58 protein-coding genes, 1 other RNA gene and 1 pseudogene (1 of these 60 cut by a window edge) are annotated in these 57,044 nt (G+C 54.1%); 24 read left to right on the forward strand and 36 right to left on the reverse strand.

Going from position 1 to position 57,044, the window contains the following annotated elements; genetic code table 11:
* Positions 1–51: 51 nt before the first annotated feature.
* Positions 52–522 (forward strand): YlaC family protein, encoded by a 471-nt coding sequence (locus tag OGX93_RS07075; RefSeq protein WP_115615350.1) that lies wholly within the window; start codon positions 52–54, stop codon positions 520–522.
* Between the two features lie 77 nt (positions 523–599).
* Here OGX93_RS07075 and ykgO read toward each other — a convergent pair whose 3' ends face one another.
* Positions 600–740: a type B 50S ribosomal protein L36 gene (ykgO, locus tag OGX93_RS07080; protein WP_003859006.1), complete on the reverse strand. Its 141-nt coding sequence runs from the start codon at positions 738–740 to the stop codon at positions 600–602.
* Position 741: 1 nt separating this feature from the next.
* Positions 742–1,002 carry a type B 50S ribosomal protein L31 gene (locus OGX93_RS07085; RefSeq protein ID WP_012133519.1) on the reverse strand — a complete coding sequence of 87 codons (261 nt, stop codon included), beginning with the start codon at positions 1,000–1,002 and terminating at the stop codon, positions 742–744.
* 225 nt (positions 1,003–1,227) lie between these two features.
* Here OGX93_RS07085 and pdeB point away from each other — a divergent pair, with 225 nt between their 5' ends.
* Positions 1,228–2,778, forward strand: coding sequence for a cyclic di-3',5'-guanosine monophosphate phosphodiesterase PdeB (gene pdeB, locus OGX93_RS07090; protein ID WP_058668708.1), 1,551 nt, complete (start codon positions 1,228–1,230; stop codon positions 2,776–2,778).
* Between the two features lie 39 nt (positions 2,779–2,817).
* On the opposite strand, the gene OGX93_RS07095 is transcribed toward pdeB, so the two are convergent.
* Both OGX93_RS07095 and yczE read right to left on the reverse strand, forming a co-directional pair.
* Complete coding sequence (locus OGX93_RS07095) at positions 2,818–3,171, reverse strand: DUF1428 domain-containing protein (protein ID WP_012133521.1); 354 nt, start codon at positions 3,169–3,171, stop codon at positions 2,818–2,820.
* A 79-nt stretch (positions 3,172–3,250) separates the two neighbouring features.
* Positions 3,251–3,865, reverse strand: coding sequence for a membrane protein YczE (gene yczE / locus OGX93_RS07100; protein WP_101743908.1), 615 nt, complete (start codon positions 3,863–3,865; stop codon positions 3,251–3,253).
* An 86-nt stretch (positions 3,866–3,951) separates the two neighbouring features.
* Here yczE and yczR point away from each other — a divergent pair, with 86 nt between their 5' ends.
* Positions 3,952–5,379: a MocR-like transcription factor YczR gene (gene yczR / locus OGX93_RS07105; RefSeq protein WP_104868984.1), complete on the forward strand. Its 1,428-nt coding sequence runs from the start codon at positions 3,952–3,954 to the stop codon at positions 5,377–5,379.
* Positions 5,380–5,399: 20 nt separating this feature from the next.
* On the opposite strand, the gene OGX93_RS07110 is transcribed toward yczR, so the two are convergent.
* From OGX93_RS07110 to ffs, 3 genes are all read right to left on the reverse strand, one after another.
* Positions 5,400–5,615, reverse strand: a complete 216-nt coding sequence (locus tag OGX93_RS07110) for a hypothetical protein (protein WP_012133524.1) — start codon at positions 5,613–5,615, stop codon at positions 5,400–5,402.
* Complete coding sequence (locus tag OGX93_RS07115) at positions 5,612–5,863, reverse strand: hypothetical protein (protein WP_012133525.1); 252 nt, start codon at positions 5,861–5,863, stop codon at positions 5,612–5,614. Before OGX93_RS07115 ends, OGX93_RS07110 begins: the two co-directional genes overlap by 4 nt.
* Positions 5,864–6,056: 193 nt before the next feature.
* An RNA gene (gene ffs, locus OGX93_RS07120) (signal recognition particle sRNA small type) lies at positions 6,057–6,153 on the reverse strand.
* Between the two features lie 84 nt (positions 6,154–6,237).
* Here ffs and OGX93_RS07125 point away from each other — a divergent pair.
* Positions 6,238–6,627 (forward strand): annotated as a pseudogene (locus OGX93_RS07125) (MGMT family protein).
* Positions 6,628–6,662: 35 nt separating this feature from the next.
* Here the strand turns inward: OGX93_RS07125 and OGX93_RS07130 are convergent.
* Entirely contained in the window at positions 6,663–7,232 is a 570-nt protein-coding gene (locus tag OGX93_RS07130; RefSeq protein WP_012133527.1) for a YbaY family lipoprotein, read from the reverse strand.
* A 215-nt stretch (positions 7,233–7,447) separates the two neighbouring features.
* On the opposite strand from OGX93_RS07130, the gene tesB reads away from it, so the two are divergent.
* Positions 7,448–8,308 carry an acyl-CoA thioesterase II gene (gene tesB / locus OGX93_RS07135; protein WP_012133528.1) on the forward strand — a complete coding sequence of 287 codons (861 nt, stop codon included), beginning with the start codon at positions 7,448–7,450 and terminating at the stop codon, positions 8,306–8,308.
* A 48-nt stretch (positions 8,309–8,356) separates the two neighbouring features.
* On the opposite strand, the gene amtB is transcribed toward tesB, so the two are convergent.
* From amtB to decR, 5 genes are all read right to left on the reverse strand, one after another.
* Positions 8,357–9,643 carry an ammonium transporter AmtB gene (gene amtB, locus OGX93_RS07140; protein WP_024130590.1) on the reverse strand — a complete coding sequence of 429 codons (1,287 nt, stop codon included), beginning with the start codon at positions 9,641–9,643 and terminating at the stop codon, positions 8,357–8,359.
* 31 nt (positions 9,644–9,674) lie between these two features.
* Complete coding sequence (glnK, locus tag OGX93_RS07145; protein ID WP_012133530.1) at positions 9,675–10,013, reverse strand: P-II family nitrogen regulator; 339 nt, start codon at positions 10,011–10,013, stop codon at positions 9,675–9,677.
* Positions 10,014–10,269: 256 nt separating this feature from the next.
* Entirely contained in the window at positions 10,270–12,048 is a 1,779-nt protein-coding gene (locus tag OGX93_RS07150; protein ID WP_112002129.1) for a SmdB family multidrug efflux ABC transporter permease/ATP-binding protein, read from the reverse strand.
* Entirely contained in the window at positions 12,041–13,813 is a 1,773-nt protein-coding gene (locus tag OGX93_RS07155) for a SmdA family multidrug ABC transporter permease/ATP-binding protein (RefSeq protein WP_024130591.1), read from the reverse strand. Before OGX93_RS07155 ends, OGX93_RS07150 begins: the two co-directional genes overlap by 8 nt.
* Positions 13,814–13,857: 44 nt before the next feature.
* Entirely contained in the window at positions 13,858–14,316 is a 459-nt protein-coding gene (decR, locus tag OGX93_RS07160; protein ID WP_012133534.1) for a DNA-binding transcriptional regulator DecR, read from the reverse strand.
* A gap of 112 nt (positions 14,317–14,428) precedes the next feature.
* Here decR and OGX93_RS07165 point away from each other — a divergent pair, with 112 nt between their 5' ends.
* Positions 14,429–15,484 carry a PLP-dependent cysteine synthase family protein gene (locus tag OGX93_RS07165; protein ID WP_153258636.1) on the forward strand — a complete coding sequence of 352 codons (1,056 nt, stop codon included), beginning with the start codon at positions 14,429–14,431 and terminating at the stop codon, positions 15,482–15,484.
* Positions 15,485–15,536: 52 nt separating this feature from the next.
* Here OGX93_RS07165 and cof read toward each other — a convergent pair whose 3' ends face one another.
* Entirely contained in the window at positions 15,537–16,355 is an 819-nt protein-coding gene (gene cof, locus OGX93_RS07170) for an HMP-PP phosphatase (protein WP_024130593.1), read from the reverse strand.
* Between the two features lie 100 nt (positions 16,356–16,455).
* Between cof and OGX93_RS07175 the strand changes: the two genes are divergently transcribed.
* Together OGX93_RS07175 and queC are read left to right on the forward strand one after the other, a co-directional pair.
* Positions 16,456–18,192: an SgrR family transcriptional regulator gene (locus OGX93_RS07175; protein ID WP_286449412.1), complete on the forward strand. Its 1,737-nt coding sequence runs from the start codon at positions 16,456–16,458 to the stop codon at positions 18,190–18,192.
* Positions 18,193–18,219: 27 nt separating this feature from the next.
* Positions 18,220–18,915 (forward strand): 7-cyano-7-deazaguanine synthase QueC, encoded by a 696-nt coding sequence (gene queC / locus OGX93_RS07180; protein ID WP_049008410.1) that lies wholly within the window; start codon positions 18,220–18,222, stop codon positions 18,913–18,915.
* Between the two features lie 108 nt (positions 18,916–19,023).
* Here queC and fadM read toward each other — a convergent pair whose 3' ends face one another.
* The 9 genes from fadM to bolA form a co-directional block, all read right to left on the reverse strand.
* A complete protein-coding gene (gene fadM, locus OGX93_RS07185) occupies positions 19,024–19,422 on the reverse strand; it encodes a long-chain acyl-CoA thioesterase FadM (protein WP_012133539.1) in 399 nt (132 codons plus the stop codon).
* A 92-nt stretch (positions 19,423–19,514) separates the two neighbouring features.
* Positions 19,515–19,889, reverse strand: coding sequence for a helix-hairpin-helix domain-containing protein (locus OGX93_RS07190; RefSeq protein WP_049008409.1), 375 nt, complete (start codon positions 19,887–19,889; stop codon positions 19,515–19,517).
* Positions 19,890–20,038: 149 nt separating this feature from the next.
* Entirely contained in the window at positions 20,039–21,910 is a 1,872-nt protein-coding gene (gene ppiD / locus OGX93_RS07195) for a peptidylprolyl isomerase (protein ID WP_286449411.1), read from the reverse strand.
* Positions 21,911–22,133: 223 nt separating this feature from the next.
* Positions 22,134–22,406 (reverse strand): nucleoid-associated protein HU-beta, encoded by a 273-nt coding sequence (gene hupB / locus OGX93_RS07200; RefSeq protein WP_003021629.1) that lies wholly within the window; start codon positions 22,404–22,406, stop codon positions 22,134–22,136.
* A gap of 209 nt (positions 22,407–22,615) precedes the next feature.
* Complete coding sequence (lon, locus tag OGX93_RS07205; RefSeq protein WP_012133542.1) at positions 22,616–24,970, reverse strand: endopeptidase La; 2,355 nt, start codon at positions 24,968–24,970, stop codon at positions 22,616–22,618.
* A 184-nt stretch (positions 24,971–25,154) separates the two neighbouring features.
* Positions 25,155–26,429, reverse strand: a complete 1,275-nt coding sequence (gene clpX, locus OGX93_RS07210) for an ATP-dependent protease ATP-binding subunit ClpX (RefSeq protein WP_115181904.1) — start codon at positions 26,427–26,429, stop codon at positions 25,155–25,157.
* 129 nt (positions 26,430–26,558) lie between these two features.
* On the reverse strand, positions 26,559–27,182 hold the full coding sequence (clpP, locus tag OGX93_RS07215) for an ATP-dependent Clp endopeptidase proteolytic subunit ClpP (RefSeq protein ID WP_003021624.1): 624 nt from the start codon (positions 27,180–27,182) through the stop codon (positions 26,559–26,561).
* A gap of 246 nt (positions 27,183–27,428) precedes the next feature.
* Complete coding sequence (gene tig, locus OGX93_RS07220) at positions 27,429–28,727, reverse strand: trigger factor (protein WP_012133545.1); 1,299 nt, start codon at positions 28,725–28,727, stop codon at positions 27,429–27,431.
* A gap of 347 nt (positions 28,728–29,074) precedes the next feature.
* Positions 29,075–29,392 (reverse strand): transcriptional regulator BolA, encoded by a 318-nt coding sequence (gene bolA, locus OGX93_RS07225; protein ID WP_012133546.1) that lies wholly within the window; start codon positions 29,390–29,392, stop codon positions 29,075–29,077.
* Between the two features lie 304 nt (positions 29,393–29,696).
* On the opposite strand from bolA, the gene OGX93_RS07230 reads away from it, so the two are divergent.
* The 8 genes from OGX93_RS07230 (at position 29,697) to OGX93_RS07265 (ending at position 38,671) form a co-directional block, all read left to right on the forward strand.
* On the forward strand, positions 29,697–30,275 hold the full coding sequence (locus tag OGX93_RS07230) for a lipoprotein (RefSeq protein ID WP_012133548.1): 579 nt from the start codon (positions 29,697–29,699) through the stop codon (positions 30,273–30,275).
* Positions 30,276–30,319: 44 nt separating this feature from the next.
* Positions 30,320–31,795, forward strand: coding sequence for a muropeptide MFS transporter AmpG (ampG, locus tag OGX93_RS07235; protein WP_024130594.1), 1,476 nt, complete (start codon positions 30,320–30,322; stop codon positions 31,793–31,795).
* Positions 31,796–32,253: 458 nt separating this feature from the next.
* Entirely contained in the window at positions 32,254–33,201 is a 948-nt protein-coding gene (gene cyoA / locus OGX93_RS07240) for a cytochrome o ubiquinol oxidase subunit II (RefSeq protein WP_012133550.1), read from the forward strand.
* Between the two features lie 19 nt (positions 33,202–33,220).
* The gene (cyoB, locus tag OGX93_RS07245) at positions 33,221–35,212 is read left to right on the forward strand and encodes a cytochrome o ubiquinol oxidase subunit I (protein ID WP_012133551.1); all 1,992 of its coding nucleotides are present in this window, start codon (positions 33,221–33,223) and stop codon (positions 35,210–35,212) included.
* A complete protein-coding gene (locus tag OGX93_RS07250) occupies positions 35,202–35,822 on the forward strand; it encodes a cytochrome o ubiquinol oxidase subunit III (protein WP_115609541.1) in 621 nt (206 codons plus the stop codon). The genes cyoB and OGX93_RS07250 overlap by 11 nt, the downstream gene beginning before the upstream one ends.
* The gene (locus OGX93_RS07255) at positions 35,822–36,151 is read left to right on the forward strand and encodes a cytochrome o ubiquinol oxidase subunit IV (protein ID WP_012133553.1); all 330 of its coding nucleotides are present in this window, start codon (positions 35,822–35,824) and stop codon (positions 36,149–36,151) included. Before OGX93_RS07250 ends, OGX93_RS07255 begins: the two co-directional genes overlap by 1 nt.
* A gap of 11 nt (positions 36,152–36,162) precedes the next feature.
* Positions 36,163–37,053 (forward strand): heme o synthase, encoded by an 891-nt coding sequence (cyoE, locus tag OGX93_RS07260; protein ID WP_072025291.1) that lies wholly within the window; start codon positions 36,163–36,165, stop codon positions 37,051–37,053.
* Between the two features lie 253 nt (positions 37,054–37,306).
* Positions 37,307–38,671, forward strand: a complete 1,365-nt coding sequence (locus OGX93_RS07265) for an MFS transporter (protein WP_058668699.1) — start codon at positions 37,307–37,309, stop codon at positions 38,669–38,671.
* Positions 38,672–38,762: 91 nt separating this feature from the next.
* Here OGX93_RS07265 and OGX93_RS07270 read toward each other — a convergent pair whose 3' ends face one another.
* Complete coding sequence (locus tag OGX93_RS07270; RefSeq protein ID WP_012133556.1) at positions 38,763–39,254, reverse strand: YajQ family cyclic di-GMP-binding protein; 492 nt, start codon at positions 39,252–39,254, stop codon at positions 38,763–38,765.
* A 124-nt stretch (positions 39,255–39,378) separates the two neighbouring features.
* On the opposite strand from OGX93_RS07270, the gene panE reads away from it, so the two are divergent.
* Positions 39,379–40,290 carry a 2-dehydropantoate 2-reductase gene (gene panE / locus OGX93_RS07275; protein ID WP_047458477.1) on the forward strand — a complete coding sequence of 304 codons (912 nt, stop codon included), beginning with the start codon at positions 39,379–39,381 and terminating at the stop codon, positions 40,288–40,290.
* Positions 40,253–40,843: a protein deglycase YajL gene (yajL, locus tag OGX93_RS07280; protein ID WP_012133558.1), complete on the forward strand. Its 591-nt coding sequence runs from the start codon at positions 40,253–40,255 to the stop codon at positions 40,841–40,843. The genes panE and yajL overlap by 38 nt, the downstream gene beginning before the upstream one ends.
* A gap of 105 nt (positions 40,844–40,948) precedes the next feature.
* Here the strand turns inward: yajL and thiI are convergent, their stop codons facing one another.
* Positions 40,949–42,397: a tRNA uracil 4-sulfurtransferase ThiI gene (gene thiI / locus OGX93_RS07285; RefSeq protein ID WP_049008398.1), complete on the reverse strand. Its 1,449-nt coding sequence runs from the start codon at positions 42,395–42,397 to the stop codon at positions 40,949–40,951.
* Between the two features lie 195 nt (positions 42,398–42,592).
* On the opposite strand from thiI, the gene xseB reads away from it, so the two are divergent.
* From xseB to yajO, 4 genes are read left to right on the forward strand one after another with little or no spacing between them, the layout of a single operon-like run.
* Complete coding sequence (xseB, locus tag OGX93_RS07290; RefSeq protein ID WP_012133560.1) at positions 42,593–42,835, forward strand: exodeoxyribonuclease VII small subunit; 243 nt, start codon at positions 42,593–42,595, stop codon at positions 42,833–42,835.
* Positions 42,836–43,735, forward strand: coding sequence for a (2E,6E)-farnesyl diphosphate synthase (gene ispA / locus OGX93_RS07295; RefSeq protein ID WP_047458483.1), 900 nt, complete (start codon positions 42,836–42,838; stop codon positions 43,733–43,735).
* A gap of 32 nt (positions 43,736–43,767) precedes the next feature.
* On the forward strand, positions 43,768–45,630 hold the full coding sequence (gene dxs, locus OGX93_RS07300; RefSeq protein ID WP_114847709.1) for a 1-deoxy-D-xylulose-5-phosphate synthase: 1,863 nt from the start codon (positions 43,768–43,770) through the stop codon (positions 45,628–45,630).
* A gap of 56 nt (positions 45,631–45,686) precedes the next feature.
* On the forward strand, positions 45,687–46,661 hold the full coding sequence (gene yajO / locus OGX93_RS07305; RefSeq protein ID WP_024130596.1) for a 1-deoxyxylulose-5-phosphate synthase YajO: 975 nt from the start codon (positions 45,687–45,689) through the stop codon (positions 46,659–46,661).
* Between the two features lie 94 nt (positions 46,662–46,755).
* On the opposite strand, the gene pgpA is transcribed toward yajO, so the two are convergent.
* The 6 genes from pgpA to nrdR form a co-directional block, all read right to left on the reverse strand.
* Complete coding sequence (gene pgpA, locus OGX93_RS07310; RefSeq protein WP_115181915.1) at positions 46,756–47,271, reverse strand: phosphatidylglycerophosphatase A; 516 nt, start codon at positions 47,269–47,271, stop codon at positions 46,756–46,758.
* The gene (thiL, locus tag OGX93_RS07315) at positions 47,249–48,226 is read right to left on the reverse strand and encodes a thiamine-phosphate kinase (RefSeq protein ID WP_012133565.1); all 978 of its coding nucleotides are present in this window, start codon (positions 48,224–48,226) and stop codon (positions 47,249–47,251) included. Before thiL ends, pgpA begins: the two co-directional genes overlap by 23 nt.
* Before the next feature lie 75 nt (positions 48,227–48,301).
* The gene (gene nusB, locus OGX93_RS07320; protein ID WP_000801129.1) at positions 48,302–48,721 is read right to left on the reverse strand and encodes a transcription antitermination factor NusB; all 420 of its coding nucleotides are present in this window, start codon (positions 48,719–48,721) and stop codon (positions 48,302–48,304) included.
* Positions 48,722–48,740: 19 nt separating this feature from the next.
* Positions 48,741–49,211: a 6,7-dimethyl-8-ribityllumazine synthase gene (ribH, locus tag OGX93_RS07325; protein ID WP_001021161.1), complete on the reverse strand. Its 471-nt coding sequence runs from the start codon at positions 49,209–49,211 to the stop codon at positions 48,741–48,743.
* Positions 49,212–49,296: 85 nt separating this feature from the next.
* Positions 49,297–50,400 carry a bifunctional diaminohydroxyphosphoribosylaminopyrimidine deaminase/5-amino-6-(5-phosphoribosylamino)uracil reductase RibD gene (gene ribD, locus OGX93_RS07330; protein WP_286449409.1) on the reverse strand — a complete coding sequence of 368 codons (1,104 nt, stop codon included), beginning with the start codon at positions 50,398–50,400 and terminating at the stop codon, positions 49,297–49,299.
* Between the two features lie 3 nt (positions 50,401–50,403).
* Positions 50,404–50,853 (reverse strand): transcriptional regulator NrdR, encoded by a 450-nt coding sequence (gene nrdR, locus OGX93_RS07335; RefSeq protein WP_012904816.1) that lies wholly within the window; start codon positions 50,851–50,853, stop codon positions 50,404–50,406.
* Between the two features lie 152 nt (positions 50,854–51,005).
* Here nrdR and OGX93_RS07340 point away from each other — a divergent pair, with 152 nt between their 5' ends.
* Positions 51,006–51,545 carry a SadB/YajI family lipoprotein gene (locus tag OGX93_RS07340; protein ID WP_024130597.1) on the forward strand — a complete coding sequence of 180 codons (540 nt, stop codon included), beginning with the start codon at positions 51,006–51,008 and terminating at the stop codon, positions 51,543–51,545.
* A 300-nt stretch (positions 51,546–51,845) separates the two neighbouring features.
* The gene (locus OGX93_RS07345; RefSeq protein WP_012133569.1) at positions 51,846–52,700 is read left to right on the forward strand and encodes a nucleoside-specific channel-forming protein Tsx; all 855 of its coding nucleotides are present in this window, start codon (positions 51,846–51,848) and stop codon (positions 52,698–52,700) included.
* Positions 52,701–52,776: 76 nt separating this feature from the next.
* Here the strand turns inward: OGX93_RS07345 and yajD are convergent, their stop codons facing one another.
* From yajD to tgt, 5 genes are all read right to left on the reverse strand, one after another.
* Positions 52,777–53,124, reverse strand: coding sequence for an HNH nuclease YajD (gene yajD / locus OGX93_RS07350; protein WP_047458501.1), 348 nt, complete (start codon positions 53,122–53,124; stop codon positions 52,777–52,779).
* Positions 53,125–53,289: 165 nt separating this feature from the next.
* Positions 53,290–54,261 carry a protein translocase subunit SecF gene (secF, locus tag OGX93_RS07355; RefSeq protein ID WP_024130598.1) on the reverse strand — a complete coding sequence of 324 codons (972 nt, stop codon included), beginning with the start codon at positions 54,259–54,261 and terminating at the stop codon, positions 53,290–53,292.
* 10 nt (positions 54,262–54,271) lie between these two features.
* Positions 54,272–56,119, reverse strand: a complete 1,848-nt coding sequence (gene secD / locus OGX93_RS07360; protein WP_048902403.1) for a protein translocase subunit SecD — start codon at positions 56,117–56,119, stop codon at positions 54,272–54,274.
* A 27-nt stretch (positions 56,120–56,146) separates the two neighbouring features.
* Entirely contained in the window at positions 56,147–56,479 is a 333-nt protein-coding gene (gene yajC, locus OGX93_RS07365) for a preprotein translocase subunit YajC (RefSeq protein ID WP_012133573.1), read from the reverse strand.
* A 22-nt stretch (positions 56,480–56,501) separates the two neighbouring features.
* Positions 56,502–57,044, reverse strand: the final stretch of a protein-coding gene (gene tgt / locus OGX93_RS07370; RefSeq protein WP_012133574.1) for a tRNA guanosine(34) transglycosylase Tgt. Its footprint extends 585 nt past the window's final position; only the last 543 of its 1,128 coding nucleotides appear in the window; the start codon falls outside the window, past its right edge; it ends in the stop codon at positions 56,502–56,504.

Consider the following 57,044-nt stretch of genomic DNA (forward strand, 5'->3'; position numbering starts at 1 on the left):
CTTCTAAAATGGGCTGTTCCCTGAATGTTACAGAAATCACAAAGGCAAATGATGACAGAAATACAGCGCCTGCTGACGGAAACGATTGACGATCTCAATGCTCGCGAGAAACGCGACAACAGACCGCGTTTCAGTATTAGTTTTATTCGCAAACATCCGGGGCTGTTTATTGGCATGTATATCGCCTGGTTTGCCACGCTGGCCGTCATGCTGCAATCAGACACGCTGGTGGATTCAGTGTGGCTGCTGGTCGTATTATTCGTCCTGTTGAATGGTTTTTTCTTTTTTGATGTCGCCCCGCGTTATCGCTACGAGGATATCGACGTGCTGGATTTCAGGGTTTGCTATAACGGAGAATGGTATAACACGCGCTTCGTTCCCCCTGCGCTGATCCACGCTATTCTTCAGTCACCGCATGTTGGCAGCGACCAGAAAGCACAATTACAGAAGATGATAACGCGTAAAGGCGAACTCTCTTTCTACGATGTTTTCACGCTCACTCGCACAGAGGCAAGCCGCTAGTTTTCTCACTGTTGCAGATGTAAAAAGTGCGTACCGTCCCTGGCACGCACTGTAGTCCCTGCAATGTTGGCAAATCATTAACGTCTTTTTTTACGACCCTGCACCGCTTTAAAACGTGGATTGGATTTGCAGATCACATATAAACGCCCTTTGCGTTTAACTATCTGGCAGTCCGGGTGCCGCTGCTTTGCGCTACGCAATGAATTCAGTACCTGCATCTTATCCTCGCTTAGCGCCAATAAAATTTCCGAAACGTTTCTGGAAACGTGCTGCGCTGCCTTCGTTATCAAAGGTTTTTTGTTTTCCGGTGTAATAAGGGTGTGATTTAGAAGACACCTCAATGGTGACATACGGATAGGTCACGCCCTCAAGCTCAATCTCACGCTCGGTTTTGATCGTTGACCCCACCTTAAAGTATTCATTCGCACTGGTATCGTGGAACACCACGGTGCGATAGGCAGGATGGATATTCGGTTTCATGACAGCCTCAATATTATGTTATAACGTAACAATAAAATACGCCGCAAATTGCCGCTTTTCAACCCTCATGATGATGTGGTTATCCTTCAACATTGTACGTTTTAAGTCGAAACAAGCCCTTATTGAGCCAGAAAGAGCAAAAGCAGTTAGAATAACGTGATTAAACGAAGGGCTTTTTTACGTTCAGATATACTCGCCATATGCTGCATCAATAAGGATATCACCGTGACAACACGACATTTGGTCAGCCTGGTCACAGGGGTGCTCATTCTGTCTGTCCTTGCCCCTGTGGGATTAAGCCTCTGGCTCGCTCATCGCCAGGTTGAAAAGAAATTTATTGAGGAACTTAACGTCTATTCATCACGCGTAGCCTTACGCGCTGACAAAGTTGCCTCCCAGAGCAAACTGGCGTTAGGCCAGCTAAACGCCTTTCGCGGTACGCCTTGTAGTAATGCGCATTTACTGACAATGCGCCGAATATCTTACAGTCTGCGCTACATTCAGGAAGTGCTATACCTCGACCAAAATATGCCTGTTTGCTCATCGCTGGAGCAAAAAAGCGCCCCCTTCGTTTTCCCCAAACCGGAAAAGATCACCCAGGACGGCTACCGCATATGGCTTACCTCGCAAAATGATTTAGGGCTCAAGCGCTTTATGGTCGCTGTGGGTAAAGGACACTATGTGGTCATGATGGACCCCGCCTCCTTCATTGATGTGATCCCATTTAGTTCATGGCATATTGATGCCGCTATTATTGGCGAAGCAAATAACATCGTGGCCGCCAGTAGCAATCGGCTCGATCCCGACATTATTCGACAATTGCAGCAGTCGCCCGGTCAATACCGGGAAGATCGCAACAGTGTCTACACGATTCAGCGCTCTCCCGAAATGAACATCGCCATCGTGACCTGGGCCTCCACGCTGCCGCTACAAAAGAACTGGTATCGCCAGGCTTTTACCTGGCTACCGCTGGGGATGATGGCGAGCCTGCTGGCGGCGGCGTTTATTCTGCGCATTCTTCGCCGCTTACAATCACCACGCCACCGTTTACTGGACGCCATCCATAACCGTGATATTAAGGTGCATTATCAGCCGATTATTTCGCTGAGTAGCGGGAAGATAGCAGGCGCGGAAGCGCTGGCTCGCTGGCCGCAAACCGACGGCAGCTACCTTTCGCCGGAAATGTTTATTCCCCTCGCAGAACAAACGGGGCTTTCCGAACCGCTCACCCACCTGATTTTAGAGACCGTTTTTGAGGAGATGGGAACATGGCTGCGACAACACCCTGAGCAGCACATTTCTATCAATATTGAGGCAACGACCCTTGCGTCAGAGAAACTTCCGGTACATCTCAGCCAGTTGCTTAACCGGAGTCAGATTTCACCGTCGCAAATCGCGCTGGAGTTGACCGAGCGTGAGTTTGCCGATCCCAAAACCAGCGCGCCAGTCATTGCCAGATACCGCAAAGCCGGTCACGCGATTTATCTTGATGACTTTGGCACTGGCTATTCCAGTCTTTGCTACTTACAGAATCTGGACGTGGATATTCTGAAGATCGACAAGTCCTTTGTTGATGCGCTGGCCTACAAAAATGTGACGCCGCATATTATTGAAATGGCGAAAACGCTGAAGCTGAAAATGGTGGCGGAAGGTATTGAAACGACGCATCAGGAGGACTGGTTACGCCAGCACGGCGTGCAGTATGGTCAGGGATGGCTTTACAGCAAAGCGCTGCCCGCCGCAGAATTTATTTTGTGGGCGGAAAAACGGATTTAGAATGGGGACGGCTGGCGGCACGCCGCACAGCCTGTCGCTTCAGTCATCCAGAATGGGAGAGAATCCGCCGTAAATCATGCGCTTGCCATCAAAAGGCATGGCATCGCCAAACTCCTTCATTCGTGGGTCTGACATCATTTTCTGATTCGCCGCGTCGCGAACCTCTTTCGAAGGGTATTCAATCCAGCTAAACACCACCTCTTCGTGATCTTCCGCTTTTACCGCCATGCGAAAGTCGGTCAATTTGCCGTCCGGCACATCATCAGCCCAACACTCAACGACGCGTAACGCCCCAAACTCTTTAAAGAGAGGAGCCGCTTTTGCCGCCATTTCCCGATACGCCTCCTTGTTTTCAGCAGGTACGGCAACCACAAAACCATCAACATACTTCATGAGAAAAACCTCCGAAGCGTACTGCGCGGCAAGCCAATTCTGGCCGCGTCAGTCGTTGTTAAGTCTAGTCGCCATCGCGTTACTCTGCTGTGGGCGAATGACGAGCCCGAATGCGGGCCCGGGGCTGATAGCGAAACCACGGCAAGCAGATCTGAATCAGCGGCCCGATAGCCAGCGCATACAATACCGTACCGACGCCCAGCGTCCCCCCCAGCAACCAGCCGCTCAGCAATACCGAAACTTCAATCGCCGTACGGATGGCGCGTATCGACCAACCGGTGCGCGCGTGAATCCCGGTCATCAGGCCATCTCGCGGGCCTGCGCCGAAACCGGCCCCAATATACATGCTGGTCGCCAGCGCGTTGACCACTACAGCGGAGATCAACAGAACACTGCGGACCAGCAACGACTCAAAAGCGGGCAGTACGGCCAGCGCAACATCCGCCGCCAGCCCAATAACGATCACGTTGCTGATGGTACCAAGACCCGGTCGTTGGCGCAGCGGAATCCACAGTAATAACACCAGCACGCCAACGGCGATAATCACCATGCCAATGTTCATTGACAGCAAATTCGCCACGCCAAGGTGGAAAACGTTCCACGGATCGGCCCCTAAGTCCGCACGCACAAACATTGCAGTCGATACGCCATAAAGAGCCAGACCGGTATACAGTTGAATCAGACGACGCAGCATTCTTCCATTCTCCCCGTTCAGATACCTTTCATCTTCACCGCAATTGGCACTATGATTAATGTCCAGTTTTAAAAAAGTGGACTGCTATGTCATCACGCCGCTATGGAAGCCAGTCTCTTCAGCGCCTGCTTGGGCACTGGCAGGAGACTCCCTCACGTACTCCTGTCTGGCGTCAGCTGGCGGAGGCCCTGCGTCTGCTGATTCTTGATGGCCGACTGGCGCTCGATAGCCGACTGCCCGGCGAACGCGAACTGGCCGCCGTATTGAAGATCAGCCGAACCACCGTCGCCAGCGCAATGGCGCAACTTCGGGAAGAAGGTTATCTGGAAAGCCGTCAGGGTAGCGGCTCGCGGGTGATCTTACCGGATGCCATTCACCCTGTGCCCACGCGCGGTGGAGCCAATATGGCATTGGATCTCTCTACCGCCGCGCTCAGCGCAGGCCCTGAAATTCACCAGGCTTACCAGCAGGCGCTTTGCGCAATGCCGCAGCATCTGCTGAGTTCCGGGTATCTGCCGCAAGGCCTGCTCTCTTTACGTGAATCTATCGCCCGGCACTATTGCGAGCGCGGCTTGCCAACCCGCCCTGATGAAATCATGGTGGTCAATGGCGCCGTGAGCGGGCTGGCGCTGCTCCTGCGACTCCTGACGGGCCCGGGCGATCGCGTGGTGGTGGATCACCCGACCTACCCGCTCGCAATCGCCGCGATTCAGGGAGCCTCCTGTCGCCCCGTTGGCGTCTCATTGCCCGAACAGGGTTGGGACACCGCCGGTCTGATGGCGACCATTGCGCAAACCGCGCCGAGAATGGCTTATCTGATGCCGGATTTCCATAATCCCACCGGGCGCTGTATGGATGCCGCCACGCGGCAAGCGGTCGCGGATATTGCTGCCAGAACGCATACCACGCTGGTTGTGGACGAGACGATGGTTAATTTGTGGTACAACGCCCCGCCGCCGCCCCCACTCGCGCATTACAATGCCGACGCGCCGATTATTATGCTGGGATCGGCAGGAAAAAGTTTCTGGGGCGGGTTACGTCTGGGGTGGGTTCGCGCCTCATCACGGACAATCGCCGCGCTGGTACAAACCCGGGATACGTTTGATTTAGGATCGCCGGTACTGGAGCAGTTAGCGACCGGCTGGCTGCTTGATAATGCCGCCAGCTTTCTTCCTGACAGACGGCAGTTGCTGTCCCAACGACGCGACCTGTGTTGTGAACTGATGCACGCGCATTTTCCTGAATGGCGCTTCAGGCAGCCGCAGGGCGGGCTCTCTTTTTGGGTGGAGTTACCCGACACGCTGGCCACGCTCTTTGCAACGCGCGCCGAAAGCGAAGGAATTCAACTGGGCACCGGTACGCGTTTTGGTCTCGCGGGTGCGTTTGATCGTTTCTTACGTATGCCGTTCACCCTGCCGGATGAAACACTGCGATCGGCTTTTCAGACATTACAGCCGATATGGGACAACCTGCGCTCACAAAACAGCGCAGGGAAAATACGCAAAATTATCTAATATGGCCTGTCATCGTCGTTTTATTGCTGGCGTGGGACGGGGAAACCTTTCAGGGAAATAATGAAGTTCTCGCCGTCTTTCTTTATTTTTGCCCCGGCATCGCACCAGTCGGAGGCAATACGAAAGAATTCATCACTACCAACATTCCAGTTAAGACGAACATGCTTCACATAGCCGGAACGCAGTAATTCGCAGGCTTCGCCATAATTACTGGCGATTGAGAGTTGTTGTTTCATTTTTTCTTCTTGAGTAATCTGCGTAATGCTTTGATTTCTTTAGGAGTAAGCGGCTCATCTACGGATTCTTCCGTATGCTGACTGTCGATATCACTCGCCGAGACTCCCGCCTCTTCTGCGGCCTCAAATGCAATCAGCAGCAGTTTTTCTGTGGTGATACTTAAGTTCTCATTATTTGCTTCGGCATAATGGCGAAGCTTCTCTTTTAACGTCTCATCGATTTTGACATTTAGTACAGCAGTAGCCATCGTAAAGAGTCCTTGTAAACAGGCAAAACACGTCGTGTGCGACACAGCTATCGTCACCGCGTGAATATCAGGGCACAAACTGATTAATAACGTCCCGATAACACTCTGCCAGCATTTGATGACAAAATAATGACGTTAATATGACAAGAGGAGGAAAATGAAGAGGTTGCCGGACGGCAGAATTGGGTGGGGGCCCTGCCAGCTACATCCCGGCACACACGTCATCTGCTCTGGCTGCTTCCTTCCGGACCTGACCTGGTAAACAGAGTAGCGTTGCGGGAGAACCAACAGAGCCCCCATTGAGAGCGTTGTTAACCAACGCGCAGGCGCATTATCACTGCTGGCCCCTGTAAATGCAACCCATCCAACATCGGATGCTGTTTTCTTGCGCAATGAGGCTTCACTCCCCGGCGGTTCACGATTATGCTGGAAGATTATCGCAGGAATGAATGATGGACAGACAAGACACTTTCCCCCAACGCGTCTGGCAAATCGTGGCCTCAATCCCCGAAGGGTTTGTCACGACTTATGGCGACGTCGCCCGCCTCGCCGGTTCACCTCGTGCCGCGCGTCAGGTCGGCGGCGTATTAAAACGATTGCCGGAAGGCAGCACCCTCCCCTGGCATCGGGTCGTGAATCGTCATGGCGCCATCTCCCTGACCGGGCCAGACCTGCAACGCCAACGTCAGGCGTTACTGTCAGAAGGCGTGGTGGTCTCGGGGAGTGGGCAAATCGATATGCAACGATATCGCTGGATTTATTAACCCTCTCCGGCCGGAGAGGGTTGTCCTGTGAGAGCTTAGTACTGTGTCGGCGCCGGTACGGCGGAAGACGGGTTCACCTGCGTCGGTGACGTTGACGGTACGGTTGTCGCTGCGCCGCCGCTGGCCTGAACAGGCACTGCCGTTTGCTGAACCGGCACCAGCGTCAGATCCGCTTTCGTGCCGCCCTGATTAATGACTGGCTGTACGGTATCGGTGATAAAGACCAGTTTGTCATTAATCGTCACGGCGGCGCTCAACAGAATCCGCGCATTTGGCTGGATGTCAGCCGGGTTAAACGGCAGTACAAAGCTAAATGGCGACTGTTTCCCCTCGGTGCGCACCGCTTTCTGCGACAGCACTTTCGACGGCGCATCCGCCAGTGAGGCATCAGACAGCGTCACAGTCAGTACGGCATCCGGTGGCAGAGCCACTTTCTGACGGATCCAGACGGTACCGGAGACATTAGGTTGCTGAATCGTTGACTGTGTAGCCACGCCAGAAGTATTTGGGTCAGGCGCAGGCGTCTGGATATCTGCGCTTCTGTCTGCGCAGGCTGCCAGAGCAACCGCAACCGCTAAACCACTTACCATGTGCACGAGTTTCATTAAATTCTCCTTATCATCAATGCATCAGCGGGAGGTGTTTTACCCGCCGGAAGAGTGGTTAACAAAGACATAACGTGACTAAGTGTGGCATATCTCACTTATTTTTGCCTGGAATTAGTCCGTAATTCAGACTATTGCACCCATCGGACCACTTTCAAAATTGCGTTATACTCTGCCTACCTCGCTTCGGCGCCGTTGTTACCTGGAGAGCACGTATGAGTCAGGCACTGAATAATTTGCTGTCATTGTTAGATCTGGAAAAAATTGAAGAAGGACTCTTTCGGGGCCAAAGTGAAGACTTAGGATTACGTCAGGTTTTTGGTGGTCAGGTGGTCGGTCAGGCGCTGTATGCCGCCAAAGAGACCGTACCTGAACAACGTCTGGTTCACTCTTTTCACAGCTACTTTCTGCGCCCCGGCGACAGCCTGAAGCCCATTATTTACGATGTGGAAGTTCTGCGCGACGGCAACAGTTTCAGCGCGCGTCGCGTCGCCGCCATCCAGAACGGGAAGCCTATTTTCTATATGACAGCCTCCTTCCAGGCACCGGAAGAGGGATTTGAGCATCAGAAAACCATGCCGGACGCCCCTGCGCCGGAAACGCTGCAATCGGAGACGGAGATCGCCCGTTCATTGGCGCATCTGCTGCCGCCCGTGCTGAAAGAGAAATTTATCAGCGACCGCCCGCTGGAGATCCGCCCGGTAGAGTTCCACAACCCGTTAAAAGGCCACGTTGCGAACCCGACGCGCCAGGTCTGGATCCGCGCCAACGGTACGATACCGGATGATATCCGCATTCATCAGTATCTGCTGGGTTATGCTTCCGATCTGAATTTCCTGCCCGTCGCGCTGCAACCCTACGGCATCGGCTTCCTGGAGAAAGGTCTGCAAATTGCCACGATCGACCATTCAATGTGGTTCCATCGCCCTTTCAACATGAACGAATGGTTGCTGTACAGCGTAGAGAGCACCTCGGCTTCCAGCGCCCGTGGTTTTGTTCGTGGGGAGTTTTACACGCGGGATGGCGTGATGGTCGCGTCGACCGTTCAGGAAGGCGTGATGCGCAATCGCAATTGAAAATGGCCGAATGGCGACGCACAAGCGTCGCCTCCGGCCTGTTGATGATCAGGCGTTATACGCATTCTCGCCGTGGCTGTTGACGTCCAGACCTTCGCGCTCCTGCTCTTCCGGTACGCGCAGCCCAACGGTGATATCCGCCAGTTTGTAGCCGATAAACGCCACTACGCCAGACCAGACGATGGTGATAGCGATACTCTCCAGCTGTACCAGCAGCTGATGCCCCATCGTTACGCCTTCGGCAAACCCTACACCGCCGAGCGTGGTGGATGCAAAGATCCCGGTCAGGATACACCCAACGATGCCGCAAACGCCGTGGATGCCAAACACATCGCAAGGATCGTCCACACGCAGCAGACGTTTAAGCATCGTCACGCCCCACAGACCCGCCAGCCCCGCAACGACACCGAGAATCAACGCGCCGCCAACGCCAATGTAACCACAGGCTGGCGTTATGCCGACCAGTCCCGCGATAGCGCCGGAGCAGGCGCCCAGCAGAGACGGTTTACCGCGCAGCGCCCACTCGCCGAAAATCCACCCCAGAATAGCGGCAGCCGTTGCCACCACGGTATTAACAAAGGCCAGTGCAGCAATCTCGTTCGCCATGCCCGCCGACCCGGCGTTAAAGCCAAACCAGCCGATATATAGGATCGCGGTGCCGGTGAAAACCATCGGCAGGTTATGGGGTTTGAACGCCTCTTTACCAAAGCCGACACGCTTGCCAATCAGATAAGCGCCCACCAGACCAGCAATCGCCGCATTGATATGCACGACCGTACCGCCCGCAAAATCCAGCGCGCCGTGAGAAGCCAGCAAACCGCCGCCCCAGACCATATGCGCAATCGGGATATAGGAGAGCGTCAGCCACACCACCACGAAAATCAGTACCGCAGAGAAGCGGATACGTTCAGCCAGCGCCCCCACGATCAGCCCGACGGTAATGCAGGCGAAAGAGCCCTGGAAAGCAACGTGAATATACTGGTAGAAACTGCCCATCACTGCCGTGAGCTCAATATTTTTCAGCATCACCCAGTTGAAGTCGCCAAAGAAGTTGTTCCCCTCGCCAAAGGCCAGCGAATAGCCGTAAACAACCCACAAAATACAGACCAGCGCGAAGGTGACGGCAACCTGCGTCAACATCGACAGCACGTTCTTTCCACGGATCAATCCGCCATAGAACAGAGCAATGCCCGGAATGGTCATGAACAGCACCAGCGCGGTGCAAATCATCATAAAGGCATTGTCGGCTTTATCCACAACCGCCGGAGCCGCCATTGCCAGACCTGGAAGCAAAGCCAGTGAAGCAAGGCCAGTTTTCATCGTTGCTATCTTCATCTTTTCGTTCCCTATCACTGTGTGCCAGGAGTTACAGTGCCGCTTCGTCGGCTTCGCCGGTACGAATACGAATGACACGTTGCAGCTCAGCGACAAAAATTTTGCCGTCGCCAATTTTTCCGGTGTAGGCCGCCTTGCTGATGACCTCAATGACTTCATCAAGCTGGTCGTCGGCAATCGCCACATCAATCTTCACTTTGGGCAGGAAGTTGACGCTGTATTCCGCACCGCGGTACAGCTCGGCATGACCTTTCTGACGCCCGAAGCCTTTCACTTCGGTGACTGTCAGCCCTTGAATACCAATCGAAGACAGTGCTTCACGGACGTCTTCCAGTTTGAACGGTTTGATTACCACGGTAACCAGCTTCATAGATCCCCTCCTGTCAGAATTCGATAATGTCTGCCGCTTCACGACAGGGATATTGCAAGGGGTGTGCCAGAAATGAAAAACGCGGGATAATTCAGGCTTGTAGGGTGCGGCTGGGGAAGGAAAAGAAAAAACGCACTATAACGGTGCATGGTACGTTACATTTTTGCACCAGATTGTTGATTGCCGGATGGCGGCGTAAGCACCTTATTCGGCCTACAAGAGCGCATTGTCCGTAGGCCTGATAAGCGCAGCGCCATCAGGCGCTGAGCGATTCCTCACGCGCGCTGGCCGCCAGCTCTTCACCGGCAAGCTGTAGTTGGTACATCTGCCAGTAACGCCCTTGCGCTTCGAGCAGTTGTTGATGCGTACCGCGCTCGACCGCCTGCCCGCGATGCAGCACCAGAATGGTGTCCGCATCAACAATGGTTGACAGGCGATGTGCAATCACCACCAGCGTGGTGTGTTCACGCACTGCCGCCAGCGCTTGCTGAATCGCCTGCTCAGTACCGGAGTCAATGCTGGCGGTGGCTTCATCCAGAATCAGAACCTGCGGCGTATCAACCAGCACCCGCGCCAGCGCCAGCAGCTGTTTCTGCCCGACGGACAGATTATTGCCCTGCTCGCCCAGCCGGGTGTGGATACCCTCGCTCAGACTACGCGCCAGCTCCGCCAGTTGCACGGTTTCCAGCGCCTGCCAGACCTGTTCCTCAGAAATATCGCGCCCCAGCGTGACGTTTGCCAGGAACGTATCCGCCATCACCACCGGGTCCTGCTGCACCATCGCGACTCCCTGACGTAAAACCCCGTGGCTCAACGTTGACAACGAACGGTCGTCAAGGCGAATGTCTCCCTGTGTAAGCGGGTAATACCCCATCAGCAGGCTGGCGAGGGTACTCTTGCCGCTGCCGGTATGCCCGACCAGCGCCACAAAGCTGCGCGACGGAACGGAGAGCGTAATGTTTTGCAGCACCAGATTGTCGTCACGGTAGGCGAAGGAGACATCATCAACGTCAATCCTGCCCGACTGCAACGGGCGCTCATCCCGACCATAATCCTGGCGTGGGCCGTCCATCAGTTCGAATACGCGCTCCCCCGCCACCGCAGCCTGTTGCAACATCGACTGTTGGGTCGTCAGTTCAATCAATGGCTCGTTCAGACGCCCCAGATAGCTGATAAAGGCGTACAACACCCCGACTTCAATGGTGCCACGCGAGGTAAAGCTAAACAGCATCAGTAATCCGCAGAGGATCAGCGCGGAAAAAAGGCTGAGCAGCGGGCGCAATAAAAAGCCGTCCAGTCGCAGGGTCTGCATCCGCGCCATATAGTGCGAGCGGCTGGCCTCCCCCATTCTCTCGCCGAACCGCGCCTGCTGGCGGAACTGCTGAATGACGCTCATGCCGTTAATGACCTCATTGAAGCCATCATTGATGTCCGCCAGATATGCCCGCACGCGGCGCACAATCGGCGTGCTATAGCGCTGGTAAATCACCATCACCACCAGCACCGCCGGGAAAATCGCCATCGCGACCAGCGCCATCCGCCAGTCGAGGCTGAACATGGCGACCAGCATCGCGCCAATTAACGCCGCGCTACGCAGCACCGTCGCCACGACCGTGACGTAAAGGTCGCGGATGACTTCCGTATCATTGGTCACGCGAGAGATCAGTTGCCCCACCGGCTGCGTATCAAAGGCGCTCAGTGGCTGGCGCAAAGCGGCATCCATCACATCGGTACGCAGTTGTTGCACTACGCCGACGGCCGCCTGATTAAACAACAGCGACTGCGCATAATGCAGCCCCGCCGCCAGAAACTGTAAGCCAATGTACGCCGCCACCAGCCCCCCGACCGTGCCCAGCGGCAGGTGGCTCTTCGCGACCATATTGTCGATAAAGTAGCTGATAAGTAACGGGCCGCTGACTTCCGCCGCCGCCGCGATCCACAGCATCACCACGGCGATGGCAAGCGGTTTACGCCACGGCGAACCATACGCCAGCAGCCTTTTCAGGGTCGGCCATAACTGTCCAAAACTACGCATCTGCCGTCTCCTCGTTGATTTCAGGAGCGTCAGTCAGCGCCGCCTCCAGTTGCTGATAGCGATACATATCGCGATACCAGCCCGTTTGCAGCACTAATTCATCATGATCGCCACGCTGGGCGATATGGCCATGCTGCATCACGATAATCTCGTTGGCTTCCGTCAGAGCGGATAAGCGGTGCGCGCTAATAATCACGGTGCGCCCCTCTCCCCACTGGCGTAAATTATGCAGAATCTGGTGTTCGGTACGGCCATCCACCGCCGACAGCGCATCATCCAGAATCAGGATTTCCGCATTGAGCAGTAACGCGCGCGCAATAGAAATGCGCTGTTTTTGCCCGCCGGACAGCATGACGCCGCGTTCGCCCACTTCGGTGTCATATCCTTGAGGCAGACGCAAAATATCCTCATGCACGCTGGCCAGCCGCGCCACCTGTTCAATCTCTTCCTGCGTCGCGTTTGGGCGCCCCAGCGCGATGTTATTGCCGACCGTGTCGGAGAACAGGAACGGCGTCTGGCTGACGACCGCCAGGCGACTGCGCCAGCTATCAAGCTGCAAGCGCGTCAGCGGAATATCATGAAAACGGATATCCCCCTGCGTAATATCGAAATGGCGCTGAATAAGCGAAAGAAGAGTGCTTTTCCCCGCGCCCGTCGGCCCGCAGATCCCCAGCATCTGCCCTGGCTCAAGCTGGAATTGCACATTTTCCAGCGCCGGATGCGCGGTTTGCGGGTAGCTGAATTCACGAATGGAGACCGTCAGCGCTCCCCGCCCTTCCGGCACCGCCTCCGTTCCGTCGTTGACGACCGGCGCTTCCGCCAGCATCGCGCGGATACGGCTGTACGCTGCGCTACCGCGTTCCACAATGTTAAACATCCAGGCCAGCGCTAACATAGGCCAGATCATCAGCCCGAGGTACATCATAAAGCTGGTCAGTTCCCCAAGCGTCAGCGTACCGTGCACTACCATCCAGCTTCCGCCGCCGATGGCAAGCAGATTAGCCATGCCGATGGCAATATAAATCGTGGGATCAAAACGGGCGTCGATACGTGCTACCCGCATATTTTTCTTCCCGGTGTCTTCCGCGTCCGCCGCAAACAGCGACGACTGTCGATCTTCAAGGCCAAAAGCTTTGATCATGCGAATGCTGGTCAGGCTCTCCTGGGTACGATCGTTCAGACTGGAAAACGCCGCCTGCGCCAGTTTGAAGCGGTTATGCAGACGGTCGCCGTAGCGCTTGATCATCAGCGCCATAATCGGCATAGGCAGCAGCGCGAACAGCGTCAGTTGCCAACTGAGCTGCGTTGACATCACGATCAGCACGGCGCAGCCCATCACCAGCGAATCCACCAGCGTGAGCACCCCTTCCCCGGCGGCAAAGACGACACGATCGACGTCGTTAGTCGCGCGCGCCATTAAGTCTCCGGTGCGGTGTCGCAGATAAAATTCCGGGTGCTGACGACTGAGCTGGCGGTAGTAATCTTCACGCAGTTCAACCGCCAGTTGATAAGAGGCGCCGAACAGCAGCACGCGCCAGACATAGCGCAACAAATAGACGATTACCGCAATCATGGCCATCGTGCCCACCCACATCAATACCTGGCCGGTAGTGAAATGTTGCGCAGTGACGCCATCCACAACGATCCCGACCACTTTGGGCGGGATCAGCTGAAGGACAGCGATAATGATAAGCAAGGCCACGGCGCCGAGATAGCGACGCCACTCCCGACGGAAGTACCAGCTTAATTGAGCAAATAATCGCACGCGTTATATCCTGACATGATTTCCGGCAATATTTTCCGGGAGAATTATTCAATAGGCAGAGCGGTTGTGTACTTAATCTGTTCCATCGCAAAGCTCGACGTTACGTCTGACAATCCCGGAACACTGTTCACCAGACGTTTGTAGAAGTCGTCATAACGCTTCATATCTGCTACCTGAACCCGCATCAGATAGTCGTATTCCCCGGCCATACGCCAGAACCCCAGCACTTCCGGCATTTCGGTGACCACCGTCACGAAGCGACTGTACCATTCACTGCTGTGATGCTGGGTTTTGATCAGTACGAACGCCGTTAACCCCAGACCCAATTTCTCTGGGTCCAGCAGCGCGACTTTACCGAGGAGAATGCCGTCGTCTTCCAGACGTTTCAGCCGTTTCCAGCAGGGTGTGGTGGTCAGATTAACGGCATCGGCCAGCGCCTGCAAAGAGAGGGTGCAGTCCTGCTGCAACAAAAGCAGCAGCTTACGGTCAATTTTATCTAACATACCCACCCCACAGAGAAGATTTTTCTCCTTACATTCTATTTTAAAGGTGAAATGGCAACAATTTTTTCCGTGCTTTTCGCTAATCTGGGCACAAAATGACAAATGGAAATTAATGATGAATAGCACCTGGGTTAAAAACGCCATTAATGAAATTAACGCTGACTATCAGCGTTCAGCCGACACGCATCTGATCCGGTTGTCGCTACCGGCGTTTCCGGGCATCCAGATCTACCTGAAGGATGAAAGCACCCATCCGACCGGCAGCCTGAAGCACCGTCTGGCGCGTTCATTGTTCCTGTATGGGTTGTGTAACGGCTGGATTAAAGAAAACACGACCATTATTGAATCCTCCTCCGGTTCAACGGCGGTTTCCGAAGCCTGGTTCGCCCGACTGCTCGGCCTGCCGTTTATCGCGGTAATGCCTTCCTGCACGGCAAAACGCAAAATCGAACAAATTGCGTTTTATGGCGGTCGCTCCCACTTTGTCGAAAGCGCCTGCGAGATTTACGCCGCCTCTGAGCAGCTGGCGCACGAACTGAACGGTCACTATATGGATCAGTTCACCTATGCCGAACGCGCCACCGACTGGCGCGGCAACAATAATATCGCCGACAGTATTTTCCATCAGATGCAGCGTGAGCCGAATCCGGTGCCGAAGCATATCGTGATGAGCGCGGGGACGGGCGGCACGTCAGCGACAATTGGCCGCTATATTCGCTGTCATGGGTATGACACGCGCCTGATGGTGGTTGACCCGGAAAACTCAGTCTTCCTGCCCTACTGGCAGGATCGCGACGCCACATTGCGCAGCCCGGTGGGCAGCAAAATTGAGGGGATTGGCCGCCCGCGCGTGGAACCCTCCTTCATCCCGGATGTGGTGGACGAAATGCTGCGCGTACCCGACGCCGCCAGCGTCGCGACCGCGCACTGGCTGGAAACGCAGCTGGGCCGTAAAGTGGGCGCCTCCACCGGCACTAATATGTGGGGAACGTTGCAGATTGCGGCCAGAATGCGCGATGCCGGAGAGACCGGTTCTCTCGTCACGCTGCTGTGTGACAGCGGCGAACGCTATCTCGACACCTATTACAATCCCCAGTGGGTTAACGATCACATTGGCGATTTAGCGCCGTGGCAGGCGGAAATTGCCCAACTGCTGAACGTCCGTTAAGCGGAATAAAAAAAGCCAGGCTTTACGGGCCTGGCTTGCTGGAAAGGATCGCTCATTCGGGGGAATAAGGTAGATGCGGATTATCCAGCCAATGCGTTAAAAAGTGAGAGACCGCCTGATTACGACAATGGCCAATCACTGAAAGATGCGGCAGTTCAGCGATCAGTTGCGGCATCGCGTTGCCCATAATCAAACCACGTCCCACGCTCTCCAGCATTTCGCGATCGTTCATCGCATCGCCAAACGCCATGCATTCCGTCAGCGACAGCCCCAAATGGTCGCTTAATACCGCCAGCGCGGAACCTTTATTACAGCCGAGCGGCAGCACTTCCAGACAATCCACAGCGGAAAAGCAGAGATTCGCCCGCTCGCCCAGCGCCTCATTCAGTTGAATACGCAGCCGGATCAGATCGTCGTGATCGCCACAGAAACAGATCTTAGTGACCTGGTGGGCCGGGATACGTTTGACATCCACGATCTGATAGTGGAACCCGCTGTAGACATGCGCCTGTAATAGCGCGGGGATCGCACTCCCCGTAAACCAGCCGTTATCGTTGAATACGTGCATACTGGCCCGGGTATCCCACGCCTGGTGCAATACGCGATCCGCAATGGCGGGGTCCAGATCCTGGCGATGCAGCATATCGCCTTCCTGCGAATGAATGCGCGTCCCGTTGCCGGTTATCAAAAACGCATCCATTGAGATGGCCCCCAGAATATGCCGCATTTCCAGCACATGCCGACCGGTCGCAAACGTCAAAGTGATATCGCGTTCACGCAGGCGCGCCAGCGTTGCAAGGGTCTCATGACCCAGATGGTGGTTTGGCATCAAAAGCGTGCCATCCATATCAAATGCAGCCAGACGAGCCATCTCTTTCTCCACACTGTGACGCAATTAACTTGTGATTGAGTATCACCTGAGATATACGGAAGTAATAGTGAATAGATAAAATGAATTGTTCCGGGTTTTAATGCGACTTCTCAACCGTTTAAAACAATATCAACGTCTCTGGCAGCCCTCGGCCGGAGAACCTCAGTCGGTCACCGTTGGGGAACTGGCGGAGCGCTGTTTTTGTAGCGAACGCCACGTCCGTACGCTACTACGTCAGGCGCAGGAAGCTGGCTGGTTAACATGGGAGGCGCAATCCGGGCGGGGTAAGCGCGGTAAACTGCAATTTCTGGTCACGCCGGAGTCACTGCGCAATACCATGATGGAACAAGCGCTGGAAAAAGGTCAGCAGCTTAATGTGCTGGAGCTGGCACAGCTGGCGCCAGGCGAACTGCGTACCATGCTGCAACCGTTTATGGGCGGGCAGTGGCAAAACGACACGCCGACCCTGCGTATTCCCTACTATCGTCCGCTGGACCCGTTGCATCCGGGATTTCTGCCCGGTCGCGCAGAACAGCATCTTGCAGGACAAATTTTCTCCGGCCTCACCCGCTTTGACAACGCCAGCCAGCGCCCCTGCGGGGATTTAGCACATCACTGGGATATCTCCGCCGACGGTATGCGCTGGGATTTTTATATTCGCTCTACCCTGCACTGGCATAATGGCGATACGGTAGAAACTGCGCAACTGCACGCGCGCCTGCTGATGCTGCTTGACCTGCCAGCCCTCAATAAATTGTTTATCAGCGTCAAGCGTATTGAAGTCACCCATCCGCAATGCCTGACGTTCATTCTCCATCGCCCTGATTACTGGCTGGCGCACCGTCTGGCAAGCTACTGTAGCCACCTGGCGCACCCGCATCAGCCGCTGTCAGGCACCGGACCTTTTCGGCTGACGTTATTTACGCCGGAGCTGGTACGCCTGGAAAGCCACGACAATTATCACCTTTGCCACCCGCTGCTAAAGGCGATTGAATACTGGATCACGCCTCAGCTTTTTGACCAGGATTTAGGCACCAGTTGCCGTCATCCGGTACAGATTGCCATCGGCAACCCTGAGGAGCTGGCCTCACTTAGCCAGGTAAGCAGCGGTATTAGCCTGGGATTTTGCTACCTGACGCTTAAAAAAGGCTCGAAACTCAGCCTGCAACAGGCGCGTCGCCTGGTAGACATCATTCATCATACGTCGTTATTACAGACGCTGCCGGTAGATGAAAATCTGATCACGCCCAGCAACGCGCTGCTGCCAGGCTGGGTAATGCCGCAATGGAAGGGGCTGGAATCCGTTGAATTACCGAAAAAACTGACGCTGGTCTACCACCTTCCCGTTGAGTTGCACACCATGGCGGAGCAACTCCAGCAATATCTGGCAACGCTCGGCTGTGAATTAACGTTGATTTTCCACAACGCGAAAAACTGGGATAACTGCCCTTCGCTGGCAAAAGCGGATCTCATGATGGGCGACAGACTGATTGGCGAAGCGCCGGAATATACGCTTGAGCAGTGGCTACGCTGCGATCAACTCTGGCCGCATGTGATGGATGCCCCTGCTTTCGCCCATCTTCAGGCCACGCTGGATGCCTTACAAACGCAGCCCGGTGAAGACGACCGCTATACTGCGTTACAACAGGTATTCACGAGTCTGATGAATGACGCCACGCTTACGCCGCTTTTTAACTATCACTACCGTATTAGCGCGCCGCCGGGCGTCAATGGCGTTCAACTCAATCCACGCGGCTGGTTTGAGTTTGAGAAAGCATGGCTTCCGCCGCCACGCGGTGAAGAAGCTGGTCGCGGCCATCCACAGGCGCTACCATAGCGTTTTTCATTTTTGTCAGGATAAGTTATGAAACGTGCCGTCGTTGTATTCAGTGGAGGCCAGGACTCCACAACCTGTCTGGCGCAAGCGCTGCATCAGTATGATGAAGTGCACTGCGTCACCTTTGATTATGGTCAGCGCCATCGCGCTGAGATTGATGTCGCACGTAATCTGGCCTTAAAACTCGGCGCGCGTGCGCATAAGGTGCTGGACGTAACGCTACTGAGCGAACTGGCGGTCAGTAGCCTGACGCGCGATAACATTCCCGTACCGGACTATGAACCGGATGCCGACGGTATTCCGAATACGTTTGTCCCTGGGCGTAATATTCTGTTTCTGACTCTGGCGGCGATTTACGCTTATCAGGTAAAAGCCGAAGCGGTGATTACCGGCGTTTGCGAGACGGATTTCTCCGGCTACCCGGACTGCCGCGATGAGTTTGTCAAAGCGCTGAATCATGCCGTCACCCTGGGTATGGCGAAGGATATTCGCTTTGAAACCCCGCTGATGTGGATTGATAAAGCCGAAACCTGGGCACTCGCTGATTACTGGGGCAAGCTGGATCTGGTGCGCGAAGAGACGCTGACCTGTTATAACGGCATCAAAGGTGACGGTTGCGGGCAGTGCGCCGCCTGTAATCTGCGCGCCAACGGCCTGAACCATTATCTGGCGGATAAACCGGCAGTGATGGCGGCAATGAAGCAGAAAACAGGGTTAAAGTGATCGTTTTGCCGGATGGCGGTGCATGCACCTTATCCGGCCTGGCGACATTCACCGTGGTCAATGTCGCCCGCAGGCCTGATAAGCGAAGCGCCATCAGGCAACTTTCCGTTACTTCACCATCTGCTCCAGTTTCTCGCGTAACTCACCTTCCAGCGGCAATGCTTTCTGCGTTTTCAAATCAATACAGACAAAAGTAATCTGCGCGTCCACCACAACTTGCCCTTCCGGCTCAAGCGTAATGACCTGGCTTAAAATGCCGCTCTTCCCGTTTAACTGCTGCACCTGACTGGTGACGGTCAGCAGATCGCTCAGCACGGCAGGGCGACGGTAGTTAATATTAATATTCACCACCACAAAAGCGATGTTGCGGGCCGTCATCCATTGAAAGCTGTCACTGTTTTCCAGCCCATCCCAGCGTGCTTCTTCAAGAAACTCAAGATAGCGGGCATTATTAACGTGCTGATAAACATCAAGGTGATAACCACGGACTTTGATTTGTGTTTGCATAGCGCAATAACCTTACGTTGTTGTTATAGGAACAGAGGCCATAACTGGTATGACCTCATTATCCTGGCAAACTTTTGCCACAGTGCAAGTTATTACAGCGTCAACACCGCCAGATTGCGTTCCACCAGCGAACTCCCCATCCCCGGAACCTGCTTTAAATCATCCACCGTTTTAAACGGCCCATACTCTTCCCGATAGTTGACTATCGCCTGCGCTTTTTTCAGCCCGACGCCATTCATCACCCGCGCCAGATCTTCCGCTGAAGCCGTGTTGATACTGACCCTCGCGCCTTCATCATCACTGGCCTTTGCAGGTACGGAGGCTTTAGTCTGCGCGGACGCAGACGAATCCGCCTTTGTTTGTACCGCCTGATTTTTCTCTACCGTTCCGGCAGCCAGCGCGTTGTGCGTCATGCCTGCGCAGGCCAGAGTCATCGTGACCAGCAGTGCGTTGATTCCATGTTTCATACTGTTTTCTCCTTGTGTGTTAACAGTGGCATCACGATAGCGGGGCGGAGAAAGGCAAACAAATAGCAAATATCAGAAATGGAAAAGGCCGCGAAGGCGGCCTTTGAGGGTTACAACTTTTTGCAGTTTTTTGCGAAGCGTCTCGGTGATTACTGCTGTTCCAGCGCATCGCCGACTTTGATTTTCGCCGCTTTACGCAGGTTACTCATCAGCGCTTCAAAGGTAATCTGCGCGTTATTCTGGGTAATACCCTGAACCATCGCTTTTTTCTGCTCTTCCGGCATAGAGCCCGCTTTCACGTCGTCCAGCGCCAGCAGCACAACGTTGCCCTGCATATCGTTAGCGACGCCATAGCTCGGCTTATCTTTCTCTGGCAGACCCAGCGCAAACGCAGCCTGGCTTACCGGGTCCTGCCCGGTACGGCTCAGCGTTTTCGCTTCGCCAAAGCTCAGACCGGCCGCTTTCATCGCTTCTGCGCCTTTACCCGCTTTCAGCTCAGCCAGCAGTTTGTCAGCATCCAGTTTTGCCTGCTGCTCTGCTTTGTTGTGCTTAACGAGCGCAGCCACCTGCTCTTTCACGTCAGCCAGAGGCTTAACCGCTTCAGGTTTATGCTCGCTGATGCGCAGCACGAATGCGCGGTCGCCATCCACGGTGATGATATCGGAGTTGCTGCCCGGCGTACCGTTCTCGCCAACCAGACCACCGTTGAAGATAGCATCGGCAACCGGTTTAAAATTCAGCTCTTCTGGCAGGTTGTCATGGCTGAACCAGCCGGTTTCAACCGCTTTCACGCCAGCGGCCTGTTCAGCGCCCGCCAGAGATTCGGTATCGTTGCTCGCCGCATCGCTGACTTTTTGTTGCAGCGCGTAATAGGCATCCAGCGCTTTTTCCTGCTTCACTTTCGCGGCAATGTCATCACGCGCTTCGCTCAGCGGCTTCACTTTCGCAGTCTGAACATCATCCAGACGCGCAACCAGGAAGCCAACAGAGGATTTAATCACGCCAGACAGCTGGCCTTTTTCTTTCAGGCCGGCATTTTTCAGTTCGTCCGGCGTGGTGGCGTCTTCCAGCCAGCCCATATCGCCGCCGTTGCGCGCAGAGATAATGTCTGCGGATTTCTCTTTCGCCAGCGCGGCAAAATCACCGCCTTTGTTCAATGCGTCCAGCACCGCTTTCGCTTCATCTTCCGTTTTGGTCTGAATGACGCTGTAACGGTTACGCTGCGGCTGGGTGAACTGATCCTGATGCTGGTCATAGTAAGACTGGATATCCGCATCGTTGACCGTTTCCTGCATAGCAGCCGCATCCAGCTTGATGTAGCTCACGCGGAACTGCTCCGGGGTCATAAAGCGGTTCTTGTTCTGCTCGTAGTAGCTGGACACTTCCTGATCGGTAGCCTGCTGCTTCGCAGCCAGTGCGTTTACGTCAATCGTCGCTTCACGCACCACACGCTGCTGCGCGACTAACGCCGCCAGCTCGTCCGTTTCACCTTTCAGCATGAAATCAGTACCGGCAACGCCAGCAATCAGTTGCTGGGTGGTGAGCTGGTTACGCAATGCCTGAGCATACTGATCGGCTGTCATCCCCATCTGATTCACAATCGCGTTGTAGCGGTTGTTATCAAATTTGCCGTCAACCTGGAAAGCCGCCGTTGAAAAGATGGCTTGCTTAACCTGTTCGTCGCTGATGCTGAGTTTAAGCTCATGCGCGTATTGATCCAGCAAGGCTTCATCGATAAGACGATTCAGTACCTGCTGACGCAGCGTTTTCATGTAGCCTTCATTCGCCGCCAGTTCAGAATACTGATCGCCCAGTTGCTGCTGCATACGATTACGTTCGCTGTTAAACGCATTCTCAAACTGCGAGCGGCTGATTTCCTGGTCATTCACTTTTGCGGCGTAGTTATTGCTTCCGCCAATCAGGTAACCACTCACGCCGGTCAAAATGAACGACACGATAATGATACCGAAAATAATCTTGAGCACGAGACTGTTAGCAGCCGTGCGTAAGCTGTCCATCATGGTGTAACCACACTCCGCTGTAGGTGACTGTTTTGCGTATTCATACTTCACGCAGCATAGCGTTTTCTGAACGCTGCGCGGAAAGCTGTATTGTGACAAGAAACCGGGGTAATTGTCAGCCCACAACCAGCATAAACTCAAATAAAGTAGTACTGGACAAATAAAAAAGGCACATCAGATGATGCGCCCTTGTACTTTGTCACATCCCCAGGGGGAGAAGCTCTTAGTTTACCGCGTCTTTCAGCGCTTTACCTGCACGGAAACCCGGCACTTTAGCGGCGGCGATGGTGATCTCTTTACCTGTTTGCGGGTTGCGACCAGTACGGGCAGCACGCTCTTTAACAGCAAAAGTACCAAAACCTACCAGCGCTACATCATCACCTTCTTTCAGTGATTCAGTGACAGAAGCAATAATTGCATCTAACGCACGTCCAGCCGCAGCCTTAGAGATATCAGCCCCTGCAGCAATTTTGTCGATCAGTTGAGATTTATTCACTCTTCTCTTCCTCTTTTATAATTTATATCGCACCGGAATCCTTCAAAGTGCGACCGCGCAGCAGTTATATCAGGCCTGCCATGCCCTTACAACACCCGTTAATGATGGCAAGCCCGATCCGTCATCTAAATTAGCTATACAAAAAAAGGCTGGCAAGCACGAAATGCCCTGCCAGCCCTGTTTTTCTTAGCGCTATTTGCGCGAGGTCACTATTTTGCGGTGACAACCTGTATGCCGGACGGCTCATTTTGCAACGCAAGAGTCAGAACTTCCTCAATGCGTTTCACCGGATGAATGTCCAGATCGGCAATAACGTTGTCTGGAATCTCTTCCAGATCGCGTTTATTCTCAAACGGAATTAACACGGTTTTGATCCCGCCACGGTGCGCCGCCAGCAGTTTCTCTTTCAGGCCGCCGATAGGCAGTACCTGGCCTCGCAGGGTAATTTCCCCGGTCATCGCCACATCAGCGCGAACAGGATTACCCGTCAGGCAGGAGACCAGCGCGGTACACATCGCAATACCGGCGCTCGGGCCATCTTTCGGCGTCGCCCCTTCCGGTACGTGAACGTGGATGTCGCGTTTTTCGTAAAAGTCTGGATTAATACCCAGTTTTTCCGCACGCGCACGCACCACGGTCAGCGCAGCCTGAATAGACTCCTGCATAACCTCACCGAGAGAACCGGTGTAAGTCAGTTTGCCTTTACCCGGCACACAGGCGGTTTCGATGGTCAGCAGGTCGCCGCCCACTTCCGTCCATGCCAGACCCGTTACCTGACCCACACGGTTTTCGTTGTCCGCACGACCATAGTCAAAGCGCTGTACGCCGAGGTAGTCATGCAGGTTATCGCCATCGATCACAATGTGTTTCAGCGACTTATCCAGCAGCAGCTGTTTCACGGCTTTGCGGCACAGTTTGGAGATTTCACGCTCCAGGCTACGCACGCCCGCTTCACGGGTGTAGTAACGGATAATGCCGATAATGGCGCTATCCTCAACCGTCAGCTCACCTTTCTTCAGTGCGTTACGCTCGATCTGTTTCGGCAGCAGGTGCTGTTTAGCAATGTTCAGCTTCTCGTCTTCGGTATAACCGGACAGACGAATCACTTCCATACGATCCAGCAGAGGCGCCGGAATGTTCATGGAGTTGGAGGTGGCAACGAACATCACGTCGCTGAGATCGTAATCCACTTCCAGGTAGTGATCGCTGAACGCCACGTTCTGCTCAGGGTCCAGCACCTCAAGCAGCGCAGAGGCAGGATCGCCACGCATGTCGGAAGACATTTTGTCGATCTCATCGAGCAGGAACAGTGGGTTTTTAACGCCCACTTTAGCCATTTTCTGGATCAGTTTACCCGGCATAGAGCCGATGTATGTCCGGCGGTGGCCGCGGATTTCTGCTTCATCACGCACGCCGCCGAGCGCCATACGGATATATTTACGCCCGGTCGCCTTGGCGATGGACTGGCCCAGAGACGTTTTACCTACCCCCGGTGGCCCAACCAGACACAGGATCGGCCCTTTGATTTTGTTTACACGGCTTTGTACCGCGAGATATTCAAGGATGCGATCTTTCACACGCTCCAGACCGTAATGGTCTGTGTCGAGAATTTCCTGCGCCTGACGCAGGTCTTTTTTGACCTTGCTACGCGCGTTCCACGGCACCTGCACCATCCAGTCGATGTAGCCGCGTACAACCGTCGCTTCCGCCGACATCGGAGACATCATTTTCAGCTTCTGCAATTCTGCTTCCGCTTTCTCTTTTGCTTCTTTCGGCATTTTCGCCGCGTCGATTTTACGCTTCAGCGCTTCGTTTTCATCCGGCGCGTCGTCCATCTCGCCCAGTTCTTTCTGAATGGCTTTCATTTGTTCATTCAGATAGTACTCACGCTGAGATTTCTCCATCTGCTTTTTAACGCGGTTGCGAATACGCTTCTCAACCTGCAACAGATCGATTTCAGATTCCATCATCGCCATCAGATATTCCAGACGTTCGTTAACGTCGGACATCTCCAGCACGGACTGCTTATCCGCCAGCTTCAGCGGCATATGGGCAGCGATGGTGTCCGCCAGACGCGCAGGATCGTCAATGCTATTGAGCGACGTCAGCACTTCCGGTGGGATTTTTTTGTTCAGCTTGATGTAGCCTTCGAACTGACTGATGGCAGTGCGCACCAGCACTTCCTGCTCGCGCTCATCAATCGCTGGCGATTCAAGGTATTCCGCCTTAGCGGAAAAGTGTTCGCCGTTATCTGACAGCGCAGAAATACGTGCGCGCTGCAACCCCTCAACCAGCACTTTGACAGTACCGTCAGGCAGTTTCAGCATTTGCAAAATTGAGGCCACGGTCCCGACGGTGAAAAGATCGTTTACACCCGGCTCATCCGTTGATGCTTCTTTCTGGGCGACCAGCATGATTTTTTTATCATGGTCCATAGCCGCTTCCAGACAACGGATAGATTTTTCCCGCCCTACAAATAAGGGTATGACCATGTGCGGATAAACCACCACATCGCGCAACGGCAATACGGGGATTTCAATGCGTTCAGAACGCTCAGGATTCATAGAGCTCTCTCTTAGTTTAGTGTCCGCCAGGTAATCAGACTGCGCGACTGTGCTTCACGCAGCCATTAACATGTATGTCAGTATATGGGGATGTTTCCCACACATTCAACGCCATGTTTACGGAAAAATAAAAGGGGGGATAAAATCCCCCCTTTTTCGTTAACTGATTGTATGAGTTGGTTAATTATTCACCAGATGCCTGCTGCGCTTCCGGCTTGCCGTAAATCAGCAACGGCTTGCTCTGACCGCCGATGACGGACTCGTCAATAACCACCTTTTCGACGTCTTCCATAGAAGGCAGATCGTACATGGTATCAAGCAGCGCCGCTTCAACGATGGAACGCAGACCACGGGCGCCGGTTTTACGCGCCATCGCTTTCTTCGCGATAGCATCCAGCGCTTCGTCACGAAATTCCAGATCGACGCCTTCCAGGTTAAACAGCGCCTGATACTGTTTGGTCAGGGCGTTTTTCGGCTCTTTCAGGATCTGGATCAGCGCTTCTTCACTCAGCTCATTCAGCGTCGCCACAACCGGCAGACGACCAATGAACTCAGGAATCAGACCAAATTTGATCAGATCTTCCGGCTCAACCTGCGCCAGCAGTTCGCCTTCGCTGGCCTTGTCGGATTGCGCTTTAACCGTTGCGCCAAAACCAATGCCGGAGCCGGTTTCAACACGGTTAGCAATCACTTTATCCAGACCGGCGAACGCGCCGCCGCAGATAAACAGGATCTTAGAGGTATCAACCTGCAAGAACTCCTGCTGCGGATGCTTGCGTCCTCCCTGCGGCGGAACGGCGGCAACCGTCCCTTCGATCAGTTTCAACAGCGCCTGCTGTACGCCTTCACCGGAAACGTCACGGGTAATGGACGGGTTGTCAGACTTACGGGAAATCTTGTCGATTTCATCGATGTAGACAATACCGCGCTGCGCTTTCTGCACATCGTAATCGCATTTTTGCAACAGCTTCTGAATGATGTTCTCAACATCTTCGCCCACATAACCGGCTTCAGTCAGGGTGGTGGCATCCGCCATGGTGAACGGTACGTCCAGCAGACGCGCCAGCGTTTCGGCCAGCAGCGTTTTACCGGAACCGGTCGGCCCGATCAGCAGAATGTTACTTTTGCCCAACTCAACGCCATTGCTGGTGTCGCCGTTGCGCAGACGTTTGTAGTGGTTGTATACCGCGACCGCCAGCACTTTTTTCGCCTGCTCCTGGCCGATAACATAATCGTCCAGATGGTTGCGAATTTCATGTGGCGTCGGCAGCGCACTGCGTTCACGGTGCGGTGCCACTTCCTTAATCTCTTCGCGAATGATGTCGTTACATAGATCAACACATTCGTCGCAGATATACACGGATGGACCGGCAATCAGCTTGCGCACTTCATGCTGGCTTTTGCCGCAAAAAGAGCAGTACAACAATTTGCCCGAGCCATCTTTGCGTTTATCTGTCATGAGTCAAAACCTCTTCTTTGTTCTTTGTGCCGCACACGACGACGCAAATGCCATTCTCAGGCGCAAGTCGCTTGTCAGCGTTGTGCCGCCCCTGGATAGTATTATAGCGGCACACCTGCGCCCTGGGCATCAATTACGATGGGTCAAAATCGAGTCGACCAGACCGTACTCCACCGCTTCAGACGCGGAGAGGAAGCGGTCGCGCTCGGTATCACGTTCAATCTGCTCAAGAGACTGACCCGTATGGTGCGCCATAAGTTCATTCATGCGCCCTTTCACCTTCAGGATTTCACGGGCATGAATTTCAATATCTGTCGCCTGGCCCTGATAACCGCCGAGAGGCTGGTGAATCATGACGCGAGAGTTAGGCAGGCAGAAACGTTTGCCTTTTGCGCCAGCAGTCAGCAGGAACGCGCCCATAGAAGCCGCCTGGCCCATACAAATCGTGCTAACGTCCGGCTTAATAAACTGCATGGTGTCGTAGATAGACATCCCTGCGGTAATAACCCCGCCTGGGGAGTTAATGTACAGGTAGATATCTTTTTCCGGGTTTTCCGCTTCCAGGAACAGCATCTGCGCCACAATCAGGTTAGCCATATGGTCTTCGACCTGGCCGGTCAGAAAAATGACACGTTCCTTAAGTAGACGAGAATAGATATCAAAAGAGCGCTCACCACGTGAGGTCTGTTCAATGACCATCGGCACCAGCGCCATATGGGGTGCAAAGTTATCTCGTTCGCCGCTGTATGACATTTCCGTCTCCTGGATAAAAATTGAAAAAACCTGCTGTACCGATTGTAACCTTATGGACGGATTATCAGCTAGTCCCTCTGTTATGGGTACGGCATCGCCATAATTCAAGCATAACAATCTTTTGTTGTAACGCTAACACTGAAACGCTGTTTTCGCACTCTTCCATGCAAAATGCGTGACAAAAAAAAGCCCGCCACCTGGAGGTGACGGGCTCTTGTGCGAATTTCGTGCTAATTAAGCGACGAATTACGCCTGCTGGTTCATCAGTTCATTGAAGGAAGTGGCTTTTTCAGTCACTTTCGCTTTCGCCAGAACGGCTTCAACGGCCTGCTCTTCCAGAGCGACGTTACGCATGTTGTCCATCAGCTCTTTGTTTTTGCTGTAGAACTCGATAACTTCTTTCGGATCTTCGTACGCAGAAGCCATCTCTTCGATCAGACCTTTAACGCGCTCTTCGTCAGCTTTCAGCTCCTGAGTGCGAATCACTTCGCCCAGCAGCAGGCCGACAACAACGCGACGCTTAGCCTGTTCTTCGAACAGTTCACGCGGCAGTTCCAGCGCTTGTTTCTCGTTGCCGCCGAAACGCTGTGCAGCCTGACGACGCAGAACGTCAACTTCGCTGTCGATCAGCGCAGATGGAACGTCGATGTCGTTCGCTTTCACCAGGCCTTCAATCGCCTGAGACTTCACGCGGTTACGCACAGCGCCTTTCAGCTCGCGTTCCATGTTTTTACGCACTTCAGTACGCAGACCGGCAACAGAACCATCTTCAACGCCAAAACGCTTGATGAATTCTTCGGTCAGTTCCGGCAGCTCGCGCTCTTCAACTTTCTTCAGGTTGATAGCGAATTTAGCGGCTTTACCTTTCAGGTTTTCAGCGTGATATTCTTCCGGGAAGGTCACGTCGATAGTGAACTCTTCGCCTGCTTTATGACCTTTGATACCGTCTTCAAAGCCCGGGATCATACGACCCTGGCCCATCGCCAGTACGAAGTCAGACGCTTTGCCGCCTTCGAACTCTTCACCGTCAACAGAACCGGTGAAGTCGATGGTTACACGGTCTTCTGCATCAGCAGCGCCGTCTTTGTCTTTCCAGGTTGCCTGCTGTTTACGCAGGGTGTCCAGCATCACGTCAACATCGGCGTCGGTCACTTCAACAACCGGTTTTTCAACTTCGATGGATTCCAGACCGGTCAGTTCAACTTCCGGGTAGACTTCAAATTCTACAGCGTAGGTGAAGTCTTCGCCCAGTTTGTATTCGCCCGGAACATAGTTCGGTGCGCCAGCCGGGTTGATTTTTTCTTTGATGATCGCGTCAACGAAGTTACGGCTCATCAGGTCACCCAGAACGTCCTGGCGAACAGAAGCGCCATAACGCTGAGCAACAACATTCATCGGTACTTTGCCCTTGCGGAAGCCGTCAATACGCACTTTCTTCGCTACGTTGACCAGCTCGCTTTTCACAGCGGTCTCGATGCTGTCAGCAGCGATAGTAATCGTTACACGGCGGCCAAGGCCTTGAGTGGTTTCAACTGAAACTTGCATCTTGTTACCTCAAAAAATCACAGTGCTCGGTCAACTCTACTCCGCAAGCACAGGTTGTTGGCTTCGCGGAACCGGGATGTTCTCATAATCAATCACATTCCCTGTCGTCAGAATCATCCCGAAGACATTCCGAAAAATAAGACGCCGCATTATAGCGGCATCACTTTTATGAGTCGAGAACGGTTATCGCGCGTTGCTGCGGCTTTTTTCACAATTCCCGGCTAATTTTGGTCTGAATACTGTACATCTCGCTCAAAATTCAGACAAAACAAAACGGCCCGCAGGCCGTTTTCACATAATCTGTAGCAACATACTGGAAAAGCGCCAACAGTTGCAAATGCGTTTTTCTACGCGATGCTTCCTGCGCCACGGCAAGGAGGCGATGCGAAGATCGTATCCTGCAATCCTTCCCACTCCTTGATGGTATAGGTATGCAGGGCCAGCGCATGTACGGTTGTGGAGAGTTCTGCCGTTAACGTACCGTAAATCATCCGGTGGCGATTAAGAAAACGTTCGCCAGTGAAGCGATCGCTGACCAGCACAACCTTAAAGTGGCTCTCAGAGCCTGCCGGAACATTGTGACGATAGCTTTCATCCACAACTTCGAGGAACACGGGTTCGAACGCTGCCCTTAATTTTTCTTCTATTTGCTCACGTATCATCATGAAATATCTCCTCCGACAACGCTGAGATGTCACCCATCCCTTTAAATACTAGCCGCTTTTACCGTTTACATTACATCATGACAACAAAAATTTAGCGTTCGTCTGATATTTTCATTCAAACGTATGAAGTTTACTGACTTATCCATTCATTTGGTTGCGAAAACCCGAAGTAAGGTGTACCGAGGGTCAGAAAACAGACAACGCGATGAATTTACATGCGTTGACCACTTCCCCTCGCCGTTGGCAATGTTATGATGGCGGGAATTTTTATCTATCACGCTTAAGAGTCACTGAGAGCCCGAACATGTTAAAGAAAATCCTCTTTCCATTAATTGCTCTGGTTATGCTGGCAGGGTGCGCAACACCGCCGACAACCATTGACGTATCGCCGAAAATCACACTGCCGCAACAAGATCCAAGCCTGATGGGCGTTACTGTGAGCATCAACGGCGCCGACCAGCGTCAGGATCAGGCGCTGGCGAAAGTTACGCGTAATAACCAACTGGTTACTCTGACCGCCTCCCGCGATCTGCGCTTCCTGCTGCAAGAAGTGCTGGAAAAACAGATGACCGCACGCGGTTATATGGTGGGGCCGAACGGCGCTGTTAACCTGCAAATCATCGTAAATCAGCTGTATGCCGATGTATCTCAGGGTAACGTTCGCTACAACATCGCCACCAAAGCGGATATCGCCATCATCGCGACGGCGGCAAACGGCAACAAGATGACGAAAAACTACCGTGCGAGCTACTCTGTTGAAGGCGCATTCCAGGCGTCCAACCAGAATATCGCCAACGCGGTTAACAGCGTCCTGACCGACACCATCGCTGATATGTCTCAGGACACCAGCATTCACGAATTCATTAAGCAGAACGCACGTTAATTTCTGTCCAGATGGCCCGGCGCTTGTCGGGCCTGTAGATGCCCATGCCCAACCAATATTTACGTATTTTTCAGCAACCGCGTTCAGCTATCCTGTTGATTCTGGGGTTTGCATCAGGTTTACCCCTCGCGCTCACCTCCGGCACGCTACAGGCCTGGATGACCGTTGAGAATATCGATCTCAAAACCATTGGTTTCTTCTCTCTGGTGGGCCAGGCCTATGTCTTTAAATTCCTCTGGTCTCCGGTCATGGACCGTTACACGCCGCCTTTTTTAGGTCGTCGTCGCGGCTGGCTGATTACCACGCAGATTCTGCTGCTGCTCGCCATTGCGGCGATGGGTTTTCTGGAACCCGGCACGCAGCTGCGCTGGATGGCGGCGCTGGCGGTTATCATCGCCTTCTGTTCCGCATCTCAGGACATTGTCTTTGACGCGTGGAAAACGGATGTTCTGCCTGCGGAAGAACGCGGCACCGGAGCGGCGATTAGCGTACTGGGCTATCGGCTAGGAATGCTGGTCTCCGGTGGTCTGGCGCTGTGGCTGGCGGATCGCTGGCTCGGCTGGCAGGGGATGTACTGGCTGATGGCGGCGCTGCTTGTGCCCTGTATTATCGCCACGCTCCTGGCCCCTGAACCTGAAGATTCCATTCCAGTGCCTAAAACGCTGGAACAGGCGGTCGCCGCTCCGCTGCGCGACTTTTTTGGCCGCAACAACGCCTGGCTGATCTTGTTGTTAATCGTACTGTATAAGCTGGGCGACGCGTTCGCCATGAGCCTGACCACCACCTTTTTGATTCGCGGCGTTGGTTTTGATGCCGGTGAAGTCGGCGTGGTCAATAAAACGCTGGGACTGCTGGCGACGATTGTCGGCGCGCTGTACGGCGGCATCCTGATGCAGCGCCTTTCCCTTTTCCGCGCGCTGCTGATTTTCGGCATTTTGCAAGGCGTTTCCAACGCCGGTTACTGGCTGCTTTCCGTGACGGACAAGCATATGTTCAGCATGGCCGCAGCGGTCTTCTTCGAGAACCTGTGCGGCGGAATGGGAACAGCGGCCTTTGTCGCATTGTTAATGACGCTGTGCAACAAATCGTTTTCCGCCACCCAGTTTGCCCTGCTCTCCGCGCTCTCTGCGGTGGGACGCGTGTATGTCGGCCCCGTTGCCGGATGGTTTGTCGAAGCGCATGGCTGGCCCACGTTTTATCTCTTCTCCGTCGCAGCGGCCGTGCCTGGCCTTCTGCTTCTGCTGGTTTGTCGTCAAACCCTTGAACACAGTTGGGAAAGCGAAAGCTTCATCCCCCGTACGGAATTTCGCGGGGCGTATGGTTTGGCGCTGCTGACGCTAATGATCGGTTGCGGCCTGCTGGCGGTATGGCTGTTGCTGCTGACGATGAACGCCGTGGACTACACTCGCTTCTCCTTCCTGCCCGAACTGCTTGAGGCGGGGGTCATGGTGGCGATATGCGGCATTTTGTTCGGCGGGGTACTGGATTATCTGGCGCTACGCAAAACACGTCTTGTGTAAGCGGGCAACGTTATTTGCCGTTGTAATAACAGAGCGAAATTATAACGGCTAAATAAGCAGCAGTTGCGAAAAATAATATTTGTTGTTTTGTGCGCAATAGCATCTGGAAATTATTGACGCCTTTTATAGATTTTATTTTCCTTACTCGATTCAGCCAATATAGTTTTATTTTTTGTTTTTCACTTGTCTCTTTGTTGATAATTAATTGTTAAACAATTGTTTTAATTTTGCATTGGTTATACCAATTACCCTGCAAGTCCTGCCTTCCTGCCCTCTTTCGTTATAACGTGATGTTGCAACAGGTTCTTAAAGTCAACGCGACATATCCTGCAACATATGTGACATGCCCGGCAGAACCCAGTAACACAGATCCAATCATGTTTACAGTAATGTAACCTTCCCGTAAAATGCCCACACACTTTAAACGCCACCAGGTCCCGTGGAATTGAGGTCGTTAAATGAGACTCAGGAAATACAATAAAAGTTTGGGATGGTTGTCATTAATTGCAGGCACTGCATTACTCAGTGGCTGTAATTCTGCACTTCTTGACCCCAAAGGACAGATTGGACTGGAACAACGTTCACTGATACTGACGGCTTTTGGCCTGATGTTGATTGTCGTGATTCCCGCCATCTTGATGGCTGTTGGTTTCGCCTGGAAGTACCGTGCGAGCAATAAAGATGCGAAGTACAGCCCGAACTGGTCACACTCCAATAAAGTGGAAGCTGTGGTCTGGACGGTGCCGATTCTGATCATCATTTTCCTTGCTGTACTTACCTGGAAAACCACTCACGCTCTTGAGCCAAGCAAGCCGCTGGCGCATGACGAGAAGCCCATTACCATCGAAGTGGTTTCCATGGACTGGAAATGGTTCTTCATCTACCCGGAACAGGGCATTGCAACCGTGAATGAAATCGCCTTCCCGGCGAACACTCCGGTTTATTTCAAAGTGACCTCCAACTCCGTGATGAACTCCTTCTTTATCCCGCGTCTGGGTAGCCAGATTTATGCCATGGCCGGTATGCAGACTCGACTGCATCTGATCGCCAACGAAGCCGGTACCTATGATGGTATTTCCGCAAGCTATAGCGGCCCTGGTTTCTCCGGTATGAAGTTCAAAGCTATCGCCACGCCGGACCGCGCCACATTCGACCAGTGGGTTGCTAAAGCTAAACAGTCACCGAACACCATGAGCGACATGGCTGCGTTCGAGAAAGTGGCTGCGCCAAGCGAATACAACCAGGTGGAATATTTCTCCAACGTGAAACCGGATTTGTTTAAAGACGTCATTAACAAATTTATGGCTCACGGTAAGAGCATGGACATGACCCAACCGGAAGGTGAGCACAGCTCGCATGAAGGCATGGAAGGCATGGACATGAGCCACGCGGAATCCGCTCACTAAGGGGCCGAGGAAGAAAACGATGTTCGGAAAATTGACACTGGATGCAGTCCCGTTCCATGAACCTATCGTCATGGTTACGATCGCTGCCATTATCGTCGGGGGTCTGGCGCTTTTAGCCTTGATCACTTACTTCGGTAAGTGGACCTACCTATGGAAAGAGTGGCTTACTTCGGTTGACCACAAGCGTCTTGGCATCATGTATGTCATCGTCGCAATTGTTATGTTGATACGCGGCTTTGCCGACGCCATCATGATGCGTAGCCAGCAGGCGCTGGCTTCTGCGGGTGAAGCGGGCTTCCTGCCGCCGCATCACTACGATCAGATCTTCACCGCTCACGGCGTGATCATGATCTTCTTCGTGGCAATGCCATTCGTTATCGGTCTGATGAACCTGGTGGTTCCGTTGCAGATCGGCGCGCGTGACGTTGCGTTCCCGTTCCTGAACAACCTGAGCTTCTGGTTCACCGTTGTCGGCGTTATCCTGGTTAACCTGTCTCTGGGCGTTGGTGAGTTCGCGCAGACCGGCTGGCTGGCTTATCCGCCGCTCTCGGGAATAGAGTACAGTCCGAGTGTCGGGGTCGATTACTGGATCTGGAGTCTCCAGCTATCCGGTATCGGTACGACGCTGACCGGTATCAACTTCTTCGTGACGATTCTGAAGATGCGTGCGCCGGGCATGACCATGTTCAAGATGCCGGTATTTACCTGGGCATCGCTGTGCGCGAACATCCTGATTATCGCCTCCTTCCCAATTCTGACTGTCACCATCGCGCTGCTGACCCTGGATCGCTATCTGGGCACCCATTTCTTTACCAACGATATGGGCGGCAACATGATGATGTACATCAACCTGATTTGGGCCTGGGGCCACCCGGAAGTGTACATCCTGGTTCTGCCGGTCTTCGGGGTGTTCTCCGAAATCGCCGCAACCTTCTCGCGTAAACGCCTGTTTGGTTACACCTCGCTGGTTTGGGCGACCGTGTGTATCACCGTTCTGTCGTTCATCGTTTGGCTGCACCACTTCTTCACCATGGGTGCGGGCGCGAACGTAAACGCCTTCTTCGGTATTACCACGATGATTATCGCAATCCCGACCGGGGTTAAGATCTTCAACTGGCTGTTCACCATGTACCAGGGGCGTATCGTCTTCCACTCAGCGATGCTGTGGACGATCGGCTTTATCGTGACCTTCTCGGTCGGCGGTATGACTGGCGTTCTGCTGGCGGTTCCGGGCGCGGACTTCGTTCTGCACAACAGTCTGTTCCTGATTGCGCACTTCCATAACGTTATCATCGGCGGTGTGGTCTTCGGGTGCTTCGCCGGTATGACCTACTGGTGGCCGAAAGCGTTCGGCTTCACGCTGAACGAGACCTGGGGTAAACGCGCATTCTGGTTCTGGATCATCGGCTTCTTCGTTGCGTTTATGCCGCTGTACGTGCTGGGCTTCATGGGGATGACCCGTCGTCTCAGCCAGCAGATTGACCCGCAGTTCCATCCAATGCTGCTGATTGCCGCCTGTGGCGCCGCGCTGATTGCACTGGGCATCCTGTGCCAGCTGATTCAGATCTTCGTTTCTATTCGCGACCGCGAGCAGAACCGCGACCTGACCGGCGACCCGTGGGGGGCGCGTACGCTGGAGTGGGCAACCTCTTCTCCGCCTCCGTTCTATAACTTTGCCGTTGTGCCGCACGTTCACGAGCGTGATGCCTTCTGGGAAATGAAAGAAAAAGGCGAAGCGTACAAACAGCCTGCGCATTATGAAGAAATTCATATGCCGAAAAACAGCGGTGCGGGCATCGTTATCGCCGCCTTCTCCACTATTTTTGGTTTCGCCATGATCTGGCATATCTGGTGGCTGGCGATTGCAAGCTTCGCAGGCATGATCATCAGCTGGATTGTTAAGAGCTTTGACGAGGACGTGGACTACTACGTACCAGTCCCGGAAGTCGAAAAACTGGAAAACCAGCATTTCGATGAGATTTCTAAGGCAGGGCTGAAAAATGGCAACTGATACTTTAGCGCAAACGCACGCGACTGCCCACGCGCACGAACACGGGCACCACGATGCAGGCCAGACCAAAATCTTCGGATTTTGGATCTACCTGATGAGCGACTGCATTCTGTTCTCTATTCTGTTCGCAACCTATGCCGTTCTGGTGAACGGCACCGCAGGCGGCCCGACAGGTAAGGACATTTTTGAACTGCCGTTCGTTCTGGTTGAAACTTTCCTGCTGTTGTTCAGCTCCATCACCTACGGCATGGCGGCTATCGCCATGCACAAGAACAACAAGAGCCAGGTTGTCTCCTGGCTGGCGTTGACCTTCTTGTTCGGTGCCGGATTTATCGGGATGGAAATCTACGAATTCCATCACCTGATTGTTGAAGGCATGGGCCCGGATCGCAGCGGCTTCCTGTCTGCGTTCTTCGCGCTGGTCGGTACGCACGGCCTGCACGTCACCTCCGGTCTTATCTGGATGGCGGTGCTGATGGTGCAGATCGCCCGTCGCGGCCTGACCAGCACTAACCGTACCCGCATCATGTGCCTGAGCCTGTTCTGGCACTTCCTGGATGTGGTGTGGATCTGTGTGTTCACTGTTGTTTATCTGATGGGGGCGATGTAATGAGTCATTCTACCGATCACAGCGGCGCGTCCCACGGCAGCGTAAAAACCTACATGACAGGTTTTATTCTGTCGATCATCCTGACGGTCATTCCGTTCTGGATGGTGATGACGGGTACAGGTTCCCCGGCCGTGATTCTGGGGACTATCCTGGCGATGGCAGTGGTGCAGATTCTGGTGCATCTGGTGTGCTTCCTGCACATGAATACGAAATCTGACGAAGGCTGGAACATGACGGCCTTTGTCTTTACCGTGCTGATCATTGCCATTCTGGTGGTGGGCTCCATCTGGATTATGTGGAACCTGAACTACAATATGATGATGCACTAAGAGCGGCGGTTATGATGTTTAAGCAATACCTGCAAGTAACGAAACCAGGCATCATCTTTGGCAACCTGATCTCGGTGATTGGGGGATTCCTGCTGGCTTCTAAAGGCAGCATCGACTATCCCCTGTTTATCTATACGCTGGTCGGGGTGTCACTGGTTGTGGCGTCGGGTTGTGTATTTAACAACTACATCGACAGGGATATCGACAGGAAGATGGAAAGGACCAAGAATCGGGTGCTGGTCAAAGGCCTGATTTCTCCTGCTGTCTCGCTGGTGTACGCCACCTTGCTGGGTATTGCTGGCTTTATGCTGCTGTGGTTTGGCGCGAATCCTCTGGCCTGCTGGCTGGGGGTGATGGGCTTCGTGGTGTATGTCGGCATTTATAGTCTGTACATGAAACGCCACTCCGTTTACGGCACGCTGATTGGTTCTCTCTCCGGCGCTGCGCCGCCGGTGATTGGCTACTGCGCCGTAACGGGCGAGTTCGACAGCGGCGCGCTGATTCTGCTGGCGATCTTTAGCCTGTGGCAGATGCCGCACTCTTACGCCATCGCGATTTTCCGCTTCAAGGATTATCAGGCTGCCAACATTCCGGTTCTGCCGGTGGTGAAAGGCATCTCGGTGGCGAAGAACCATATCACGCTGTACATCATCGCCTTTGCCGTTGCGACGCTGATGCTCTCCCTGGGTGGCTATGCCGGATACAAATATCTGGTGGTCGCGGCAGCCGTGAGCGTCTGGTGGCTCGGTATGGCCCTGCGCGGTTACAAAGTGGAAGATGACAAAGTCTGGGCGCGTAAGCTGTTCGGCTTTTCCATCATCGCCATCACTGCGTTAAGCGTGATGATGTCCGTCGACTTTATGGTGCCGGACTCGCACAGCCTGCTGGCTTCGGTCTGGTAACACCCGCCCCGCAACAAATCTTCTGCCGGATGGAGGCTTACGCCTTATCCGGCCTACGGAAACCGCACAGCGCCATCGGGCATTACGCAACGCGCTCAGCAAGTAGGCCGGATAAAACGCTTTCGCGTTGCCATCCGGCATTTTATTGCCTGATAAAATCCCCCTCACAAACGCAACATTTGTTCATTAAGCACGTATTTACCCCACCCGTTTACCGCTTTACACTAGTCGCGGATTTTATACAGAGGTGGGAATGAACGATTACAAAATGACGCCGGGTGAGTTGCGCGCCACCTGGGGTTTAGGGACTGTATTTTCTTTGCGCATGCTTGGCATGTTTATGGTCCTGCCGGTTCTGACCACCTATGGTATGGCGCTTCAGGGCGCCAGCGAAGCCTTGATCGGCATTGCTATCGGTATTTACGGCCTGGCGCAAGCCGTTTTCCAGATCCCCTTTGGGTTACTCTCAGACCGCGTCGGGCGTAAGCCGTTGATTATCGGCGGTCTGGCCGTGTTCGTGCTGGGTAGCGTGATCGCCGCGCTGTCTGACTCCATCTGGGGGATTATTCTTGGCCGCGCGCTGCAAGGCTCCGGCGCAATCGCCGCCGCCGTCATGGCGCTGCTGTCTGACTTAACCCGCGAGCAAAACCGAACCAAAGCGATGGCGTTTATCGGCGTCAGTTTTGGTATTACCTTCGCTATTGCGATGGTGCTTGGGCCGATCGTCACCCACAAACTGGGGCTGAACGCCCTGTTCTGGATGATTGCCGCACTCGCCGCGCTCGGCATTGCCCTGACCGTTTGGGTTGTCCCCAACAGCACAACCCACGTATTGAACCGTGAATCCGGCATGGTGAAAGGCAGTTTCAGCAAAGTGCTGGCCGAACCTAAGCTGTTGAAGCTTAACTTCGGCATCATGTGTCTGCATATTCTGCTGATGTCGACCTTCGTCGCCCTCCCCGGCCAGCTTGCCGCTGCCGGTTTCCCCGCCGCCGAGCACTGGAAGATTTATCTGGTCACAATGCTGATCTCATTTGGCTCCGTAGTCCCGTTCATTATCTACGCCGAAGTCAAACGCCGGATGAAGCGGGTCTTTCTGCTGTGCGTCGCGTTGATACTGATTGCCGAAGTCGTGCTGTGGGGCGCAGGCGTGCACTTCTGGGGGTTAATTGCCGGGGTACAGCTGTTCTTCCTCGCTTTTAACCTGATGGAAGCCCTCCTCCCCTCGCTGATCAGCAAAGAGTCTCCTGCTGGTTATAAGGGCACCGCGATGGGCGTTTACTCCACCAGCCAGTTCCTCGGCGTCGCGATTGGCGGCTCGCTGGGCGGCTGGGTGAATGGTCTGTTCGGCGGTCAGGCGGTATTTCTGGCTGGCGCATTGTTGACCGTCGTCTGGCTGGCGGTAGCAAGTACGATGAAAGAACCGCCGTATGTCAGCAGCTTACGCGTGGAAATTCCGCCGGAGATTGCCGCCGATAACGCGCTGAAACAGCGTTTGCTGGCGACTGAAGGTGTGAGTGAGGTGTTGATCGCAGAGAAAGAGCATTCCGCCTATGTGAAGATCGACAGCAAAGTGACCAACCGTTTTGAGGTTGAGCAGGCGATCAGGCTGGCGTGAGAAGTGCCGGATGGCGGCTACCGCCTTATCCGGCCTACAAGACCGCATTGTCCGTAGGCCGGATAAGCGCAGCGCCATCAGGCATCACAACTTAATCGCGGAAGTTTTTGAACTGGAACGGCTGTCCCAAATCCCCGCCGCGCACCAGCGCCATGACGGATTGCAGATCGTCACGGGATTTTCCGGTCACACGGATCTCCTCCCCCTGAATTTGCGCCTGCACTTTCAGCTTGCTGTCTTTAATCAGCTTCACGATCTTCTTCTGAACCGCGCTTTCAATGCCCTGCTTCAGCTTCGCTTCCACAAACCAGGTTTTACCGCTGTGGACAAATGCTTCCGGCACATCCAGCGAACTGCCTTCAATGCCGCGCTTGAGCAGCTTCGCGCGCAGAATATCCAGCAGCTGATTCACCTGGAAATCCGATTCGCTCAGTACTTTGATGGTTTTGTTCGCGTCGTTTAATTCAAACGTGGCCTCAACGCCACGAAAATCAAAGCGTGATTCAACTTCGCGAGTCGCATTATCTACTGCGTTACGCGCTTCCTGAAGATCGACTTCAGAGACAATATCGAAAGATGGCATCTTTTCCTCTCCCTTCGTTTTTGATGCGAAGCATAATACCCGTAACGAGACATAACGAGAAGCTTAGCTGATGGCGCTATACTTAGGCCATAACACCTGGCGCTGTTGCAGGTGAGGAGGAACAATGAAAATTACCGTACTGGGATGCGGAGCCTTAGGGCAACTTTGGCTTACAGCGCTGTGCAAACATGGACATGAAGTACAGGGTTGGCTGCGCGTACCGCAACCCTATTGCAGCGTGAATCTGATAGAGACGGACGGTTCAATATTTAACGAATCCCTGACGGCGAACGATCCTGATTTTCTGGCCAACAGCGATCTGCTGCTGGTCACGCTGAAAGCCTGGCAGGTCTACGATGCCGTAAGAGGTCTGGTCGCCACTCTGCCTGAAACCACGCCGATCCTGCTGATTCACAACGGGATGGGCACAATCGAAGAGTTGCAAAACATCCCGCAGCCGTTACTGATGGGCACCACGACGCATGCCGCCAGACGCGACGGGAATGTCATCATTCATGTCGCCAACGGCACTACCCATATTGGCCCGGCGCGTGAGCAGGACGGGGACTACAGCTATCTGGCCGATATTTTGCAGGGCGTGCTGCCTGACGTCGCCTGGCACAACAACATTCGCGCAGAGATGTGGCGCAAACTGGCGGTAAACTGTGTGATTAATCCCCTTACCGCGCTATGGGACTGCCCCAACGGCGAATTACGCCACCACCCGGAAGCGGTAATGGCGATATGTCAGGAGGTCGCTGCGGTTATCGAGCGCGAAGGACACCATACGTCGGCGGACGATTTACGTTATTATGTCGATCAAGTGATTGAGAGTACGGCAGAAAATATCTCGTCTATGTTGCAGGACATGCGTGCCCTGCGTCATACCGAGATCGACTATATTACGGGTTATTTGTTAAAACGCGCCCGCGCGCATGGCATCGCCGTCCCGGAAAATGCCCGTCTGTTTGAAATGGTAAAGCGAAAGGAGAGTGAGTATGAGCGCATCGGCACTGGTATGCCTCGCCCCTGGTAGTGAAGAGACCGAAGCGGTCACCACTATCGATCTGCTGGTTCGTGGCGGTATTCAGGTCACGACCGCGAGCGTCGCCAGCGACGGAAATCTCACCATTGTCTGTTCGCGTGGCGTAAAACTGCTGGCGGATGCGCCGCTGGTCGAGGTGGCCGACGGCGATTACGACATCATTGTATTGCCTGGCGGCATTAAGGGCGCGGAGTGTTTTCGCGACAGCCCGTTGCTGGTCGAAACCGTTAAGCAGTTCCACCGTTCCGGGCGTATTGTCGCCGCGATTTGCGCAGCGGCCGCCACGGTTCTCGTTCCGCACGATATCTTTCCCATCGGCAATATGACCGGCTTCCCGGCGTTGAAAGACAACATTCCCGCCGAACAGTGGCAGGATAAACGTGTGGTGTGGGACCCGCGCGTGAAGCTGCTGACCAGCCAGGCGCCAGGGACGTCGATTGACTTCGGACTGAAAATTATCGATCTGCTGGTTGGCCGCGAAAAAGCCCATGAAGTGGCGTCACAGCTGGTGATGGCGGCAGGAATTTATAATTACTACGAATAGCGCCGGATGGCGGTGCGTAGGCCGGATAAAGCGGTTACGCCGTCATCCGGCAATACGTTGCGCCTGATAGCGCGATGCATATCAGGCCTGCAATCATGCTAACAATTACGGACGATACACCTTCACATTCTGGAAGCCCTGCTCACGCAGATAGAGCGCCTGCAAACGGCTCATCACGCCGCGCTCACACCACAGCAGCCAGGTTTTGCTCTGGTCAAGATCGCCAAACTTCGTGCTCAGCTTGTAGAACGGCAGAGAAACCACATCCACGCCTTCGATTTTCAGCGGTTTGTCATCCTGCTCATCAACGGAGCGAATATCCAGAATCACGTCGTTCGGGCCAAAGCCGCTGACGGTTTCCACTTCCACCACGTCCTGCCCGGTCTGCTGGGCGATTTCGCGAATATCGACATTGCTCGCTTCCTCAACCACTTTATCGAGAATGCTAAAGTCGAAGTGCTCTTCTTCCGCTTCAATCTTCGCCTTGATCGCTTTCACCGTCGGGCTTTTCGAAATAACGCCGCAGTATTCCGGCATCGTGCGGGCAAAATCTTCCGTACCAATCTGGCGCGCCAGGTTGATGATGTGCTCTTTGTCATAAGAGATCAGCGGGCGCAGGATCAGCGTATCGGAAACGTTGTCGATAAGACGCAGGTTAGTCAGCGTCTGGCTGGAAACCTGCCCCAGCGCTTCACCCGTCACCAGCGCCTGTACGCCGTAGCGCTCCGCCACTTTCGACGCCGCGCGCACCATCATGCGCTTCAGCACCACGCCCATCTGACCGTCATCGACTTTTTCGAGGATCTCGCCGACCACCGGTTCAAAGTTGATGGCGACAAAACGCACGCGATGCGAACTGCCAAAGCGGTTCCACAGGTAATGCGCCACCTGACGAACGCCGATTTCATGCGCCGCGCCGCCGAGGTTAAAGAAGCAGTAGTGTACGCGGCAGCCGCGACGCATCAGCATATAGCTGGAAACGCCGGAGTCAAAACCGCCGGAGATCAGCGACAGGACATCTTCCTGGGTGCCGATCGGGAAACCGCCGATACCTTCGTAACGGCCTTTAATCAGCAGCAGACGATCGTCTTCCACTTCCAGGTGTACCGTCACATCCGGGTTGGTCAGCTTCACGCGCGCCGATTCAATATGCTGATTTAAACCGCCGCCGACGTAACGTTCCACCTCAATGGAGCTAAACTCATGCTTACCACGACGTTTAACGCGCACACAGAAGGTTTTGCCCTCAAGCCGATCGCGATACTGCACCAGCGCTTTCTCAAAGATATCGTGCATATCAGTGAACGGCACATCTTCGACTTCGAGAATATGGTGGATGCCCGGAATACGGGTCAGCGCGTCGCGAATCGCCAGGCGTTGATTTTCATCTTTGGCGCGAACTTCAATGTTATCCCAGTGGCGAACAACGGCGAGGGTCTCATCGTAGTGCTTTAACACGTTACGGATGTTCCCGGTCAGAATTTTTATAAAGCGCAAACGCACAGATTGGCTTTTGATAGTGATTTCCGGGAACAATTTAATGATAAACTTCATGGCGGCAATGGTTCTTAAGCAAGCATCAAGGCTTGTCGTGGAGAAAAGAGTACAGCAGCCCATACATGGAGCTGCATCCAGGCGCGGAAGTATACCACCATCATGGTCGTCCTGTGCACATTGCGCGTTATTTGATAATTGCTCTGAGTCCGTTACCATATCAGAGCTGAAAATATTGAGAGTCAGATATTCATTATGCCGAAGAAAAATGAGGCGCCCGCCAGCTTTGAAACAGCGCTGAGCGAGCTGGAACAGATTGTTACCCGTCTGGAAAGCGGCGACCTGCCGCTGGAAGAGGCGCTGAACGAATTTGAACGTGGCGTGCAGCTGGCGCGTCAGGGGCAGGCAAAGTTGCAACAGGCCGAACAGCGTGTGCAGATTCTGCTGTCTGACAATGAAGATGCATCTCCTGAGCCTTTTACACCGGATAATGAGTAAATGGATTTTTCGCAGCAGCTACAGGCCTGCGTCGAGCAGGCCAACCAGGCGCTGAGCCGTTTTATCGCACCACTGCCCTTTCAGAACACTCCCGTGGTCGAAACCATGCAGTATGGCGCATTATTAGGCGGTAAACGTCTGCGCCCGTTCCTGGTTTACGCAACGGGCAGGATGTTTGGCGTAAGCCTGTCCACGCTGGATGCCCCGGCAGCCGCCGTTGAGTGCATTCACGCTTATTCGTTGATTCATGACGATTTACCCGCGATGGACGACGACGACCTGCGTCGCGGTCTGCCGACCTGCCACGTCAAATTTGGCGAAGCGAATGCCATTCTGGCCGGAGATGCCCTGCAAACGCTGGCGTTTTCTATCATTAGCGATGCCCCGATGCCGGAAGTGGCCGACCGCGACCGCATTGCTATGATTTCTGAACTGGCGAACGCCAGCGGCATCGCCGGAATGTGCGGTGGCCAGGCGTTGGATCTTGATGCCGAAGGGAAACAGGTGCCGCTGGAGGCGCTGGAGCGTATCCATCGTCATAAAACGGGCGCGCTGATTCGCGCTGCGGTTCGTCTTGGCGCGCTAAGTGCCGGAGAAAACGGACGAAACGCCTTGCCGATACTCGATAAGTACGCAGAAAGTATCGGCCTTGCCTTCCAGGTCCAGGATGACATTCTGGATGTGGTGGGCGATACTGCAACGTTGGGTAAACGTCAGGGTGCTGACCAGCAACTTGGCAAAAGTACCTACCCTGCACTTCTGGGCCTTGAGCAAGCCCGGAATAAAGCCCGGGATCTGATCGAAGACGCCCGTCAGTCGTTAACGCAGCTGGCAGACCTCTCACTCGATACCTCGGCACTGGAAGCGCTAGCGGACTACATAATCCAGCGTGATAAATAAACAAACAACAAGTCTTACTTAATAGGCCTCTGATGAGTTTTGATATAGCCAAATACCCGACCCTGGCACTGGTCGACTCCACTTCGGAGTTACGCCTGCTACCAAAAGAGAGTCTGCCGAAACTCTGCGACGAACTGCGCCGCTATTTACTCGACAGCGTCAGTCGTTCCAGCGGACATTTCGCCTCCGGGCTGGGCACGGTGGAGCTCACCGTGGCGCTGCACTATGTCTATAACACCCCGTTTGACCAGTTAATCTGGGACGTGGGGCATCAGGCTTATCCGCACAAAATTCTCACCGGGCGTCGGGATAAAATAGGCACCATTCGCCAGAAAGGCGGTTTGCACCCCTTCCCGTGGCGCGGTGAAAGCGAATACGACGTACTGAGCGTCGGCCACTCCTCTACCTCCATTAGCGCAGGCATTGGCATTGCGGTCGCCGCAGAAAAAGAAGGCAAAGACCGTCGCACCGTTTGCGTCATTGGCGACGGGGCGATCACCGCCGGGATGGCGTTTGAAGCGATGAACCACGCGGGCGATATCAAGCCGGACATGCTGGTCATTCTCAACGACAACGAAATGTCGATCTCGGAAAACGTCGGCGCGCTGAACAACCACCTGGCGCAGCTGCTTTCCGGCAAGCTCTACTCGTCCCTGCGTGAAGGCGGGAAGAAAGTGTTCTCCGGCGTGCCGCCAATCAAAGAGCTACTCAAACGTACCGAAGAACATATCAAAGGCATGGTCGTGCCAGGCACGCTGTTTGAAGAGCTGGGCTTTAACTATATCGGCCCGGTCGATGGTCACGACGTGCTGGGGCTGATTACCACGCTGAAGAACATGCGCGATCTGAAAGGCCCGCAGTTCCTGCATATCATGACCAAAAAAGGTCGTGGCTATGAACCGGCGGAAAAAGATCCGATCACCTTCCACGCGGTGCCAAAATTCGATCCGTCCAGCGGCTGCCTGCCAAAAAGCAGCGGCGGCCTGCCGAGCTATTCAAAGATCTTTGGCGACTGGCTGTGCGAAACCGCCGCCAAAGACAGCAAGCTGATGGCGATCACCCCGGCAATGCGCGAAGGTTCCGGCATGGTGGAGTTTTCACGTAAATTCCCCGACCGCTACTTTGACGTGGCGATTGCCGAGCAGCATGCTGTGACCTTTGCCGCCGGTCTGGCAATCGGTGGTTATAAGCCGATCGTGGCGATCTACTCCACCTTCCTACAACGCGCCTACGATCAGGTGCTGCATGACGTCGCGATCCAAAAACTGCCGGTGATGTTTGCTATCGACCGCGCCGGTATCGTCGGCGCTGACGGGCAGACGCACCAGGGCGCGTTCGATCTTTCTTACCTGCGCTGCATCCCGGAAATGATCATTATGACGCCGAGCGATGAAAACGAGTGCCGCCAAATGCTGTACACCGGCTATCACTATAACAATGGCCCAACGGCAGTGCGTTATCCGCGTGGCAACGCCGTTGGCGTGGAACTGACGCCGCTGGAAAAACTGCCGATCGGCAAAGGACTCGTCAAACGTCAGGGTGAAAAACTGGCAATTCTGAACTTTGGTACGCTACTGCCGGAAGCGGCAAAAGTCGCCGAATCCCTGAACGCGACCTTAGTCGATATGCGCTTTGTGAAGCCGCTGGATGAAACGTTGATTCTGGAGATGGCTGAACGTCACGAAGTGCTGATCACGCTTGAAGAGAACGCCATTATGGGCGGCGCGGGCAGCGGCGTAAACGAAGTGCTGATGGCGCATCGTAAAGTCGTTCCGGTACTGAATATCGGCCTGCCGGACTTCTTTATCCCGCAGGGTACACAGGACGAGGCTCGCGCGGAACTCGGTCTGGATGCCGCCGGAATTGAGGCCAAAATCAAGGACTGGCTGGCATAATCCCCTCCTCGCTCCTGCTATGCTTAATCAATAACGGGTATAACAGGAGCGGAACAATGCAATACAACACCTTAGGAAAAACAGATCTACGGGTTTCTCGCCTTTGTCTGGGCTGCATGACGTTCGGTGAACCGGATCGCGGCAATCACGCCTGGACGCTACCGGAAGAAAGCAGCCGCCCCATCATTAAGCGCGCGCTTGAAGGCGGTATTAACTTTTTTGATACCGCCAATAGCTATTCCGCAGGCAGCAGCGAAGAGATTGTGGGTCGCGCGCTGCGTGATTTCGCCCGCCGCGAAGAAGTGGTGGTCGCCACCAAAGTTTTTCATCGCGTCGGCGACCTGCCAGAAGGATTATCCCGCGCGCAAATCCTGCGTTCCATTGATGACAGCCTGAAACGTCTGGGTATGGACTATGTGGATATCCTGCAAATTCACCGCTGGGATTACAACACGCCGATAGAAGAGACGCTGGAAGCGCTGAATGATGTGGTGAAGGCCGGTAAGGCGCGCTATATCGGCGCCTCCTCCATGCACGCCGCGCAGTTTGCCCAGGCGCTGGCGCTGCAAAAACAGCACGGCTGGGCGCAGTTTGTCAGTATGCAGGATCATTACAATCTCATCTATCGCGAAGAAGAGCGCGAAATGCTGCCACTGTGCTATCACGAAGGGATCGCGGTGATTCCGTGGAGCCCGCTGGCACGAGGACGACTGACGCGCCCGTGGGGAGAAACCACCGCACGTTCGGTATCCGATGAGTTCGGCAAGACGCTGTACAGCGAGAGCGATGAGAATGACGCACGGATTGCAGAGCGTCTGACGGGCGTCAGTGAGGATCTTGGCGCAACGCGTGCGCAGGTGGCGCTGGCATGGCTATTGAGTAAACCAGGCATCGCTGCGCCGATTATCGGTACATCGCGGGAAGAACAGCTGGATGAGTTGCTCGGCGCGGTGGATTTGACGTTGAAGCCAGAGCAGATTGCCGAGCTGGAAACGCCATATAAACAGCACCCGGTGGTCGGGTTTAAATAATATTGCCCGATGAGCATGTAGGCCGGATAAGGCATGTATGCCGCCATCCGGCCATACCACGCCCGATGGCGCTACGCTTATCGGGCCTACAGGTTTAAAACAACCCGATGGGCCAATGGTGCCCAATGAAATAAAGCAGACCGGCGGAAATAACCCCTGCGACGATATCGTCAACCATTATTCCCATTCCGCCGTGTACGTTACGGTCGAACCAGCGAATCGGCCAGGGTTTCCACATATCCAGAATACGGAAAATCACAAATCCGGCGGCAACCCACTGCCAGTCCATCGTAGGGATCGCCATCAGGGTGATCCACATCCCGATAAACTCATCCCAGACAATGCTACCGTGATCGTGAACGCCCATATCCTTCGCCGTTCGGTGGCAAAGATAAACGCCAATACAGATCCCCAACATCACCACCAGCGAGTAGAGCTGCCAGGGCAGAAATGTCATCAGATACCAGAATGGGATCGCCGCTAACGACCCCATTGTTCCCGGAATAATCGGGCTGAGGCCGCTGCCAAACCCGGTAGCCAGCAAGTGCCACGGGTTACGCAGGCTCAGCCGACTTTTGGCAACATCTTTATGGCGTGGCAAAATGGTCATATCCTTTCCAGTCAAAAGTGACAGGCTTTCCGTCACGCATGAAGCTGATGCCTTCCACATCCGCACTCATTTGTCCGATGCAGGTAAACGGTACGCCAAGATTCCCCAGCGCCACATCCAGCGCGCCACGGTTCAACTCCGGTACAGTGAAGCATAATTCATAATCTTCACCGCCGGAAAGCGCCCAGCGCAGCGCCTGCCCGGGATCAACATGACGGGTAACCGCCTCAGAATACCGCAGCGCATCCACATCCACCCGCGCACCACAGCCGCTGGCGTTAACGATATGCCGCAAATCAGAAATCAGGCCATCGGAAAGATCGATCGCCGCATTCGCCAGGTCGCGCAGAGCTTGCCCCTGCAAAATACGCGGCGTCGGGCGCAGGTGCCGCTTAATCAAGTAGTCTGCGTCTTTCGCATCCGCCACCTGTAAGCGATGCTGTAAAATCGCCAGCCCAGCGGCGCTGTCCCCCGGCGTGCCGGTGATGTAAATCCTGTCGCCAGGTTTTGCCCCGGAACGCTTGAGCGCGCGTCCCACGGGCACATAGCCATGAATACCCAGCGTCATCGACAGCGGCCCACGCGTGGTGTCGCCGCCAATCAGCTGCATATCGTAGTAATTCAGCAGGTCAAACAGGCTGTCGCTAAACGCTTCCAGCCACGCTTCGTCAACGTCCGGCAGCGTCAGGGCCAGCGTCAGCCAGGCCGGATCGGCCCCCATCGCCGCCAGATCGCTTAAGTTAACCGCCAGCGCTTTCCAGGCCAGATCGGCAGGATCGATATCAGTCAGGAAATGGTTGCCCGCCACCAGCGTATCGGTACTGATCGCCAGCGTCTGTTTTTCAGGAATATTCAGGAGAGCGCAATCGTCACCGATACCGGTTTCGACGTCGAGACGAGAGCTTCTAACACGGTCAAAATAACGGGCAATCAGGGAGAACTCGCCGCATGCCATACGTTATGCCTCAGCAGAAAAAAAGAAAAGGCCGGAGATAGCGGGAATACATCCCGCCACCAGCCGACCTGGAGATTACTTTTTGTTGGGGCGAATCACAGGTGCTGCTTTGTCCAGTACGCCGTTGACGAACTTGTGGCTGTCTTCGGCGCCGAAGGTCTTCGCCAGTTCAATCGCTTCGTTGATGGCCACTTTATATGGCACATCGCTACGTTTAGACAGTTCAAACAGCGCAATACGCAGCACAGCTTTTTCTACCTGACCCAGCTCTTCCAGCAGACGAGACAGGTACGGTTTCATCAATCCGTCCAGGTACGCGCTGTTAGTCGCCACCCCGGACAGCAGTTCACGGAAATACAGAACGTCGACATCTTTTACGTCCTGTTCCGCCAGGAACTGGTATTCAACATCAGCGATGTCGTTCTGGGACAACTGCCAGGAGTAGAGCGCCTGAACGGCACACTCACGAGCGCGGCGACGAGCAGCAGGTTTCACGGATTTCCCCTTACAAAAATCAGGCCTTGATGGCTTTCAATACATTAATCATTTCAAGCGCGGTCAGTGCGGCTTCCGCACCTTTGTTGCCAGCTTTAGTGCCAGCACGTTCGATGGCTTGTTCAATACTTTCAGTGGTCAGAACACCAAAGGCTACCGGGATTTCGCTGTCCTGGGCGACGTGCGCCAGGCCGTTGCTTGCACCGCCAGCCACATATTCAAAGTGCGCGGTACCGCCACGAATCACTGTACCCAGCGCAATCACCGCGTCATATTTACCGGTTTTTGCCAATGCGCCAGCCGCCAGCGGCAGTTCATACGCGCCAGGAACCCAAACCACGGTAATATTTTCATCTTTTACCTGACCAATACGCTTCAGGGCGTCAATCGCGCCTTCCAGCAGACTGTCATTGATAAAATTGTTGAAACGCGCAATGGTGATGGCGACGCGAGCGTCCGGGGTAGCAACGTTAGCTTCAATAATGTTCATATTCTTCCTTCGGGTTCGATATGGCCCCGCAGGGGGGCGGATTTTATCATAATACTCGACGCGCCGCTTCTCTATTTCGAAGCCTTTACGCGGGAATCAAATGCAGGCAAACATCCGGGCCTACATGGCGTATCTCGTTGAATTTAAAATGGGGTGCCTCGCTCAGTTTCTCAAGCCCCGGCAGCACACATAATCCTCGCGCATCACTTCCTAACAGTTTAGGCGCAACATAGACGATAAGCTCGTCCACCACGCCCGCCTGCAACAACGCGCCCGCAAGCACTGGCCCGGCCTCCACCCAGATGCTGTTAATCTGCTGTTTACCCAACAGCATCATCAGCACCACCAGATCCAGATGACCGTTATGCTCCGGCACCCGCAGGCTGCGAACCGTCTCAGGCCAGATGCGGGAATCGTCCTGTGTACGGGCAAACCAGGTTTCTCCCGGCTGCTGCACAATACGGTGCTCCGGCGTCACGCGGTTTTGGCTGTCGAGGACAATGCGAATCGGCTGACGCAGGTTTTCCTGCGGATAGAGAGTCTGGGTTGAGGCATCCAGTTCAGGCCAGCGAACCGTTAACGCCGGGTCGTCGGCCAGCACCGTCGCGCTGCTGGTCAGAATCGCATGGCTTTGCGCCCGTAAACGCTGCACATCGCGCCGCGCCTGCGGGGAGGTAATCCACTGGCTTTCACCGCTGGCCATCGCCGTGCGGCCATCCAGCGATGCGCCGAGCTTGAGCTGCACATACGGGAAGCCGGTGCGCATCCGCTTGAGGAAACCTTTGTTCAACTGTTCCGTTTCGCTCATCATCAGCCCGTGGCTGACGTCGATCCCCGCCTGCTGCAAACGGTACAGCCCACGTCCCGCGACCTGCGGATTGGGGTCCTGCATCGCCGCAACGACCCGCGCCGCGCCAGCGGCAATCAACGCATCGCAGCACGGCGGCGTACGGCCATGATGGCTACACGGTTCAAGCGTGACATACGCGGTCGCGCCTTTGGCTTTGTCTCCCGCCATACGCAGCGCATGGACTTCAGCATGCGGTTCACCCGCGCGATGATGGTAGCCTTCGCCAACGATTTCGCCATCTTTGACGATCACACAGCCTACATTCGGGTTCGGGTGCGTGGTGAAACGCCCGCGCTGCGCCAGCTTCAGCGCACGCGCCATGTAAAACTCATCCAGCATGGCTTAATCCTGTAGGCGAGCAATCTCTTCGCCGAATTCTTTGATGTCTTCGAAACTCCGATAGACGGAGGCAAAGCGGATGTAAGCCACTTTATCGAGCTTTTTCAGTTGCTCCATCACCAGGTTGCCAATCATTTTGCTGGGAACTTCGCGTTCCCCGGTGGCTCGCAGCTGTGATTTGATGTGATTCAACGCCATTTCGACGTCATCAGAGCTGACAGGGCGTTTTTCCAGCGCTCTTAGCATACCGCTGCGCAACTTCTCTTCGTTGAAAGGTTCACGCACATCGTTACTTTTCACTACGCGCGGCATAACAAGCTCTGCCACTTCAAAGGTAGTGAAACGTTCATTACAGACCAGACACTGCCGACGGCGGCGTACGGAAGAGCCCTCACCCACGAGACGAGAGTCAATAACCTTAGTGTCTACGGCGAAACAGAATGGGCAATGCATACGGCGTCCTGACCAGGTGGTTAACAGAAATCTATTTTACCCTGAACTGGCGCGACAACAAAGGCGGAGCACTTTTGAGACAAAGGATCGATACCTTACGCCCCTTTGCGATCTACCATTAGGGTATCGCGACCATGAAGGAAATAATCTACATGACAAGACGTTACCTAAGAATTCTCCTGGTGGGAAGCCTCTTTAGCCTGAGCGCCTGCGCGCAGCAGAGCGAAGTTCGCCAGATGAACCAAAGCGTCAGCACGCTGAATACGGAAATGGCGCAGTTAAACCAGGAAACCGTGAAGATTACTCAGCAAAATATGTTGAATGCGAAATCCACCAGCGGGGTCTATCTGCTGCCGGGTTCAAAAACGCCTGCCCGCCTGAACAGTCAGATCGGTACGCTGCGTATGTCCCTGGTGAATATCGCGCCCAATGCCGACGGCACACGCGTGACGCTGCGCATTCAGGGTGAGTCCAACGATCCGTTACCGGCGTTTAGCGGTACTGTCGAATACGGGCAGATTCAGGGCACCACGGATAACTATCAGGAAGTGAATGTCCAGAATCAACTGATTAACGCTCCGGCCAGCATCCTGGCGCCGAGCGATGTGGACATCCCGTTACAATTAAACGGATTGACGCCCGACCAGTTAGGTTTTGTCCGCGTTCACGATATCCAGCCTGTTAATCAATAAACCTCCGGCGGAGCGTTTTGTGCGTTCCGCAACATCCCTCCCCGGCTTTTTGTTACTCCCCTGACATCACCGCAATTTTTGCTAAAAGTTGGCAACATTCATGAAAGTCAGTACAATCGCCGCGCTTAAAGTACGCAAACGTGAACGCAATCGATTACGTAGATGATAGATCTGTGAAACAAGACATATTTTTGTGAGCAATGATTTCTATAATAGGCTCCGCAGAAACACGAAATATTTAGAAACGCAAATTGCGCCTTTTTCATTCCCTTCAAGGGATTTCAAACAGTGGCATACAATATGAAAAAAACATTACTTGCAGCCGGTGCAGTGCTGGCGCTCTCATCGTCCTTTACTGTTAACGCAGCAGAAAATGACAAACCGCAATACCTTTCAGACTGGTGGCACCAGAGCGTTAACGTCGTAGGCAGCTACCATACCCGTTTCGGGCCGCAGCTCCGTAACGATACCTATCTGGAATATGAAGCATTCGCGAAAAAAGACTGGTTCGATTTCTACGGCTATATGGATGCGCCGGTATTCTTCGGCGGTAACACCAACGCGAAGGGTATCTGGAACCACGGTTCCCCGCTGTTCATGGAAATTGAACCGCGTTTCTCTATCGACAAACTGACCGGAGCCGACCTGAGCTTTGGCCCGTTCAAAGAGTGGTATTTCGCTAACAACTACATCTATGACATGGGTCGTAACAAGTCTGGCCGTCAGAGCACCTGGTACATGGGTCTGGGTACTGACATCGAAACCGGTCTGCCGATGAGCCTGTCCCTGAACGTCTATGCGAAGTACCAGTGGCAGAACTACCTGGCTGATAACGAAAACGAGTGGGACGGCTACCGTTTCAAAGTGAAATACTTCGTGCCACTCACCGAGCTGTGGGGCGGCAACCTGAGCTACATCGGTTTCACTAACTTTGACTGGGGCTCCGATCTGGGCGACTCTCAGTACCGTACCAGCAACTCTATCGCATCCAGCCACATCCTGGCGCTGAACTACGATCACTGGCACTACTCTGTGGTGGCTCGTTACTTCCATAACGGCGGACAGTGGGAAAACGGCGCTCAGCCGGTATGGCAATCCGAAACGGTTAAAGCTACCGGTTGGGGTGGCTACCTGGTTGTCGGTTACAACTTCTAAGCTGTTTATTTGCCGCCCGGCCAGTACAACGCCGGGCACAGAAAGAGCACCGAACGCGCAACGCGCCGGTGCTTTTTTATTTCTTCTGATCCATCATCGCTTTCAAATTAGCGAAAGGGTTATGCATCGCAGCACCGACATCTTTCTGCGCATCCTCCCCGGCAATAACGGTTGAGCCATACTGATCGGCTTCGGTATATTTCGAATGCTCATGATCGTGACAGTACAGACACAGCAACTCCCAGTTACTGCCGTCTTCCGGGTTATTGGTGTGGTCGTGATCGATATGATGGACGGTTAATTCGCGCAGGTTAGAATAAACAAATTCGCGAGAGCATCGCCCGCATACCCACGGAAATAATTTGAGCGCCTTTTCACGATAGCCGTTTTCCAGCCGCGTATAGTTTTTAGGGATAATCGCCATAGTGACTCTGTATCTGCGTTGAATGTAGGGTTATGAGCAAGTTTAACACTCTGCGTACCCCATTGCCCGTGAAGGATGCAGAAGCCCGCTTAACCACAGGCTTTTTTAGCGATAAAAAAATCCCGGCCATGCGACCGGGATTCCAGTAATAACGTGACTGCGTGATTAAGGCAGAATAGACGGCTGATCCGCCCCTTCTTTCTCAACTTTCTGCTGCAACATATGCTCGCGCTTCATGCCCAGCTTCAGCGCCAGCGCCGAGGCCACGTAGATCGACGATGCCGTACCGATAGAAACACCGATCAGCATGGTCAGAGAGAAGCCTTCCAGTACCGGCCCGCCGAAGAGGTACAGCATCAGAATCACCACTAACGTCGTCCCGGAGGTGATCAACGTACGGTGCAGCGTCTGGGTCAACGACACGTTAAAGATTTCGTAAGGCGTCCCGCGACGAATTTTGCGGAAGTTTTCACGAATACGGTCAGATACCACGATACTGTCGTTCAGCGAGTAACCGATAACCGACATCAACGATGCAACGATCGTCAGGTCGATCTCAATATGGAACAACGACAGAATCCCTAAGGTGATAATCACGTCGTGCGCCAGCGCGATAACCACCCCCGCCGCCAGTCGCCACTCAAAGCGGAAACCGACATAAATGAGGATAGAGATCAGCGCGACAATCAGCGCCATCGCACCGGTTTGCGCCAGATCGGCGCCCACGCTCGGCCCGACAAACTCAATACGCTTCACGGCGGCGTTCTGGCTGGTGGCTTCGTTAATGACACTCAGCACCTTGCTACCCAGCACCTGACCGCCGTCTTCACCTTCCGTCGGCGGCATACGCACCATAATGTCGTGGCTGCTACCGAAGTTCTGCAACAGCGGCTCGGCAAAGCCCGCTTTTTCCAGCGCATCGCGCATCACGTCCATTTCGGCCGGTTTTTCCAGCGTGATTTCGATAACCGTACCACCGGTAAAATCGAGACCCCAGTTAAAACCGCGCACGCCCATCACCACGATGGCCGCAATCAGCAGGAAACCAGAGATGCCGAAAGCCCAGTAGTCCCAGCGCATAAAGTCATAGACTTTACGGCCGTGGTTCAATTGTTCAACAGTATATTCCTGTGCCACATCGCACTCCTCAGATTGACAGCTTGTTGATGCGTTTGCCGCCATACAACAGGTTTACGATGGCACGCGTACCGACAATCGCGGTAAACATCGACGTCGCCACACCGATACCGGTAGTAATCGCGAACCCTTTAATTGCCCCGGTGCCGACTGCGTACAGGATGATGACTTTAATCAGCGTGGTGATGTTCGCATCGAAGATGGAACTGAACGCGCCTTTATAACCTTCATCAATCGCCTGCTGAACCGTACGCCCGTTGCTCAACTCTTCTTTAATACGTTCGTTGATCAGTACGTTGGCGTCGACCGCCACCGCAAGGGTTAGCACGATACCGGCAATCCCCGGCATACTCAGCGTGGCCCCCGGCAGCAGCGACATGATACCGACAATCAATACCAGGTTGGCCACCAGCGCGCTTGTCGCAATCAGACCGAACTTCTTGTAGAAGAAGATCATGAACAGAATGGAGACCACCAGACCGGCCAGACACGCTTCCAGGCCCTGTTTGATGTTCTGCATACCCAGCGTCGGGCCGATAGTCCGTTCTTCAACAATCTGAATCGGCGCAATCAGCGCACCGGCGCGCAGCAGCAGAGAGAGCTGGCGGGCTTCGTTCGGGTTGTTGATACCGGTAATACGGAAGCTGTTGCCCAGGCGAGACTGGATGTTGGCGATGTTAATCACCTCTTCCTGCTTCACCAGCACCGCACGACCGTTGGCATCTTTCTTACCGCTGTCTTTGTACTCCACAAACAAGGTCGCCATCGGCTTGCCGATATTGTCTTTGGTGAAGTTAGACATGATGTTGCCACCTGCGCTATCCAGCGAGATGTTAACCTGCGGTTGGTTGTATTCGTCCTGGCTGGAAGTGGAGTCGGTGATATGATCACCGGTCAGGATCACGCGTTTGTACAGCACAACCGGCTGGCCTTCGCGCGTCTGTTTCACTTCCGAGTCACCCGGTACACGCCCGGATGCCGCCGCAGACTGGTCAACGTTGGTGTTTACCAGACGGAATTCGAGGGTCGCGGTAGCGCCCAGAATCTCTTTCGCACGCGCGGTATCCTGAATACCCGGCAGCTCAACGACGATGCGATCCGCACCCTGACGCTGGACAACCGGCTCAGCCACGCCCAATTGGTTTACACGGTTACGCAGAATGTTGATGTTCTGCTGAACGGCATATTCACGCGCTTCGCTCAGACGCGCATCAGACATGACCGCACGCAGCACCGTATTGCCCTGGCTGGTAATCACCAGATCGCGGTGACGCCCGCTCAGATAAGAGATCGCTTCATCACGCGCTTTGTTATCGCGGAACGTGATGCTCAGACCGTAGTTATCTTCTTTGCGAACAGTGGTATAAGGAATGCCTTTTTCACGCAGGTCGCTGCGCAGGCTATCGATATTTTGCTCCTGAAGCTTACCTAACGCGGTGTCCATATCCACTTCCATCAGGAAGTGAACGCCGCCACGCAGGTCAAGGCCAAGTTTCATCGGCTCGGCTTTAATGGCCGCCAGCCAACGAGGCGTTGCCGGAGCAAGGTTAAGCGCCACGACGTATTTATCACCCAGCACGCCAACCAGCGCTTCACGGGCGCGCAGCTGGATGTCGGTGGTGTCGAAGCGCGCAAGAATAGCGCCCTCTTCCAGAGCCACAGACTTAGCGGTAATTTTTTCTTCTTGTAACGTTTTCTGGACCTGGATCAGCGTTTGCTCACTGGCGGCGACGCCGCGCGCGCCAGTGATTTGAACAGCCGGATCCTCACCATACAGGTTGGGAAGTGCGTAAAGCAGGCCGACGACAATCACGACGACCAGCATGATGTACTTCCACAAAGGATAACGGTTTAACACGGCAGTTCCCTTTGGGAAAACAATAGATTACAGCGCCTTCATAGTGCCTTTCGGCAGAACGGCAGCTACGAAGTCACGTTTGATAACCACTTCAGTGGTGTCATTCAGCGCGATAACGATGTAGCCGGATTCCGCTACTTTCGTTACACGACCCACCAGGCCACCGTTAGTCAGCACTTCATCGCCTTTTGCGATGGAGCTCATCAGGTTTTTGTGTTCTTTGGTGCGCTTCTGCTGTGGACGCAGGATCATGAAGTAAAAAATCAGACCAAACACCACCAGCATCAAAATCAGAGACATCGGGCTGCCCTGCGCCGGAGCACCTGTTGCCGCTACCGCATCAGAAATAAAAAAGCTCATTAAATTTCCCTCATTATTAAAATTAATCAACGTTCAAAGGTGGAACAGGTCGACCCTGACGTTGGTAAAAATCGGTCACGAAGCTCTCTAATTTACCCTCTTCAATAGCCTTGCGTAAACCCGCCATCAAACGCTGGTAGTAACGCAGGTTATGAATCGTGTTGAGTCGCGCGCCCAATATTTCGTTGCAACGGTCGAGATGATGCAAGTAGGCACGCGAATAATTGCGACAGGTGTAGCAATCACACTCGGCATCGAGCGGGCTGGTGTCGCTTTTATGCTTCGCATTACGAATTTTCACCACGCCGTCAGTCACGAACAGGTGACCATTACGGGCATTGCGTGTTGGCATAACGCAGTCAAACATATCGATACCGCGACGCACGCCTTCCACCAGATCTTCCGGTTTGCCGACGCCCATCAGGTAACGAGGTTTGTCCGCCGGGATTTGCGGGCAGACATGCTCCAGAATGCGGTGCATGTCTTCCTTCGGCTCACCCACAGCCAGACCGCCGACAGCGTAGCCATCAAAGCCAATCTCTACCAGACCTTTGACGGAGATATC

Source organism: Citrobacter sp. CK195 (assembly GCF_030333365.1).
GTDB classification, from domain to species: Bacteria; Pseudomonadota; Gammaproteobacteria; order Enterobacterales; family Enterobacteriaceae; genus Citrobacter_B; species Citrobacter_B koseri.

Coding starts and splice junctions, on each gene's coding strand:
- tig (WP_012133545.1), bottom strand. CDS start 28,727: ATGCAAGTTTCAGTTGAAACCACTCAAGGCCTTGGCCGCCGTGTAACG.
- OGX93_RS07250 (WP_115609541.1), top strand. CDS start 35,202: ATGGCAACTGATACTTTAGCGCAAACGCACGCGACTGCCCACGCGCAC.
- amtB (WP_024130590.1), bottom strand. CDS start 9,643: ATGAAGATAGCAACGATGAAAACTGGCCTTGCTTCACTGGCTTTGCTT.
- ampG (WP_024130594.1), top strand. CDS start 30,320: ATGCCCAACCAATATTTACGTATTTTTCAGCAACCGCGTTCAGCTATC.
- OGX93_RS07115 (WP_012133525.1), bottom strand. CDS start 5,863: ATGGCTACTGCTGTACTAAATGTCAAAATCGATGAGACGTTAAAAGAG.
- yczE (WP_101743908.1), bottom strand. CDS start 3,865: ATGCTGCGTCGTCTGATTCAACTGTATACCGGTCTGGCTCTTTATGGC.
- queC (WP_049008410.1), top strand. CDS start 18,220: ATGAAACGTGCCGTCGTTGTATTCAGTGGAGGCCAGGACTCCACAACC.
- lon (WP_012133542.1), bottom strand. CDS start 24,970: ATGAATCCTGAGCGTTCTGAACGCATTGAAATCCCCGTATTGCCGTTG.
- pgpA (WP_115181915.1), bottom strand. CDS start 47,271: ATGACCATTTTGCCACGCCATAAAGATGTTGCCAAAAGTCGGCTGAGC.
- OGX93_RS07340 (WP_024130597.1), top strand. CDS start 51,006: ATGACAAGACGTTACCTAAGAATTCTCCTGGTGGGAAGCCTCTTTAGC.
- yajL (WP_012133558.1), top strand. CDS start 40,253: ATGAGCGCATCGGCACTGGTATGCCTCGCCCCTGGTAGTGAAGAGACC.
- OGX93_RS07085 (WP_012133519.1), bottom strand. CDS start 1,002: ATGAAACCGAATATCCATCCTGCCTATCGCACCGTGGTGTTCCACGAT.
- OGX93_RS07175 (WP_286449412.1), top strand. CDS start 16,456: ATGCGACTTCTCAACCGTTTAAAACAATATCAACGTCTCTGGCAGCCC.
- cyoA (WP_012133550.1), top strand. CDS start 32,254: ATGAGACTCAGGAAATACAATAAAAGTTTGGGATGGTTGTCATTAATT.
- OGX93_RS07230 (WP_012133548.1), top strand. CDS start 29,697: ATGTTAAAGAAAATCCTCTTTCCATTAATTGCTCTGGTTATGCTGGCA.
- OGX93_RS07150 (WP_112002129.1), bottom strand. CDS start 12,048: ATGCGTAGTTTTGGACAGTTATGGCCGACCCTGAAAAGGCTGCTGGCG.
- OGX93_RS07130 (WP_012133527.1), bottom strand. CDS start 7,232: ATGAAACTCGTGCACATGGTAAGTGGTTTAGCGGTTGCGGTTGCTCTG.
- cyoE (WP_072025291.1), top strand. CDS start 36,163: ATGATGTTTAAGCAATACCTGCAAGTAACGAAACCAGGCATCATCTTT.
- ispA (WP_047458483.1), top strand. CDS start 42,836: ATGGATTTTTCGCAGCAGCTACAGGCCTGCGTCGAGCAGGCCAACCAG.
- dxs (WP_114847709.1), top strand. CDS start 43,768: ATGAGTTTTGATATAGCCAAATACCCGACCCTGGCACTGGTCGACTCC.
- clpX (WP_115181904.1), bottom strand. CDS start 26,429: ATGACAGATAAACGCAAAGATGGCTCGGGCAAATTGTTGTACTGCTCT.
- fadM (WP_012133539.1), bottom strand. CDS start 19,422: ATGCAAACACAAATCAAAGTCCGTGGTTATCACCTTGATGTTTATCAG.
- panE (WP_047458477.1), top strand. CDS start 39,379: ATGAAAATTACCGTACTGGGATGCGGAGCCTTAGGGCAACTTTGGCTT.
- OGX93_RS07265 (WP_058668699.1), top strand. CDS start 37,307: ATGAACGATTACAAAATGACGCCGGGTGAGTTGCGCGCCACCTGGGGT.
- bolA (WP_012133546.1), bottom strand. CDS start 29,392: ATGATGATACGTGAGCAAATAGAAGAAAAATTAAGGGCAGCGTTCGAA.
- tesB (WP_012133528.1), top strand. CDS start 7,448: ATGAGTCAGGCACTGAATAATTTGCTGTCATTGTTAGATCTGGAAAAA.
- OGX93_RS07165 (WP_153258636.1), top strand. CDS start 14,429: ATGATGAATAGCACCTGGGTTAAAAACGCCATTAATGAAATTAACGCT.
- nrdR (WP_012904816.1), bottom strand. CDS start 50,853: ATGCATTGCCCATTCTGTTTCGCCGTAGACACTAAGGTTATTGACTCT.
- thiL (WP_012133565.1), bottom strand. CDS start 48,226: ATGGCATGCGGCGAGTTCTCCCTGATTGCCCGTTATTTTGACCGTGTT.
- ribD (WP_286449409.1), bottom strand. CDS start 50,400: ATGCTGGATGAGTTTTACATGGCGCGTGCGCTGAAGCTGGCGCAGCGC.
- yajD (WP_047458501.1), bottom strand. CDS start 53,124: ATGGCGATTATCCCTAAAAACTATACGCGGCTGGAAAACGGCTATCGT.
- cyoB (WP_012133551.1), top strand. CDS start 33,221: ATGTTCGGAAAATTGACACTGGATGCAGTCCCGTTCCATGAACCTATC.
- thiI (WP_049008398.1), bottom strand. CDS start 42,397: ATGAAGTTTATCATTAAATTGTTCCCGGAAATCACTATCAAAAGCCAA.
- ppiD (WP_286449411.1), bottom strand. CDS start 21,910: ATGATGGACAGCTTACGCACGGCTGCTAACAGTCTCGTGCTCAAGATT.
- decR (WP_012133534.1), bottom strand. CDS start 14,316: ATGTTAGATAAAATTGACCGTAAGCTGCTGCTTTTGTTGCAGCAGGAC.
- OGX93_RS07345 (WP_012133569.1), top strand. CDS start 51,846: ATGAAAAAAACATTACTTGCAGCCGGTGCAGTGCTGGCGCTCTCATCG.
- xseB (WP_012133560.1), top strand. CDS start 42,593: ATGCCGAAGAAAAATGAGGCGCCCGCCAGCTTTGAAACAGCGCTGAGC.
- cof (WP_024130593.1), bottom strand. CDS start 16,355: ATGGCTCGTCTGGCTGCATTTGATATGGATGGCACGCTTTTGATGCCA.
- OGX93_RS07190 (WP_049008409.1), bottom strand. CDS start 19,889: ATGAAACATGGAATCAACGCACTGCTGGTCACGATGACTCTGGCCTGC.
- OGX93_RS07075 (WP_115615350.1), top strand. CDS start 52: ATGACAGAAATACAGCGCCTGCTGACGGAAACGATTGACGATCTCAAT.
- yajO (WP_024130596.1), top strand. CDS start 45,687: ATGCAATACAACACCTTAGGAAAAACAGATCTACGGGTTTCTCGCCTT.
- ribH (WP_001021161.1), bottom strand. CDS start 49,211: ATGAACATTATTGAAGCTAACGTTGCTACCCCGGACGCTCGCGTCGCC.
- ykgO (WP_003859006.1), bottom strand. CDS start 740: ATGCAGGTACTGAATTCATTGCGTAGCGCAAAGCAGCGGCACCCGGAC.
- clpP (WP_003021624.1), bottom strand. CDS start 27,182: ATGTCATACAGCGGCGAACGAGATAACTTTGCACCCCATATGGCGCTG.
- OGX93_RS07255 (WP_012133553.1), top strand. CDS start 35,822: ATGAGTCATTCTACCGATCACAGCGGCGCGTCCCACGGCAGCGTAAAA.
- glnK (WP_012133530.1), bottom strand. CDS start 10,013: ATGAAGCTGGTTACCGTGGTAATCAAACCGTTCAAACTGGAAGACGTC.
- OGX93_RS07110 (WP_012133524.1), bottom strand. CDS start 5,615: ATGAAACAACAACTCTCAATCGCCAGTAATTATGGCGAAGCCTGCGAA.
- yczR (WP_104868984.1), top strand. CDS start 3,952: ATGTCATCACGCCGCTATGGAAGCCAGTCTCTTCAGCGCCTGCTTGGG.
- yajC (WP_012133573.1), bottom strand. CDS start 56,479: ATGAGCTTTTTTATTTCTGATGCGGTAGCGGCAACAGGTGCTCCGGCG.
- OGX93_RS07095 (WP_012133521.1), bottom strand. CDS start 3,171: ATGAAGTATGTTGATGGTTTTGTGGTTGCCGTACCTGCTGAAAACAAG.
- OGX93_RS07270 (WP_012133556.1), bottom strand. CDS start 39,254: ATGCCATCTTTCGATATTGTCTCTGAAGTCGATCTTCAGGAAGCGCGT.